Source organism: Lysinibacillus sphaericus (assembly GCF_001629735.1).
In the GTDB taxonomy this organism is placed as follows: Bacteria; Bacillota; Bacilli; order Bacillales_A; family Planococcaceae; genus Lysinibacillus; species Lysinibacillus pinottii.
The window spans coordinates 2418926-2476596 of sequence record NZ_CP015224.1 but is presented as its reverse complement, the minus strand read 5'-3'; the positions used below and the strand labels follow the sequence as shown (position 1 = coordinate 2476596).

Genomic DNA, 57671 nt, shown 5'->3' with positions numbered 1-57671 from the left:
ACATTCACGCTAAATGGGTTATGGAGTGCTGATGCATTCACCGAAAAAGGTTTGAAACAATTCGACATTCAAACAATTGAGCAGACAAATACACGCTGGCAATATGTCTTGAGTGCAAATAGGGAGTGAACTAAATGTTTGTCGATCACGTAAAGATTTATGTTAAAGGTGGAGACGGCGGAGATGGCATGGTTGCCTTTCGCCGAGAAAAATATGTACCGAATGGTGGTCCAGCTGGTGGAGATGGTGGACATGGCGGGAATGTCGTATTTGAAGTAGAGGAAGGCTTACGTACGTTAATGGATTTCCGCTATAAACGCCATTTTAAAGCACCGCGTGGCGAGCATGGTATGAGTAAAGGCATGCACGGTAAAAATGCGGAAGATTTAATTGTTAAAGTTCCACCAGGTACAGTGGTTATGAATGAAGAAACAAATGCTGTTATTGCTGACTTAGTCGAGCATGGGCAAAGAGCCGTTATTGCGAAAGCAGGGCGAGGTGGACGTGGAAATTCTCGCTTTGCAACACCTGCCAACCCAGCGCCAGAACTTTCTGAAAAAGGTGAGCCAGGACAAGAATTAAATGTTATATTAGAGTTAAAAGTTTTAGCAGATGTAGGATTAGTTGGTTTCCCAAGTGTTGGTAAATCAACACTTTTATCTGTTGTTTCTGCTGCTAAGCCAAAAATTGGTGCGTATCATTTCACGACAATTGTACCGAACTTAGGCATGATTGAAACAGATGATCACCGAAGCTTTGCGATGGCAGATTTACCAGGGCTAATTGAGGGAGCTCATGAAGGGGTAGGATTAGGCCACCAATTTTTACGACATATTGAACGTACACGCGTTATTGTCCATGTGATTGATATGTCAGGAATGGAAGGTCGCGATCCATATGAGGATTATTTAACAATCAATGAAGAACTAAAACAATATAATCTTCGGTTAACAGAGCGTCCACAAATTATTGTAGCCAATAAAATGGATATGCCAGATGCAGAGGAAAACTTAACAGCATTCCGCCAAAAGGTAGGGGAAGACGTTCAGATTTTCCCAATTTCTGCTGTTTCTCGTCAAGGATTAAAAGAGCTATTGTTTGCTATTGCGGATCTATTAGAAGTAACGCCTGAATTCCCACTGTATGATGAAGTAGAGGAACAATCAGACGCAACGGTTATGTACAAGCATGAGGCAAAAGGTGAAGATTTTGAAATCACTCGTGACGATGATGGTACATTTATTATTAGTGGCTATGCCATTGAACGTTTATTTAAAATGACGGACTTTAGCCGTGAAGATGGAATACGTCGTTTTGCTCGTCAATTGCGTGCAATGGGTGTGGACGAGGCTCTACGTGAACGTGGAGCACAGGATGGCGATACAGTTCGCCTACAAGAGTTTGAATTTGAATTTGTCGATTAAGACATGAGTTTTAGGGGGAAGCGTATGAAGAATGTTGCGAATCAGCGATATTATTTAGTTCGTGAGGATGTTTTAACGGATGCAATGCAAAAAACTTTGGAGGCGAAACACTTATTATCAAGTGGTTCAGTATCTTCCATTTGGGATGCGGTAAAGCAGGTGGATTTATCGCGAAGTGCGTTTTACAAATATCGTGATGCGGTTTTTCCTTTTCATTCAATCGTGCAGGAACGCATTTTAACAGTCTTTTTACAGCTTCAAGATAGAAAAGGAACACTTGCTAAGCTTCTAGAAACTGTGACAATTACACATTGTAACGTATTGACGATTCATCAAACAATCCCTATTCAGGGACGTGCCAATGTTACATTATCACTAGATGTAACAAGTATGACATGTGATCTTGATGACCTAATCCAGCAATTAAAACGGTTAGATTTTGTTGAGTCAGCGGAAGTCATTAGTTCTGGTGCTTTATAATCATAGTAAGGTGTTCGATCCTTTAATTTTTGACAAAAATGACAATTATCGTGTTTAATAATCCATATGCTCTTGAAGCACTGGAGTAATAATACGATACCAAAGCTCAAATAAGGAGCTGTCCCTCAGTGATACATCATCGCTAGGGACTGCTCCTTATTCCATAAAGGAGGTTTTTGCAATGACAAAGCAACAATGGAGAAATCGAATCGCATATTTAGGACCGGAAGCATCATTTACATACTTAGCAACAAAGGCTACTTTTCCAAATGAGTGGCTTGTACCCTGTGCAACGATTCCTGAATGTATTGAGGCAGTAGCAGAGGGAAAGGTAGATCTAGCCGTTGTACCATTAGAAAATGCCTTAGAAGGTTCAGTTACGCTTACACTTGATTATTTATTCCATGAAGCATCACTATATGTAACAGGTGAATTATTACTGAAAATACAGCAGCATTTAATGGTCAATAAAGCACAAAAAGATAATTGGCAGTCCATTGAAGGGGTCTATTCCCATCCACATGCTCTAGCACAATGCCATAAATATTTATTTTATCGTTTCAGTCATGTACCACTACAACAAACAACTTCAACAGCAGCTGCCGCAAAATACGTATCTGAAAACCCAGAACAATGTATAGCAGCGGTTGGAAATGCAGCTGCCGCAGAAAAATATGACCTTGAAATAGTAGAGTCCAATATCCATGATTTCCATTTTAACCATACTCGTTTCTTTGTTCTGTCTAAGCAAAACCAACGATTGCCACAAGAACTTTCAAATGGGCAAGCGAAAACAACTTTAATGATTACATTGCCGACTGACCGTTCAGGGGCATTGCATCAAGTGCTATCTGTCTTTGCATGGCGTCAACTGAATTTAAGTAAAATTGAATCGCGTCCATTGAAAACAGGACTAGGGGATTATTTCTTCATGATAGATGTGTTAGCGGATGAAAAAGTACCGATGATGCGCGGTGCAATGGAAGAACTAGCTGCACTAGGTTGCAAAGTAAAGTCACTCGGTACATACTTTACGTATCTTACGTCTGACGAAGCATAATAGCTATAAGGGGGAAATAGAATGCGTGGGATTATTTTATTTGATGGTATTTGTAACTTTTGTGATAGCAGCGTTCAATTTATTATCAAACATGATCAAGCAGGCTATTTTCAATTTGCTTCGTTACAAAGTGATGTCGGGCAAACATTGCTCCGACAGTTCAAAATATCTGAGAATATAGATAGTGTAATCCTCATTGAAAATGGGAAAGCATATGTTGAATCGACAGCAGCCTTAAAAATATGCAGAAATTTGGAGAAGATTTGGCTTTGTTATTATCTTTTCATCCTAGTGCCTCCAATTATTCGCAATGCGTTGTATAGAAGGTTTGCTAAGCACCGCTATCGTTTATTTGGTACAAAAAAGGAATGTCTATTACCTACACCTTCACAAAGACAACGATTTCTTTCCTAATAGGTTGGGGTAAAGGGAGAGGAATACTCGAAACACACATTGAAGCACAGTATGAGCAAATACTGTGCTTTTTTATTTTATTGGTCTGTTACCAAATAGCCCTTTTTTTGTAAGGCTTGTTCAATTAACGTTAATACTTCAACAGAGGGGGCTGTAATGACATGAAGATGAATGCCACCCGTTAGTGCAGATAAGTAATTAGCCTGAGTGGCATTAACCCGTTCGATAAATTGTGTTACCTCATGACGGTTTGACACCATGATTGAGGCAGTTAACTCACCATAAATAGGATGTTCAACCATAACATTTTTGACTGTGCCACCACAATCTACAATCGTCATTAGCTCGTCCTCTGTTTGTTCAGATGTGTGTATGCATGGAAATGTGCGTTCAACAGTTTGCTGTAATTGTTCCTGATGCATATAAAGATAACCCTGACTCGTAGCGATAATGGGTTCGTTTCTTGCCTTTAATAAAGTCATATCATTGACGATAACTTGCCTAGAAACATTGGCGAATTTAGCTAAGTCTGTCCCTGTTATAGGTGTTTTACTTTTTTTTAATTGCGCTAATAGTTGCAGTCGGCGTTCCTCGCCTAACATTTTTTTCATAAGAGATCACCTCTGCCCGTAATAATGGAAACAGTATTCCCTATAGGTTAGTGTACCATGAAGCATTTCTAACTTGTTGAAATTTTTGTATCCAAATGAAACATTGAACATATGATACGTAGAGAGGAAGGGAGGAAAAAATTGCGTATTCATATTGTTCAAAAGGGAGACACATTGTGGAAGATTGCGAAAGAGTACGGCATTTCGTTTGAAGATTTGAAGCGGCTCAATGTCCATCTTGCCAACCCAGATTATATTGTCCCGGGCATGGAAATTATTTTGCCTGAAAAAATAAACAAAGAGCCACATAAAGAAATGCCAAAAAAGGAATCACAAATGCATAAGGAGACACCTAAGGAAGTTCCGAAAAAAGAGGTACAGAGACCAATGCCACCGCCACCACCAATTGTACCACCTGCTCCAATGCCAATGCCTGAGCCACAAATGATTCCAATACCTATACCAATGCCAATGCCAATGCAGATGCCACAACAACCGATGTGGGTTCCACAGCCTGTAGAAATGAATTGGCACCAACAGGTAGTCATGCCACAAGTAGAGCAAACAGTCACAACACCACCACCAGTACAAATACAGCCAGCGCCGCCACCGCCACCACCACCACCAGTAGCGAAGCCAATGCCACATCCAGTACCACAACCAGCACCACCAATGCATATCATGCCACATCCAGTACCACATTGCTCAAGCTGCCATCAACCAATTTATCATCAAATGTGGTGGCCAATGCCAATGCAGCCACAGGCCGAGCAGTATATGATGCCGCAGCAGCCGATGTCCTTTGAGATGCCAGAAAATAAAATGGGCGAGATGGAAGACTTCTTAGAGTCTACATCACCATTTTTCCACACGCCTAATCAACAAATGCAGCCACAATTTAATATGATGCCTGACATGAACATGGGCAAATCATGTGGCTGTGAAGCACAATCATGTGGCTGTCAATCACAACCAATGCAGATGCCAATGCCTGCATGGCAAATGGATCCGTGTCATTGTCCACCACCACCATGCCCAACGCATTGTCCACCGCCATGCCCGTCATCAGTAGGACCTTGGATGTCACCGCATTATTTCCCAGGCGGGATGACGCCTTATCGATGGTGAAAAAGCGTATATTGTCGAAGAGGTAAAATCAAATATTTGGAAATATAGGTATCGATCGAATACTTACTTTGTCAAACGAGCAAAACAACTAGAAATTGCAGAGAAGGTAAGAACAATTCATCGCCAGCTAGGTCGAATTGAACCTAATCTTATCCTACCATTAGTCCAAAGTGACGATGAGCAGCTAATTGTGCAAGAATGGCAAGAAGGTAGCCATGGTGCCAATTTTGCTCATAAAAAGGATCGCAGGGAATCTCTTCAACTACTAATAGCTTTACATGACACATATAAAAAAGTTGCTTGGCAACGCTTGCCTGGCTTGCATACCTATTCACAACTTTTAAAATGGCAAATGCGTCATATGCGTTTTAAAAGCAGAAGAAATGAGTTTCGGGCTTTCTTAACAAAAGAAGAGATCGATCAAATATTGCATTATAGTGATAAATCGCTGCAGTTAATTGCGCTGGAAGATGTAGCCGAAAAAGAAATTACACTATTGCACGGGGATGTCGTGCATCATAATTTTTTATGGTGCACGGATGGACAATTGCGTTTAATTGATTTTGATTTGGCACATCTTGGAGAAGCGGATGACGAGTATATTTTATGGTTGCATCGGGTGCTACCTGCAGTTGATTATGATTTAGCCAAAGTCTTTGCGGAGTTACCAGAACTGAAACGGCTTGATAAAAGAAAGCTTCATCGTTTAAAATATCCGAATGAACTATTAAGGGAATGGCTTTTCGCTGTGGATTTACCCCTTGATCAGCAACTAGTATTTTTAGATTATTTAGTACCATTTACTAAACGAGCCCTCACCTATTGGCCAAAACTGTGGTACGATATTGATAGATTTGTGAAGAAATGACCGTCATTTGGCGGTCATTTTTGTCTTGAACAGCGTTTTGAACAGGACTTTCTGTCGAGCATTCGTTCGCTATATGCTATAATCGAAGACGATGATTGTGAGGGAATATAGATGTATGATTATTTAAAAGGACTAATTACTCGTATTACACCAGAATATATTGTGCTAGAACAAAAGGGTATTGGCTGGCAATTGAATACGCCCAATCCGTTTGCATTTCGAACATCAGCCATGGAGCAACAAATTTATGTTCATTTGCATGTACGAGAGGATGCACAAGTGCTTTATGGTTTCCCAAATCTAGATCAACGCGAGCTTTTTCGAAAGTTAATTTTAGTATCTGGAATAGGTCCTAAGGGAGCGCTGGCTATCTTAGCGACTGGCAACCCACAGCAGGTTATAAGTGCGATTGAACGGGAAGATGAAACGTTTTTAGTGAAGTTCCCAGGAGTAGGTAAAAAAACTGCTCGTCAGATGATATTAGATTTAAAAGGCAAGCTAGGCTCTTTATTAGAGACAATCGAACTGCCGAGTACAGAAGATGAGCTGCCATTGTTTGGCGTTCATCCTTATAAACACGAATTAGAAGAAGCAATACTTGCTTTAGCGGCACTTGGTTACTCTGAAAAGGAGCTCGAAAAAATTCGCCCACTGCTTGAGGATAACGACAAGCTGGAAACGACAGATGCCTATATGAAACAAGCGTTACAACTATTATTAAAATTAAAATAAGGAAGGAGGGAAGAGGCATGTCTGAACGTATGATGGCTAGTGAGGCAAGTGGCTATGATGAACAATTTGAATTATCTTTACGCCCGCAAAGGTTAGCCCAATACATAGGGCAACATAAAGTAAAGGAAAATTTACAAATTTTCATTGAGGCAGCAAAACTTCGGCAGGAAAGTTTAGATCATGTGCTGTTATATGGGCCACCAGGGCTTGGCAAAACAACATTAGCTGTTGTTATTGCAAATGAGATGAGTGTCAATGTACGCATGACAAGTGGTCCTGCAATTGAACGTCCAGGAGATTTAGCAGCGATTTTAAGTTCACTAGAGCCTGGTGATGTTTTATTTATTGATGAGATTCATCGATTACCTCGTGCCATTGAAGAAGTGTTATATCCAGCAATGGAGGACTTCTGTTTAGATATTGTTGTGGGAAAAGGTCCTGAAGCACGTTCTGTACGCCTTGATTTACCTCCCTTTACCCTTGTAGGTGCTACAACCAGAGCTGGTGCCTTATCAGCACCTCTAAGAGATCGCTTTGGTGTTTTATTACGCTTAGAGTACTATGATGATATTTCCCTTGCTGAAATAGTTGCTCGCAGTGCTCATTTATTTGAGGTAGAAATTGAGCAAATAGCAGCAATGGAAATGGCGAAACGCTCTCGTGGCACACCTCGAATTGCCAATCGCTTATTGAAACGAGTACGAGATTATGCACAAGTGCTTGGAGATGGTATGATAACGGAGGGCATTGCAAAGCAAGCGCTAGAGCTGTTACAAGTCGATCCAAGAGGGCTTGATCACATTGATCATAAACTTGTCACTAACATGATTGAGCGCTTTCGAGGAGGTCCTGTGGGCTTAGATACGCTTGCAGCATCGATTGGTGAGGAACGGGTGACTATAGAAGATGTATATGAACCCTATCTCATGCAAATTGGGCTTATTCAACGTACACCACGAGGAAGAGTAGCGACACATTTAGCCTACGAACATTTTGGATATGAGTATCCCCAACAAACATAAAGAAGGAAGTTTTTTTCATGCGTGTAGAAGATTTTGATTTTGAATTACCAGAGGAGCTTATTGCTCAAACACCTTTAGTAGATCGGACAGCTAGTCGATTAATGGTCGTAACACCTGGCTCAAATGAAGTAGAGCATCAACATTTTGCTCATGTCTTAGAGGAGTTACGTACTGGAGACTGCCTTGTGTTAAACGATACAAGAGTCTTACCTGCTCGCTTAATGGGTGTAAAAGAGGAGACAGGTGCCCATATAGAGGTACTATTATTAAAGCAATTGCCAGGTACAGATGAGTGGGAAACACTTGTAAAACCAGCAAAACGTGTAAAAGTAGGGACAGTTATTACATTTGGAGATGGATTGTTAACAGCTACTTGTACAGGTGAGCTTGACCATGGTGGACGAACATTTGAATTTCATTATGATGGAATCTTTTTTGAAATACTAGAGCAGCTTGGTGAAATGCCATTACCGCCTTATATACGAGAAAAATTAGAAGACAAAGATCGCTATCAAACGGTCTATGCGAAAGAGCGTGGGTCAGCTGCTGCTCCAACGGCCGGGCTCCATTTTACAGAAGAATTATTAGAACAAGTAAAGGCAAAAGGGGTAGAGGTTGTCTTTATTACACTTCATGTAGGACTTGGAACATTCCGTCCAGTTAGTGTAGATTCTATTGAAAACCATGAAATGCACGCAGAATTTTATAGTGTGACGGAAGAAGCAGCAGACACGATTAATCGTGTAAAGCGTAATGGCGGGAAGATAATAGCTGTTGGGACTACCTCTACACGTACATTGGAGACAATTGGCTCTAAATATGATGGTGAGGTACGAGCAGAACAAGGTTGGACGTCTATTTTCATCTATCCAGGCTATACTTTTACCGTGGTAGATGGTTTAATTACAAACTTCCATTTACCAAAGTCAACCCTTGTTATGCTAGTGAGTACGCTAGCCACTCGTGAAACTATTTTAAGTGCTTATCAGCAAGCTGTAGAAGAAAAATATCGCTTCTTTAGTTTTGGTGATGCTATGTTTATTCGACCAAAAGAATAAAAAAGAAAAAATCGGAGTACTGTTTTTACTTCAGATCAGAGAGGATTTTTATTTTTATGACACAACCAGCTATTCGCTATGAATTACTTCATACATGTAAACAAACAGGAGCACGTCTTGGCATTGTGCATACACCACACGGCTCTTTTGAAACACCAGCATTTATGCCTGTTGGAACACAAGCAACAGTTAAAACAATGTCACCAGAGGAATTAAAAGAAATGAATGCTGGTATTATCTTATCCAACACGTATCATTTATGGCTTCGTCCAGGCAATGATATCGTTAAGGAAGCAGGCGGACTGCATAAATTTATGAATTGGGATAGACCCATTTTAACAGATTCAGGTGGTTTCCAAGTATTCTCCCTAAGCCAGTTCCGCAAAATTGAAGAGGAAGGCGTACATTTCCGTAACCATCTTAATGGGGATAAATTATTCCTAAGTCCAGAAAAAGCGATGGAAATTCAAAATGACTTAGGCTCGGATATCATGATGGCTTTCGACGAATGTCCACCGTATCCTGCAACACATGAATATATGTTGCAATCGGTAGACCGTACAACACGTTGGGCAAAACGCTGCAAAGAAGCCCATAGTCGTCCAGAAGAACAAGGGTTATTCGGAATTATTCAAGGTGGTGAGTATGAGGATCTACGCCGTCGTTCTGCAGAAGCATTAGTGGAGTTAGATTTCCCAGGCTACGCGATAGGAGGACTATCTGTTGGTGAACCAAAAGATATCATGAACCGTGTTCTTGAGTTCACAACACCGTTAATGCCAGCAAATAAACCTCGATATTTGATGGGAGTGGGTTCACCAGATTCATTAATCGATGGAGCTATTCGTGGTGTTGATATGTTCGACTGTGTTCTACCAACACGTATTGCTCGTAATGGTACACTGATGACATCAGAAGGTCGTTTAGTCGTAAAGAATGCAAAATATGCTCGTGACTTTGGGCCGATTGATCCGAACTGTGATTGCTATACATGTAAAAACTATTCACGTGCTTATATTCGTCACCTGATTCGCACAGAAGAAACGTTCGGTATTCGTTTAACGTCTTATCATAACTTACACTTCCTGTTAAAGCTAATGGAACAAGTGCGTGAGGCAATTCGTCAAGATCGCTTAGGTGATTTCCGAGAAGAATTTTTCGAGAAATATGGCTTTAATGGACCAAATGCGAAAAACTTTTAATTAATTACTTTTCTAAGGATAATAAAGTGAACGAGTTTTTTCATAAAAAGGGACATTAGAAAACCTCTAATGTCCTATATTACTTGCCATAGTATGGCAAAATCATTCAAAACTTTGTAAAAAGTGAATATTTCTAGCAAAATATTGTCAATCATAGAAAAAATATTAGTAAATGAGAAAATTTTTGGGCTTGTCCATCGCTTTTTAATGGTGGAATAGTCTATACTAAAAAAGTGAGATTTGGAAAGGGGGCAAGAAGTAATATGGATCAATTATTAGGCTTAGCACCGATATTATTAATGTTCGTTGCTATGTGGTTTATCTTAATCCGTCCAGCTAAAAAAAGACAGCAGGAAACACAAAATATGCAAGGTAGTTTGCAACGTGGAGATAAAGTCATTACAATCGGTGGCCTGCATGGTGTCATTGATGCAATTGAGGACACAGCAGTAACATTAAAAATCGCTGATAATGTACGTGTAAAATTTGACCGTCAAGCAATCGGACGAGTTGAGAAAGACATTTAAACATTATAAAGAAAAAGGCTTACAATAGCTATATTGTAAGCCTTTTCTTGTGCGCTGAAGCGCAAGGGAGGGGTATATTCCTCCTGTCACTATTTCATTGTATTTATTTTATGAATTAAGTCGGGACCTGAATCATTGCCATTTACAATAATTCTACTTAATGTGAATAATCCATCGCCCTTTTTAACACTTTTATTCTGAATAACAAAGCCCATCTTAAAACCAGCCTCCTGTGCAATTTTAATGGTGGCAGCAGATTGAATACCGTATGGATAGCTAATGGCGATGGGCTCGTAGCCTAATTTTTCTTTAATTATTTTTCGGGAGTGAATAAAATCATTTCTGACTCTAGCCTCGTACTGCTGCTGGCTCTCTAATTGTCCATTCAAATAGCTTGGACCGTAAATAGCCCCATTCAGTCTGCCGAATTTTGAAGGTAATTTATAATGGGAGTCCCAAGTATGGCTTTGAATCGTTATATAATCTTGCATTTCTTTTAATTGATCCCAGTTCATCTTGGCAATTTCATGTGGATAGGCAAAATCTTTACTTGTATCGACTATTCGGCTTGCAATAACAAAAATTTCCGCATGTATGTCATATTTTTTCAAAATCGGATACGCCATTTCGTAATTGCTGAGATAGCCATCATCGAAAGTAATTAATATAGGCTTTGCGGGTAATTTGCTTTGGTTAGTCAAGTAATCGTGTAATTCTTTGACAGAAATCGCATGATAACCTTCTTCCTTAAGGGACCTCATTTGTTTCTCAAAATTATTGGGTGAAATAACTGTATTATTGTTTATATTTTCCGCTAAATGGTGGTACATAAGAACGGGTATATTCTGTTCTTGGTATCCATAAGTAAGAAATGGATGAGTAAACAGAACAATATAAACAACAACGAAAGCAATTATTTTCCTTATCATTTTCTCACCTTTTTGCTGTTTATAGTCTTAACTGTTTCGTTCTTTATATTTTGTACGAACAACTACGGACTATTCCTTGTATTTTTAGCAATATCCAGTCATTCTTCTGTATAAAAAACAAAAATAAGGTCACCTTGATATTATGGGGGTGTTATTGATGGAAGAATATTTCCACATCATTTTTAGAACCTGTTTTTTATATGTGTTTATCATCATTGTCTTTCGTTTAATGGGTAAACGAGAATTGGGTGAGCTATCTGTCATTGATTTAGTGGTTTTTGTATTAATTGCAGAAGTGGCTGCTTTTGCGTTAGATGATTATAAGAATCCTCTTTTTAATGCCATTTTACCCATTATTATTTTGCTCTTTATACAAATATTAAGTGCTTATTTATCGTTGAAGTTCAAAGGTATACGCGACTTAGTTGATGGTGATCCAGCGTTACTAGTGAAAGACGGTGTGATTTTAGAGAGTGTAATGCGTAAACACCGTTATAATTTAGATGATTTATGTCAGCAATTACGAGAAAATGGTATCGCCTCTGTCACCGATGTTGCATTTGCCTATTTAGAACCTTCGGGAAACCTTTCCGTTTACAAAAAAGATGAAAAAGCATTCGTTTATCCTTTGATTATTGATGGAGAGATTCAAGAGAGACATTTATTAACCATGCATAAAGACGTGGAATGGTTAAAGAGTGAATTAGCTAAAAATAATATTACAGATAGTGAAAAAGTATTTTTTTGTATTTGGGAAGACGAGCGACTGTATATTCAATTAAAGGAAAACTAAACTTTCTTTGCTAATTTACGGATATAGCGGAAATCTGTTATACGTAATTGATTTGTAAATAATAAACTCGTAAATAGTAAAAATAATGTGACAAAGCTATTTAAAATAAATGGTAGTGATAGTAAGGGCATTAGGAAGTACTGGGCGATACAAACGACAATAAAGCAACTATAAGGTACGACAAACATTCTAAAGCCTGCTCGTAAATTTTTCCGTTGTCTAACAGTTGCTATATGCAAGAAAGAGGTCATCAATACGCCAAAACCAATAGCTACCACAGCTCCTTTTTCTTGAATACCGGGCTGAGAGGCAAGTACAAACATAACAAATAATTTCCCTAGGCCCCCATAGATGGAGTTCATCATCGCTGCCCGAGCTTCGCCAATCGCCTGAAGGATGGAGTGCAGAGGGCTTTGAATATAATAAAAATAAAAAATGGGTGCTAAAATTTTTACGTAACCACGATTTTCTTCTAAATGGAAAAGCTTCATAGCCAATTCATCACCATGTACAAAGAAATATGTAGCGGCAAAACAGCCCACTAAAGAAGATAATCTTAGGGAAACCGAAATTCGTTCCTGTAACAAAGGGATATGCTGTCTAGCAACGGCATCACTAACAGCCGGAATAAGGACAATCGATAAAGCGGTTGACACAAAAGCAGGAAATAGTAGTAGTGGCACCAAAACACCTGAGATGACACCGTATAGAATGGTAGCTGCTGATGCTGTTAAGCCTGCTACTGTTAAAGCTTTTAAAAAGATAATTGGTTCTAAAAACCAAGTGAAAGAACCAAAAAGCTTGCTGCCTGCGGAAGGCAGAGCTATACGTAGCATGGGCGATGAAGGATAACCTTCGATTTTTGTTTTGCGCGCAATTAATTTCTTTTTTGAAACTATATAATGCAGCCATAAATAAAGGAATGCTACTACCTCTGCAGCAAGCGTAATACCCATGGCGGCAGCAGCTGTCACAGCGGCATTATTATAATTAGCCACGTATGGAAGCATTAGTGTAATAAAGCTAATCCGAACAACTTGTTCAATCATTTGTGACCATGCGGTAGGTGTAATTTTAGCGATACCTTGTAAATAAGCACGTAATAAACCAGATCCTACTGATACTGGTACGGCAAAGAGAGCAATCCATAAAGTGAAAGTTGTATGTTCATTATGTAAGAGCGTTGTAGAAATATATGGTATAGTGAGTGCAACAAGGGGCATAAAAACGATCATACCAATAAACGACCAAAGAATCGCAGTACGCATGACGCCAAATATGCTTTCGCGTTTATTTTTAGCTAGTAATTCTGCCACAATTTTAGCTACAGCAATAGGTAGTCCAAGTTGAATGAGTGAGATGAAGAAAATAAATGCTGGATAGACGGTCATATAAATACCGACTGCCTCCTCACCAGCAATTCGCATAAATTGCATTCTATAAAAGAAGCCAAAAAGTTTAGATAAGAAAATGACAAACATTAAAAATAATGTACCTCGTACAAAAGAACTCATGCCATCCGTCCCTTCTCAAGCCGCAAAAATTCATTTACACTATTTGTATGCAAGCATGTCTTACGTTACGACTTTGATTGGAGATGATTCAAAATGAGTATGCAATATGAGCAACTGTTTGAAAAAATTCGTCCTGCCATTGATAGTAAGATAGCAGAGTTCAAGTATTTTCGATATGATGCTATAACGGCTGAAGAGCTTTGGCGGTACTGTGTTGAAAAAAAATGGCGTAAAAAGAAAGTAGAACAACTTCGCTTATATGAGGTGATTGCTACCATATTCTCGGTATCACCATCTGATATTGTCTCATTCAATCAAGTAGAGTTTTTACAAAGTGACAATTGGTTTGAAGAATTGAATACAGAAGAATTACAATTACTGCTTGGTCCAGTCAAAACGTAAATAACGATGTGTCAAATCTTGTAATAATTCAAAGAAACCTACATGTGTTGAATTGACACCAAGCGCAACCTGTTTCATAATAAGTGTGTTGCGCTTTTTTTATTTTGAATAACTGTTTACTTACATAAATCTTCTATGCGATTTTACTTGCATTAGGAAGGTTAGTACCTAATAATACAAAGATAAACTTGCGCGTTATGAACGAATGAACTAAGTGAGGCAACCTTTTTGAAACACAGGTAACATGATTCTAAGGAAAAGGAGGATTAATCGTTTCAAAAGGTATTGCTAGTTACTTGTTTGGCGTGTAAGGACAACCCTTACACCATTTCGAGGAGGATTTTCGATGAAACTAAAAAGTCGTATAGTTGCATTCCTATTAATTCTAGTGCTTCTGGCAGCTGGAATTGGTACGACTGTAAACGGCGTCTTAAAGGACATTAAGCTTGGTCTTGACTTACAGGGCGGGTTTGAGGTGCTTTATGAGGTAAATGAATTAAAGGCAGGACAAAAAATCACACCGGAAGTTGTTGCAGCTACGGCAACAGCCCTTGGTAACCGTGTCAATGCCATTGGTGTTAGTGAGCCAAGCATTCAGGTAGAGGGAGAAAACCGTATTCGTGTGCAATTAGCTGGTGTTGAAGATCAGGAATCGGCACGTAAGCTACTATCTACTTCTGCAAATTTAACATTCCGTGATGTGGATGATAATTTATTATTAGATGGGAATGATTTAAAAGAAAATGGGGCTAGTGCTTCCTTTGACCAACAAAATCGCCCAATCGTATCATTAAAATTAAAAGATGCGGGAAAATTTGCTGATGTAACAAGTAAAATTGCTGCGAAACCTGCAGGACAAAATTTATTAGTTGTATGGTTAGACTTTGAAGAGGGTGTAGACTCTTATAAAGCGGAGTCACAAAAAGCGAAGCCACGCTATGCATCAGCAGCAACAGTTAGCCAAACATTAAATACTACAGACGTTATGATAAGTGGTAGTTTCTCTGTTGATGAAACAAAAAATTTATCAGGAATTTTAAATGCAGGGGCACTACCTGTTAAGCTTGATGAAATTTACTCAACTTCTGTTGGTGCTCAGTTTGGTGATGAGGCACTGAAAAGTACCATTTTTGCAGGTATTGTCGGCGTAGTAATTATTTTCTTATTTATGTTATTTTACTATCGTCTACCAGGGGTTATTTCCATCATTACACTTGTTGTATTCACATTCTTAGTATTGGTTGTATTTGATTGGATTAATGCGGTATTAACGCTTCCAGGTATTGCCGCCATTGTACTTGGTATAGGGATGGCTGTAGACGCTAACATTTTAGCGGCAGAACGTATACGTGAAGAGCTTCGAGTAGGGTATTCTGCTAAGCAGGCATTCCAAATTGGTTCTAAACAATCTTTATCGGCTATTGTGGATGCACAGTTGACAACGCTATTAGCAGCGGGCATTCTATTTTACTTCGGGACAAGCTCTGTAAAAGGTTTCGCAACTACATTAATTATAAGTATTCTATTGAGCTTCTTAACAGCAGTTTGGGGTTCCCGTGTTCTATTAGGGTTCCTTGTTAACAGTGGCTATTTCAATAATCCAGCATGGTATGGTATTGCTAAATCAAAACAACATAGTTTGGAAGAAAACATTGGTACATTAGATTTAACAACGAAATTTGATCGTTTCGATTTTGTTCACAATCGTAAGAAATTTTATACATTCTCTTTAGCCATTTTAGTGGCTGGTTTAGTGGTTATAGGTATTTTCCGACTAAACCTTGGTATCGATTTCTCTAGTGGTACACGTATTCAAATTGAAGCAGAACAAACGTTAACACAAGAAGAAATGGCAAAATTCGTTGATAGTATCGGTTTCCCTTCGGAGGATATTGTCCTTTCAGGAGAAAAGAGCACATCTGCAGTTATTCGTTATAAATCTGATTTATCACAAGCAGATATTTTAAAATTCCAAAAGGAAACAACCGATAAATATGGTCATAAGCCTACTGTAAGTACGGTATCGCCAACAGTTGGTAAGGAGCTTGTGAAAAATGCCATTAAAGCATTGTCACTTGCAGCACTTGGGATTATCATTTATGTAGCAATTCGCTTTGAATGGCGTATGGGTATTGGAGCAATTGTGTCATTATTACACGATGTATTCTTAATCGTTGCTGTCTTTAGCTTTATGCGCTTAGAGGTGGATATTACTTTTATTGCGGCAGTTTTAACCATTGTTGGTTACTCCATCAATGATACGATTGTTACCTTTGACCGTATGCGTGAAAACTTAGATCGATATGATACCATTAATGACCGTGAATTATTGGCGGATATTGTGAATAAGTCGCTCCGTCAAACAATGGGACGTTCTGTTAATACCGTCTTAACAGTTATTATTGTTGTTATAGCCTTATTAATTTTTGGCGCACCATCTATTCAAAACTTCTCAATTGCGTTATTGATTGGTCTAATTACAGGTATGTATTCTTCCATCTGTATCGCAGCTCAAATCTGGTATTCATTAAAAATTCGTGAAATGAAAAAATCAGATGGGCAGCTACACAAAAAAGAGAAAAAACAATGGGGTACAGACGAACCTGTTGTATAATTATGGGCAGGGTATAGAAAACGAATTGTTTTCTATACCCTGCTTTTATGATGCAAAAAAATCTGCTGGCTTTCTAAAAAGCAGCAGATTTTTATAGGTTATAATTTAAATTGCTGAAGCAATGTCTGTAGCTGCTGAGCATGTTGACTTAATTCTTCAGCGACCGCATTCACTTGCTGCATAGTCGCAACTTGTTCATCAACAGACTCTGCAATTATTTGTGAATTGCTGGCTGATTGATTTGAAACGCTTGCTATTTCCGTGACAGAGGCAGCAACCTGCTCAGCACTGGCGGAAATTTCTTCAGATGTGGCAGAGATTTCCTCAATTTGCTCCGTAAATGCTGTCACTGCTGATGTGATGGAGTAGAAAGCATCTCCTGCCTCATGAATTTTGTTTACGCCGTCTTTTACAGAAGCTAGACCATTATCGACAGCGGCTGCAACATTGCGTGTATCTGTCAGAATTTCTTTTGTAATGGCAACGATTTGATTGGCAGACTGATTAGATTCCTCAGCAAGTTTACGTACTTCATCCGCTACTACCGCAAAGCCCTTACCGTGCTCCCCAGCTCTTGCCGCTTCAATTGCCGCATTTAAGGCCAGCAAATTTGTTTGCTCTGAAATGGCCGTGATGACGGCTGTAATTTGTCCGATTTCTTCTGATTGTTTACTTAGTTTATCTGTCAATGTAGCAATTTCAGAGGTAGCCACAGAAATGATAGACATCTGCTCTTTCGCTGTGGAAATGGTTGTTCCTCCTGTTCGCGCAAGCTGGGTCATACTTTCTGCATTGGCATGAAGGCTTTGTGTCGCCTCTGCAATGCGTTGAACACCGGATGCTGTTTCATCCATTGCCACAGCACTTTGCTGTGAAGCACTTGCAGATGAAACGATATGTGTTGAATTTTCTTGAATTCGTTGGGCAATATCATCAGAAGTTGCCGTCACTTCCTCTGTGCTAGCAGACAGCTCTTCAGAGACAGCTGATAGGTGGGAGGCGCTATCTTGAATGTTTGACATTAATCCAGTTAGATTTTGCTTTAAAGTATTGACTGCCACGGCTAGTGTACCAATTTCATCATTTGATTGGTGAGTAAGCTCATCAATCGATAAATCTCCTTGTGCTAAAGTATCAGCCGCTCCAATTGCAAGATGCAATGGCTGAACAATCGATTTTTTAACAAAATACATAAAGTAAACGCCAATAACGGCACTAGCCAATAGAAGCGTGATGGAAATAATAATTGCTCTTGCAACCGTTTGATTAACTTCAGCATCAACCTTTTGTAGCTGCTCATTATGATAATCTAACATTTCCTTCGTTAATTGGAAGAGTTCTTTATTATCTTTTGTCACATCATTATTTATGTATGAGAGGGCTAAATCCACATTTCCATTATTGAAGGCTTGGACTGCCTTTTCGGAATGAGTAAGTAAATCTTTTTGTAATGCTGTGATTTGCTGCATAATATTTTTTGTGTAGTCTGAACGAACAAGGGTAGAAAGCTCATTCACCGATTCTGGTAAAAGCTTTTCATAGCGCGCTAAGTTTGCTTTAGCGGTTTCATCCTTTGGATTTAAAATATAGGAACGTAAAAATAAACCTTGTGATGCGAGTTCTTGCTGAATTTTCACTGTTAATTGCATTTGTACAATACGGTGCTGCAGTACTTCTTCTAGATCATTTTGCGTAGCTTTGAATTGCAGAAAGCTCACAATACTAGAAATGAAGAGTAAACATGTTAATGAAATGAAGCCCAGATTTAGTTTTTTACGAACGGACATAGACGTTCCTACCTTCTTTTGTTATATGGAAAAAATAAATGTTCTGAAATTACTATAGCTTGATATTTTTACAAGGTCAATACTCAGAAAATTTTCAACAGGAGAAGTATTATTTACTTTTTATGGAATTTAAAAAGGTTTATATACCTATATAAAAGGCTTCTGAAATCCATGTTATCCACTTGATTCTTCAAAATTGATTGACAATTATATTTATTTAGCATAAAATTAAGGCTAACTTTTTGTTCGGTCAAGGTAGAAGGCTACGGGAGCGTGGTCAACCTAAGAACAGATGAGCTGAGTGTAGATGAGAATAGCTGAGAAATTGTTGAATAAGAGTAGTAGCATAGGTGTGCAATATAGAGAGTCAGTGGCTGGTGAGAACTGATTTGTAGCTTATGTGAATGGACTTATGAGAGTCGCTTTTAAAAAGCGAACGTGAATCCCCACGTTATAGGGAATGCTTGAACGTATAGAGGCCTTGCAATCAATATGATTAGCAATGGACCGTACAGGAGCAGGCATTAAAGTGAGAGCAATATGCTCTAATATGAGGTGGCAACGCGGTCATGATCGTCCTCTGCAATTAGGAATAATCCTTTTTGCAGGGGATTTTTTTATTTTCATTCAACAGTACATTTTTCTTCATTCGTCTAGACATTAGCAAAAGGAATCTTTGGAAAAGGAGATTAAAAGCTATGCAAACAACGAGTTCAAGAACAAAAATGAAAACCATCAACGGCGATTCTTTAACACCGATTTTAATTTTTAGACGTTTACAGGGTAAGCATAAATTTTTGCTTGAAAGTTCAGCCCAACATGAGGGAGCGGGAAGGTTTTCTTTTATTGGTGCTAATCCAAGAAAAACGTATAAGGGGATGGGGCAAGAAATTCAGGAGTATTCCTATCAAACTGGAAAAACCTCTGTCCATAAAGGAGAGCTCTTTGCCCTATTGAAAAGACTCATGCCCCGTATTTCCAATACAACTGATTTTCCGTTCTCTGGAGGGGCCATTGGTTATATAGGTCATGGAGCAACATCGATGCTACGAACAGATGGAAAGGATCTCCCAGAAGCTCATTTTCATGTCTATGAAACAATTATTATTTTTGATCATGTAACTGATGAGGTGACATTGATTCATACAAATATAGATGTGGAAAAACAAGAGCCTGATTTGGAGAAATTAGCACAACAGATATTAGAAGGGCATGTAAGTGAAGAAGCAACTTACATGTATCAATCACTTGATACTTCTACACAGGATCAATTTTCAATAGCTCTACAAAATATTCAACGTAATTTGAATGGGGAAATAACAAGAGTTATATTACCGAAGCGCCATGTTGCAAACTTTCAGGGAGATGCTTTTTCGTTATATAGACAGCTTCGTAAAAAAAAGTCAGCTGCCTATATGTATTATGTAGAGTTTGAAGATTATATGGTTTTAGGAACTTCTCCTGAAAGTCTAATACGAGTGAAAGGAGACCGAGTGATTGCAACTCCAACAGAGGGCACATACCCACGGGGGAAAACGAAAAGCGATGACCTAATTAATGAGCGTAAACTATACAACCATCTAAAAATTAGAAAATCACATGCCGTCCTTGTGAGTGCAGTGCAGCAAGAGTTACAGTCTGTTTGTTTTCGGGATTCTGTTCAAGTAATCGATGCTATGCACATTGAGAGATCGAAGCAAGCTATACACATGACTTCAAGGATAGAGGGGCGACTTTTGCCGATGCTACATGCCCTTGATGTATTAGCAGCAATGCTACCACCATATTCAACTACAGGGATACCTAAAGAACAGGCAACCTATTATTTGGAAAAATGGCATCATACTGCGGGTATATTTGGTGGAGCTCTCGGTTTCATCGGTTTTAATGGGCATTTGGATTTTGCTTTAACAGGGCAATCCATTGTGGTGAAACAAACAATGATGCATATGCAATCCACTATTGCGGTGACAAAATATACGGACGTATTAAAAGTTTTACAACAGTTGGAAGAGGAAGAACGTGCATATTTACAGTTATTGGCGAATAATGGAGGGCAAAATAAATGAAACATTTACAGCGGAAAGTGTTACAAGGACAGCATTTGATGTATGAAGAAATGCTAGAGGTGGCGCAATGGCTATTTCAGGATGACACACCTAAAGATGAAATCGCAGGCTTTTTAACAGCCCTATCTATAAAGGGGGAGACTGCTCATGAGGTAGCGGCCTTAGCAACAATTATGCGGTCATTTGCCAGTAATGTCCCAGTAAAAGAAGGACGTTATATGGATAATTGTGGAACTGGTGGAGATGGCCTTCATACATTTAATATCAGCACTGCCTCTGCATTCGTACTAGCTGGAGCTGGTGTTAAAATTGCCAAGCATGGAAATCGTAAAATTTCGTCCTCCTCTGGCAGTTCGGACGTTTTAGAGGCATTAGGCATTCATACAGAGATGACAATTCCACAAACTGTAGAGCTATTGGAAAAGGAAGGAGTTTCTTTTTTGTATGCACCGAATGTTCATCCCAAACTAAGGAGGATTGGGGAAGTGCGACGTTCACTTGGTAGACCAACCATCTTCAATCTAGTTGGTCCTTTAACAAATCCTGTAGCCCTTTCAACACAATTCACAGGCATTAATCGGCCCCAATTTGTCATGGAATATGCTTCTGTTCTACAAATGCTAGGACGTGAACGTGCCATTGTAGTATCAGGTCCTCAAGGGCTCGACGAGGCTTCCTTAGCAGGGCAAAATACATTGGTTTTATTAGATAAAGGGGATTTGATTCCATTCTCATTAACCGCAGAGGATGTCGGTCTTCGCTCGGCACCATTAGAGGCCATTCGAGGTGGCAATGCTGATGAAAATGCGGTGATTATGAAAAATTTACTGGCTGGGGAGCAAAGTGCCTACTTAGATACGGTATTGATAAATGCCGGCATCGGATTATTCGCTCATGGTCAGGCAGAAACGATTAAAGAAGGAGTGGCTATGGCGAAAGACAGTATTGGTAGTGGGCGAGCACTGCAAAAATTGGAAACGGTTGTAGCTTATAGTGAGCAATTAAAAGGAGTGGAGGTCGGACAATGAATATTCTTCAAAAAATACTTCAGCAAAAGAGGATAGAGGTAGGAGCATTATTAGAGCAGCCCGATCCTTTAGCAAATTTTTCAGAAAAGCAACGCCCTTCGTTATTTCAATCATTACGGCAAGCAAACACATTGCAGGTGATTGCTGAAATGAAACGTGCTTCGCCTTCCAAAGGGTTAATTGCTGGCGGGGCAGACCCAGTTGCACAAGCACAAGTTTATGCCCAGGCAGGAGCAGCAGCTATTTCTGTATTAACGGACAAGGAATTTTTTAAAGGCTCCTTTGAAGATTTAGCCGCAGTTGCTCGTGCTGTGGATACGCCACTTCTTTGTAAAGATTTTATGGTGGATCGAGTGCAAATTCGATTTGCTAAGGCAGCAGGTGCATCTATTATTTTATTGATCGTGGCAGCATTAACGGATGAAGCTTTAGATGATTTATATAGCTATGCAACGAGCTTAGGCTTAGAGGTTTTAGTGGAAGTGCATGATAGAGAGGAGCTAGAACGTGCACTTGCAGTAGATGCGAAATTGATCGGCGTTAATAATCGAGATTTACGTACTTTTAAGGTCAATTTGCAGCGCACAAAGGAGATTGCAAAAGCTTTTCCGTTTGATGAGGGACACATTTTAATTAGCGAAAGTGGCATTTGGTCCCAGGACGATGCGAAACAAGTGGCGGCTATGGGCGCTAGTGGCGTTCTTGTTGGAGAAGCATTAATGCGGAGCGGAGATGCAGGGCTAGCACTCAGGCGTTTACAAGTTCAAACCGAGGAGACTTCAGTATGACAAAAGTTAAAATTTGTGGTTTACAAGAATTAGAACATATCCAAACAGCAATTCAAGCTGGTGCAGATGCTGTGGGCTTTGTTTTTGCACCAAGTAAACGTCGTGTATCCATTGAACAGGCACGGCTATTAGCAAAGCAAGTGCCACAAGGTGTTTTGAAAATTGGTGTCTTTGTCAATCCAACTGCTGCTGAATTACAGGAAGCGGTTGAGCGAGTGCCTTTAGATTACGTGCAATACCACGGAGAGGAAACAGCAACATTTATTTTAGAACAAGGTTATCCAGCTATTAAAGCATTGTCTATCAGGACAAAAGAGGATGTGCAAGCTGCTGCTAATTTTCAGGTGGACTATTATTTATTCGATGCTCCTGGAACTACTTTTAAGGGTGGAAGTGGTCAAACTTTTGACTGGACTCTACTCGATGAGGTGGGCATTCCACGAGAAAGATTAATACTAGCTGGTGGACTGAAGGCGGATAATGTTGAAGAAGCCATCACAGCTGTAGACCCATACATGGTGGATGTATCAAGTGGTGTAGAAACAGATGGCATTAAGGATCATAAAAAAATAAGGACATTTTTACAAGTAGTAAAGAGGGGGGATAAATAATGACCATTTCGATAGCTAATAGTGTACCAACAAAGGCAGGGCGGTTCGGTCAATTTGGAGGGCGGTTCGTACCTGAAACATTAATGACTGCCTTGCTAGAATTAGAGAATGCCTACGAGGAAGCTTTAGAAGATTCCTCGTTTACTGAAGAGCTATCCTACTATTTGCAGGACTATGTGGGACGTGAAACCCCGCTTTATTTCGCAGAAAATCTTACAAAGAAGCTTGGTGGAGCTAAAATCTATCTAAAGCGTGAAGACTTAAATCATACAGGTGCTCATAAAATTAATAACGCGATTGGCCAGGCACTTCTTGCCAAACGAATGGGAAAAAAGAAGATTGTTGCAGAGACAGGAGCTGGGCAACATGGTGTAGCAACGGCTACCGCATGTGCCTTATTAAATCTTGAATGTGTTGTTTTTATGGGTGCAGAAGATATTAAACGGCAGCAGTTAAATGTTTTCCGTATGGAACTACTTGGCACGAAGGTTCAGTCGGTAGAAAGTGGGTCAAAAACTTTAAAGGACGCTGTAAATGCTGCTTTGCGCTATTGGGTGACGAATGTGGAGGATACGCATTATATTTTAGGCTCTGCCTTAGGCCCACATCCATTTCCAAAAATTGTTCGTGATTTTCAGCGGATTATCGGGGTTGAGACAAGAACGCAAATTTTGCAAAAGGAAGGTCGCTTACCAGATGCAGTTGTCGCTTGTATTGGTGGTGGCAGTAATGCAATTGGTATGTTTCATCCATTCGTTGACGACGAATCGGTTGCCTTATATGGTGTAGAGGCAGCAGGGAGTGGTCTTGAAACTGGGCGGCATGCAGCGGCTATTGCAGGTGGACAATTAGGGGTATTACATGGCGCTTACATGTATTTACTACAAGATGCAAATGGCTTTGTTCAAGAAGCGCACTCTATTTCAGCGGGGTTAGACTATCCGGGAAAAGGGCCAGAACATTGTTATTTACACGATATTGGTCGAGCTCAATTTAACGCCATTACAGATGCTGAAGCGTTAGAAGGATTACAATTATTAAGTAGAACAGAGGGCATACTTCCCGCGCTTGAAAGCTCCCATGCAATTGCTTATACTGCAAAGCTTGCCAAAACAATGCAGAGTGACAGCATTATTGTGGTGTGCTTATCTGGCCGAGGGGATAAAGATGTACACACAGTTCGTGCAGCACTAGGAGGGGATATGAAATGACGACTTTACAACAGGCGATTGCCCAGACAAAGATTGAAGGACATAAGGCTTTTATCCCGTATATTATGGCAGGCGATGGAGGGCTAGAAACTATCAAGCCAACGATTTTAAAACTACAGCAGCTTGGCGTAACAGCTGTTGAAGTAGGTATTCCCTTTACAGACCCTGTTGCAGATGGTCCAACAATTGAGCGGGCTGGAGAACGTGCATTGGCAGCAGGTGTAACGTTGAGGAAAGTATTACAAACTCTTGCTTCATTTAGAGAGGAAATAACAGTCCCTTTAGTTATAATGACGTATTTTAATCCAGTAATAGCATATGGCTTGGAGGCCTTTGCTCAAGCTTGTATTGCTGGAGGAGTCAAAGGAATTATCGTGCCAGATGTGCCATTAGAGGAAAGCGGAATTTTACGAGAGGCCTTAAATCCCTATAGCATTGATGTGGTCCAGCTTGTATCATTAACAAGTCCTCCTGAGCGTATTGCTCGAATTGCTGCTGCAAGCCAAGGATTTGTTTATGCAGTGACTGTAAATGGAATTACAGGGGAACGCTCTAATTTTGCTACTAATTTAGAACAACATTTTGCCCACTTACGTCAGGCAAGTCCAATCCCAGTACTAGCGGGATTTGGCATTTCAACACCCGAGCAAGTGAAAAGTATGGGAATGTTGGGGGATGGGGTCATCGTTGGGAGTGCCATTGTGACGGCCTTACATGAAGGCAAGATGGCAACAGTAGAAGCATTAATAGCTGCTTCAAAAAACGTTTATGAAAAGTCTACTCTTTACTAGAGTGGGCTTTTTTTGCTGTGTGACGGATAGCGAGAGGAGAGTGGCGAATAGCAGTGAGAAAGTGAAAGATAGCGAGCAAAACCAGTCGGATAGCCTTCTTAAACCGATGGATAAAACTATCAATCTAACGGATAGTGCGTATCGTCTAGAATTTCGGTATAATAACTTTCGTAAGGAAGTGAGAAGATGATTCTATCGAAAAAAAGATGGCAAGTGGAACGCCCAGACGTAGAACTTGTACAAGCATTACAAAATGACTTACAACTTTCTGCGATTGCAGCAAAAATTTTAGCAGCGCGAGGCTGTGAAACAACTGCTGATGCAGAAAGCTTATTAAATATGACAGAAGCGAATGTTCATGACCCATTTCTTATGCACGGTATGGCAGAAGCAGTGGCACGAATTGAGCAGGCTCTAGATAATGGAGAGAAAATTTTAGTCTATGGCGACTATGATGCGGATGGTGTGACAAGTACGACTGTTATGTTAAATGTCCTACTGGATCTTGGTGCTAATGTATCGTTTAAAATACCGAACCGCTTTATTCATGGCTATGGGCCACACGAGGCTCTTTTTCGGGAAGCCTATGAAGAGGGTGTGCAGTTAATTATCACAGTGGATAATGGGATTTCAGGGATTGAACCTATTCGTGTAGCAAAGGAACTTGGTCTGGATGTTATTGTGACTGATCACCATGAACCAGGGGAGGAACTGCCACCGGCTGATATTATTTTACACCCACGTTTACCTGAAGGACATTATCCTTTTGGAGAGCTTGCCGGTGTAGGTGTAGCTTTTAAGCTTGCACATGCTCTATACGGAGAACTACCAACTCATTTAATAGAATATGTTGCAATTGGAACAGTGGCTGATTTAGTACCATTAGTGGATGAAAATCGTTATCTCGTTAAACGAGGCATAGAAGAAATGCGTCGTTCTCTTAGTCCGTGGGTACAAGCCATGTGTGATATTGCGAGCACAGAACAAGCAAAAATTAGTGAAGAAACGATAGGCTTTTATTTTGGTCCTCGCTTAAATGCAGTGGGTCGACTTGGTGAAGCATCGCCTGGAGTCGAATTATTAATGGCTGAGGATAGTGTAAAGGCAACAGCATTGGCCAAACAGCTAAATGCCTCCAATACCGAGCGTAAGGATATTGTTAAAAATATTACCGAGGAAGCCATTGCTCTAATTGAATCAGAGAAGAAAATTAGCGATTCTTTAGTCCTTGTTGTAGCAGGAGAAGGCTGGAATGCAGGGGTTGTAGGAATTGTTGCTTCACGTCTTGTTGAACAATACTATCGTCCAACGATTGTCCTTTCACTTGACCCTGATAAAGGTACAGCAAAAGGCTCTGCACGAAGCATTGATGGCTTCCATTTATATAATGAATTGGCCAAAAATCGTGATATTTTACCTCACTTTGGAGGGCATCCGATGGCAGCAGGTATGACTTTATCAATCGAGCATGTGGATGAACTACGGTCACGCTTGGATACACAGGCAAGAGCATGTTTAACAGAAGAGCATTTAACTCCTGTGGTTCACATTGATATTCCTCTAAGCCTAGATGAAATTTCTGCAGATGCTATTGAGGAAATAGCATCACTTGGCCCGTTTGGCACCGATTTTCCGAAGCCCGTTTATGTGCTTGAGGATGTTGAAATATCCTCCATGCGAAAAATTGGAGCGGCTGAGAACCATATAAAAATGGAATTAACGAATGGCTGTGACAAATTAGATAGTGTCGGTTTCCATAAGGGCCACTTACACGATGAATTAACCTATGGCATAAAAGTGTCCTTTATTGGTGATTTGCAAATAAACGAGTGGCAGGGTCGTAAAAAAGCTCAATTTATGATTGAAGATGTTCAAACCACTGAATGGCAGCTTTTTGATATTCGTGGTATTCGTCAAACGGCTCGCTGGCTCAATACAGTGCCAAAGGAAGAGGCGACATTTATTGCCTTTCGTCCAGCAACAATGACCTATTATCAATCGTTAATTGATGTTCCTATAATAGTAGCTGATCCTACTCTTTCAAACATCGGACAAAGTGAATATATTGTCCTGTTAGATTTGCCTGAAACTATTCAAAGGCTAGAAGAGGTTTTACAGAAGACGGCCCCTTCACGCATCTATGCACACTTTTATATGCCAGATTCACAATACTTTAATGTTTTACCTACCCGTGAGCAATTTGCATGGTATTATAAATTCCTGAAAAATCGACCAGCATTTCCACTTGATATGCATATAGCAGACATAGCTAAGCATACTGGCTGGCCATTAGAAACATTAAAATTTATGACACAGGTGTTTTTTGAGCTTGATTTTGTTAAAATGGAGAGTGGACTGACGACTGTCAACGAGGATGCTCCAAAACAAGCATTGACCGAGGCACCGTCGTACAAACAACGTTCAGAACAGATTGAAATGGAGCAAATGCTCGTCTATGCTCCTTATATAGAATTAAAACAATGGTTTGATGAACGAATACATGACTAGACGAATACGTTTCGTAGGAGGAGCAATAAAATGGATTTAAAGCAATACGTTACAACGGTTGAAAACTGGCCGAAAGAGGGTATTACATTCAGAGATATTACTACAATTATGGATCATGGACCAGCATACAAATATGCAACAGATCAAATTGTAGAATATGCAAAAGAATTAGGCGCAGAAATTGTAGTGGGTCCTGAAGCACGTGGTTTTATTATTGGATGCCCAGTTGCCTATGCCCTTGAAATCGGCTTTGCCCCTGTGCGTAAACCAGGTAAGTTACCACGCAAAGTTATTAGTGCAGACTATGGTCTTGAATATGGAAAAGATACATTAACGATGCATAATGATGCGATTAAGCCTGGTCAAAAAGTATTAATCTGTGATGATTTACTAGCAACTGGCGGTACAGTAGAAGCCACTGTTCGTCTAGTGGAACAATTAGGTGGTCAGGTAGTAGGTTGTGCCTTCTTAATTGAACTTTTAGAATTAAATGGTCGCGAAAAGCTTGGCGACTTAAATATTAAAACCCTTATTCAATATTAAAAATGTTAAAAAAGCGCCACAACAACGGCGCTTTTTTTATTGTTCCTCATAGGACTGAATGATCTTCTGCATTGTTCGCAAAGTATCGAAGAAATCAGCATATTTTTCTACGCCAATATCATCAATGATTTTATCTTGAATCGTTTGCCAAATGGGTGCAGCCTCATGCAGCTTTTCTAACCCTTTTTCAGTGAGCATAATATTTTTAGTGCGTGCGTCCTGTGGATCGCGCTTTAACTCGACGTAGCCATATTGCTTTAATAGATTGATATTCCGTGTCACGGTCGTTTGGTCGAGCAATAAAATTTCACCTAAACGACTAATGGAAACGGCTTGTTGAAGGTCGATGTGTGCCAGCATAGAATATTGAGTCACTTTTAAACCGGTAGGCTGCAGTAATTTATCATATAACTGTGTCACGACCCTTGTTTTTTTTCGAAGGTTTGCACAAACACATATTTGTGTGTAATCGATAGTATTCTGTTGATTTTTCATGGTCAGTACTCCTTTGAGGGAATTCTACTAATTTTAAGTATACACCTAAGAGCTAAAAAATACGTATTGACAGCTATCTAATGGAATGGTTACTATCATCATACATGTATATACATATAAATGAACGAATATACTCTAAAACATGTATATACATGCTTTTTAGAGTGACTTTAACAAGAAGAGTAGGTGGAATGATGAAGCGGATTCATTACAGTTGGTTTATTTTAGTAGTCACGTTTTTCTCGATTATCGTTGCTGGGATTACGATGTCATCATCTGGCGTGTTTATTGATTCTTTAGAAAAGGAATTTCAATGGGATCGATCGACGATTGCTCTAGCATTTGCCGTTAGTTTATTTTTATATGGTATCTCTGGCCCATTCATGGCAGCTTTACTTGACGTTATTGGTTTAAAAAAGATGATGATAAGTGCCATGTCTACATTAGTGTTAGGCATGATTTTAACATTTTTCATGAATCAATCATGGCAATTAATCATAATTTGGGGTGGCATTATTGGTCTGGGCGCAAGTCTCTTTTTAACGGTGCTTAGCCCTTATGTTGCTAATCATTGGTTTGTTAAAAGAAGAGGGTTAGCAGTAGGAATTTTGACCGCTAGTACTGCCACAGGCCAACTTATTTTATTGCCTGTACTTGCGATTATCATTGATCACTATTCCTGGAGGTGGGCAATCGGCTTCATTCTTCTTCTGAGTATAGTGATGCTAATCATGATTGCTATTTTTATAAAAAATAAACCTCAGGATTTAGGATTAACACCCTATGGACAAGAGGAGATATTTGATAAACAGCATGTGCAACTAAAGAAAAATCCAATTAGTATTGCCTTCAATGGCTTATTAGAAGCGGTTAAGGTCAAAACCTTTTGGCTGCTAGCAGGGAGTTTTTTCATTTGTGGTCTTTCAACAAGTGGATTAATTGGTACTCATTTTGTCTCTTATTGTATTAGCTTTGGTATTCCATTAGTAACCGCTGCGTCCCTCCTTTCTTTTATGGGAGTGTTTAATTTACTAGGTACCACTGCATCTGGCTGGCTATCAGATCGTTTCGATAATCGTTGGTTATTATTTTGGTATTACTTGTTAAGGGGAGCTTCTTTACTGTTACTTCCATATGCTTTGGCACAGGGCTCCTTTGTTTTATTGACTATTTTTACTATATTTTATGGCCTGGATTGGATTGCTACAGTGCCGCCAACCATTAGTATTACACGACAAATTTTTGGTGTGCAGAAGAGTAGTATTATTTATGGATGGATATTCGCCTCTCATCAAGCTGGAGCAGCAGTCGCTGCTTATGGTGGCGGTTTGATTTATAAATTTTTCAATTCTTATACATGGGCTTTTTTTCTTGCAGGGATGTTTTGTACATTAGCTGGCTTATTCGTTATCATGGTAAAAAAGCAAACGTCTCAGCAAGCACAAACGAACTAATCATGAAAGTTGAACCTCCTTACGATGGGTTCAACTTTTTTTTGACAAAAACCAAACAAAAGTTTATAATGTAAACAAATATAATAAAAGGTGATGCTATGAATGAAAGAGAACAGGCGGTGCTTGCTTTAATTCGCCAAAATCCGTTTATGTCTCAGCAAGAGATGGCGGATGCCATGAATTTATCTCGTCCCGTGCTTGCTAATTTAGTGTCTAGTTTAACGAAGGAAGGAAAAATAGTAGGTCGAGCTTATATTTTACCCGAGGCAAATGAAATTATTTGTATCGGTGGAGCTAACTTAGACCGAAAATTCCATGTGAAGGGCAATGTTCAATTTGGAACATCTAACCCTGCTAGTTCTTCCTTTAGTGTAGGTGGTGTAGGTCGAAACATTGCTGAAAACTTAGGCCGATTAAATCATCAAGTGACGTTGCTCACAACAGCTGGTAAGGATGCGGATTGGCAAGTGATCCAAGATGCTTCAGAATCCTTTATGAATCTACGTTATGTGGAGCAGATACCAGAAGCTTCAACGGGTTCCTATACGGCCATTATGGATGAGCAAGGCGAGCTAGCACTAGCTGTAGCCAATATGGAAGTATATGACTTATTATTGCCTAACTTGTTAAAAAAGCATGAAACGATGCTTGTGAACGCTGGCTGCTTTATTTTGGACTTAAATTGTCCGAAAGAAACAGTGGCTTATATCCAGCAAGTAGCTATTGCTCGCGAAATACCACTGGTCATTGTGCCAGTATCCTCGCCTAAAATGAATCGACTACCTGAAACATTACAAGGCGTAACATGGTTTATCTGTAACACGGATGAAGCAGAAACAATTGTAGGACATACAATTGAAAACGTGAGTCATTATGAAAAAGCATTACAACAGCTTCTACAATTAGGTGCTGAGCATGTAATTATCACGGCTGGCAGTAAGGGCGTATATGCTGCTTCGACAACAATTGCGCCTAGTCATTTTGCTGCCAAAGTAATTGAAAAGATTGAAGATGTGACAGGCGCGGGTGATGCCTTTGTCAGTGCAGTTATTCATGGCTGGCTGACTGGACAAGATTTTGCGACATGTCTTGATGCAGGGTTAACTAATGCAAAAAATACCTTAGCATCTCCGTATACAGTGAGACCTGAATTATCAGTAGATTTGTTAAAAAGTGAAATGGAGGAATTATAATATGAAAGAATTCATCGTATTATCAGAAGAAGTAAAAGCAGGACAAGCAAAGGGTTTACCAATCGTAGCTTTAGAATCAACAATTATTTCACACGGTATGCCATACCCACAAAACGTACAAACTGCCCGTGAAGTTGAGCAAATTATTCGTGATAATGGTGCCGTACCTGCAACAATTGCGTTAATTGATGGGAAAATTAAAATTGGTTTATCAGATGAAGAGCTTGAAATGTTTGGGAACGCACAAGGTGTTGCTAAAGCTTCACGTCGTGACCTTGGCTACCTACTTGCGACAAAAAAACTTGGAGCGACAACAGTTGCAGCTACAATGATCTGTGCAGAGCTAGCAGGCATTGAGATCTTTGTCACAGGTGGTATTGGCGGTGTTCACCGTGGGGCTGAAACGACAATGGATGTCTCTGCTGACTTAGAAGAATTAGCTCAAACAAATGTTGCTGTCATTTGTGCTGGTGCAAAATCTATTTTAGATATCGGCCTTACATTAGAATACCTCGAAACAAAAGGTGTACCTGTAGTTGGCTATGGTACAGATGAATTACCAGCATTCTACACACGTCAAAGTGGTTTTGATGTAAACTTCCAGCTTGATACACCAGAAGAAATTGCCGAAATGCTAAGTGCAAAATGGCAATTAGGTTTAAAAGGAGGAGCAGTTATTGCTAACCCAATCCCTGAAGCAGAAGCTTTAGAGCATGGATTTATTACGAATATAATTGAAAAAGCTTTAGTTGAAGCTGAAGAGAATGGTATTCAAGGTAAAAACGTGACACCATTCCTACTAGGTAAAGTAAAAGAATTAACAGAAGGTAAAAGCCTTGATGCGAATATTGCATTAGTGAAAAACAATGCAGTAGTGGGCGCAAAAATTGCTGTAGCTTTCAATCAATTACACTAATTCCTTTGTCGAAACAAAGACTCTTTGTGACATCATGTCGCAAAGGGTCTTTTTCATTAAAAAGGAGAATATATTTTCCATTTTTAATACTGTTCACGAGATTAACTAAACTAAATGACACAGTCTCTTTACAATGGGCTACAAAATTTTATACAATTAAGTTTATATCTAATCTGAAAAATTTGACGAGCAAGGTGGACATGTTATGGCGAAAGAGCAAATTTTGACTCCTGAGGACGTTTTTGAGTTAGTCAAATCCTACATGAATGATGAAAATGTCGCATTCGTGAAAAAAGCATATGAATTAGCAAGGGATGCCCATATTGAGCAATTCCGTAGCTCTGGTGAACCGTATATTATTCACCCAGTACAAGTAGCGGGTATTCTAGCTGAATTACAAATGGACCCAGAAACTGTAGCGGCAGGTTTTTTACATGATGTTGTCGAAGATACAGATTTTACGCGGGATGATTTGGTACGGGAATTTGGCGAAGAAGTAGCGGTACTTGTGGACGGAGTTACAAAATTAGGGAAAATTAAATATTTATCAAAAGAGGCGCAGCAAGCAGAAAATCATCGAAAAATGTTTGTAGCCATGGCGCAGGACATCCGTGTCATTTTAATAAAGCTAGCAGACCGTCTTCACAATATGCGTACGCTAAAGCATTTGCCTGCCGAAAAGCAAAGACGTATTTCGAAAGAAACATTAGAAATTTTTGCACCGCTTGCACATCGTCTTGGAATATCGACTGTTAAATGGGAGCTTGAAGATACAGCTCTTCGCTATTTAAACCCACAGCAATATTATCGTATTGTCAGTTTGATGAAGAAAAAGCGAGATGAGCGTGAAGCATATTTGGACAATGTCATGGCTGAGATGAAATCACAGCTGAATGAAGTTGAAATTGATGCAGATGTATATGGACGTCCAAAGCATATTTACAGTATTTATCGAAAAATGGTGCTACAAAAAAAACAATTTAATGAAATTTATGATTTATTAGCCATTCGTGTATTGGTCGATAGTATTAAAGATTGCTATGCCGTATTAGGGATTGTGCATACGCTGTGGAAGCCAATGCCAGGTCGTTTTAAAGATTATATTGCTATGCCAAAACAAAACCTATATCAATCATTACACACAACCGTTATTGGTCCATATGGGGATCCGTTAGAGGTACAGATTCGTACGAAGGAAATGCATAAGATTGCTGAGTACGGGATTGCGGCACACTGGGCGTATAAAGAGGGGAAAAAGGCTGACCATCAAAAACAAAATGTTGATCAAAAATTAACATGGTTCCGTGAAATATTAGAATTTCAAAATGAGTCTTCCAACGCTGAAGAGTTCATGGAATCCTTAAAATTTGATCTGTTTTCTGATATGGTTTATGTCTTTACACCTGAAGGTGACGTCATTGAATTACCTGCTGGTTCAGTGCCAATCGATTTCGCCTATCGTGTCCATTCTGAGGTTGGGAATCGTACAATAGGAGCAAAAATTAATGGCAAAATGGTACCGCTTGATACACCGCTGAAAACGGGAGACATCATTGAAATACTTACATCTAAACAATCCTTTGGGCCAAGCAGAGATTGGCTGAAGATAGCACAATCCTCACAGGCAAAAAATAAAATTAAGCAATTTTTTAAACGACACTTGCGTGAGGAGAACATTGTCAAAGGTAAAGAGATGATTGAAAAAGAAATCCGTTCGCAGGATTTCGATTTAAAGGAAACAATGTCTGCAGAAAATCTCAAACGAGTATGTGATAAGTTTAATTATACAAATGAAGAGGACTTATATGCTGCTGTTGGTGTAAGCGGCATAACGGCACAACAGGTTGTTAATCGTTTAGCTGAAAAACGCCGAAAAGAGCGTGAACAGGAAGAAGCCTTAGAAAAAATCGAACAAAAAATGAAAAATCCGATTCCCCAAAAACGTACGGAATCAGGTGTCATTGTTAAGGGTATTGATAATATGCTCATTCGACTTTCACGCTGCTGTACGCCTGTTCCAGGAGATGATATTGTTGGCTTTATTACAAAAGGTCGTGGCGTATCAGTGCATCGTGCCGACTGTCCTAATATTCAAATTGAGGATGAGCAGGAGCGTTTAATAGAGGTCGAGTGGGAGCATGGTGTTATCCCTGAGAAAAAGGAATACCCAGTAGATATTGAGGTTTCTGCTTTTGATCGACCTGGTATTCTAAATGAGATTATGCAAATTGTTAGTGAAACTAAAACTAATATTTTAGCGGTAAGTGGCCGGGCTGATCGTGATAAAATGGCCACGATTCATTTAACAATCTCTATTTCAAATATTTCGCATTTGCATAAGGTAGTAGAGCGAATTAAACAAACACCTGATATTTATTCGGTACAACGAGTTATCAATTAAGCAACAGTTAGAATTGGGGTTATTGAAATGAAGGTAGTATTACAGCGTAGTAAAGCAGCTTCTGTTACAGTTGACGGAACTGTCACAGGAGCCATTGATAGTGGCTACGTTCTTCTAGTTGGTATTACACATGAAGATACTCAGGAAGATGTCGCTTACTTAGCAAAAAAAGTAGCCAATTTACGCCTTTGGGAAGATGCTGATGGAAAAATGAATCATTCTATTTTAGAGCAGGGTGGCGCTATTTTATCCGTCTCGCAATTTACGTTATATGGGGATGCAAAAAAGGGAAATCGTCCAAGTTTCACAAGTGCTGCAAGACCAGAAGTAGCAGAACCGCTGTGGGAAGCTTTTAACCAAGCATTACGTGAACACGGTTTACATGTGGAGACAGGCATTTTTGGTGCAATGATGGATGTTGCTCTCATTAATGATGGTCCAGTGACAATACTTCTAGAGTCAAAATAATGGTACATTTCCTATAATTCCTTCATATACTAAAGAGTATGGTTAGTTTTATAGGAGGGAGTGTCAAGTACATGGCGCAGACAGGAAGTATATCCAATCCATATTTATACGAAACTCTTAAAATGATGATTGGTCAGGCTATTGTAGTGCAAACAGAAAAAAATATTCAAACAGGTATTTTATTATCCATATTACCTGACCATATTATTTTAGAGATTAGTCGTACACCTTTCTTCATACAGTTGGAGGAAATTGTATGGGTTACATTGGAAACAACAACAAAATGAGTATGTGTGAACCTTCGTTGATGGAAGGTTCTTTTTTATTTATTTACGTTATAATGAATGAGTTTAATTATTAGAAAATTCGATTTATTAGAGAGGTTGAAAATTATGCAAACAATAGCGATTTTAGGTTCTTTGTTTTTTTGGAATAATATAAATGAGCATTTTACAGCATTTCCTCAAGTACAATTTATTCATTTTCCATACACGCACCCTGAACAGTGTGTGGACTTGATGGACACAGCGGCATCGCAATCGGATATGGTATTATTTGCTGGCTCTATTCCCTATTACTACTGCTATGAAAAAATAAAGGCGTATTCTATACAGGCGACATATCTCCCTTTTGATGAATTGTCATTAGCCCTTTCGTTATTATCTCTACACCATCATGAACGAATAGAACTGAGCGAATTGTCGATAGATTTGCCTAAAAAGGATAGCTTTTATCAAGTGATGAAGCAGGCAGGTATTGCATCTACAGGTGTGTATGTAAAAGATTATGCATGGGTCCATGAAAAACCGGAAAAAATAGCAGATTTGAGTATGGCTGATTATGTCCATTATCATAAGGAGTTATATGAAGCTGGAAAGACTAGATTAGCTCTTACTAGCCTTCACGCTGTTTTTATAGAGCTACAGCAATTAGGAATACCTGCGAAGTATATGGTTGAAAGTAAACAAACGTTTACAGCAGCCATTACAAGAGCCCTAGACGCGTATCATCATCAATTATTGGCGTCCTCGCAAATTGCTGTTGTCTCTATTTATAGCCAAGAAAATTTATCTCACCTGCATCCTGTATTTCTAAGTACTTTAGAAACATTAAGCGATCGGTTACAGGCAAAGGTCATGCCAGCACAGCACGAGCCTTATTTAATTATTTCAACTAGAGGGGTAATTGAAAAACTTGAACCTTCGTATTTATGCTCCCTAAAGGAACAGCTTGAAGAGCAATTTGCCACTTTTTTCAGAGTGGGAGTGGGCTATGGTTATTCGCTGCATGAGGCAGAAGCGCATTCATCCCAGGCTTTGTTTTTTACAACCAAATATAGCGAGACCTCTACAGTAATGTGCTTGGTGGATGAACATAATCGATTACATGGACCATTATTTGAAAATAATAATAACGTAGCTTTAAGTACTAATAATAAAAATATTTTAGAGATTGCAGAAAAAGTGAAAATGAGTGCTAAAAATATTAATGTTATGAAGCAATTCATGTTGGTAACAAATAATCGCCCATTTTCCGCTGCTGAATTAGCAGACTATATGAATCTGTCACGTAGATCTGCTGAACGGATAATTAATCGTTTAATGGAACAGAACTATTTTACATTTGCAGGGGAGGAGCACCCTTATCATAAAGGGCGTCCAAGAAAGCTCTATAAGGCAACGACAAAATGGGAAATCTGAAATAATAGAAAATTAACACTTTACAATAAATTTGAACTAATGTATATTTATTTTCAATTAACGACATATAGCGACATTAGGTGAGGGGGGATTTTTGACAGAGTTTGCTAATGTCAAAGTCTATCAATAGGTTGGTGATATTTTGGAAAATGAACAGCGTGTAAAAAAGAAGAGTTGGCTGAAAGTACCTCATACATATACGATTATTTTTGCTATTATTTTTCTAGCAGGTATTGCAAGCTATATTATTCCAGCAGGTGAGTTTGACCGAGTAGAAGATCCAGAAGGACGTATGCTTGTTGTGGATGGGAGCTATCATCATATTGACAGTAATCCAGTCTCTATTTTTGAAATGTTTACAGCTATACCGATGGGACTTGAAAAAGGTGCCCAAATTATCTTCTATATTTTCTTAGTTAGTGGTGTATTTGGTATTATTCGTTCGACAGGTGCTATCGAGGCTGGTGTTTATAAAGGTGTAAAAGCATTAGAGGGTAGAGAGAAGCTATTAATTCCATTATCTATGATTCTATTCTCTGTTGGTGGTTTTACAATGGGGATGGCAGAAGAAACGATTATTTTCGTACCGATTGGCGTAGCAATTGCTCGTGCTATGGGCTTTGATGCGGTAACAGGAACTGCCATGATTACACTAGGAGCAGCCAGTGGATTTTTTGGTGGAATGCTTAATCCCTTTACGGTTGGTGTTGCGCAGTCATTAGCAGATGTCCCTTTATTCTCGGGGATTGGTTTCCGTGCAGTTGTCTATATTTTTGTATTAAGTTTTGCTATTTTCTATGTATCTCGCTATGCTTTTAAGGTAAAAAAGAATCCTCAAGCAAGTGTGATTTATGAGATTGAACAACAGGCAAAGTCTAATGTGTCTAAAATCGACATTCCTTCATTAACAGGGAAACATAAGCTAGTATTTATTGTCATGGCATGTGGCATTGGATTTAATATTTATGGTGTGTTTAATTGGGATTGGTTTTTAACACAATTAACGGCTTCATTTTTAATTATGGGCTTAATTGCAGGACTAATTGGCGGTTTAAAGCCTGGCACTATTTTCGACTCCTTTATTGATGGGGCAAAGGCAGTAACGTTTGGTGCTCTTATTGTAGGCTTTGCACGTGCTATTACAGTCGTTTTAGAGCAAGGGAAAATCATTGATACGATTGTTTATGCAGCATCCGAGACAATCGGGCATTTACCGCATGCTATTAGTGCAATCGGTATGTTGTTTATTCAGGCCCTTTTGAATTTATTTATATCATCTGGTAGTGGACAGGCGGCAGCCACTATGCCAATCATGATTCCGATTACTGATTTATTAGGATTAGAACGACAAGTTGCAGTCTTAGCTTTCCAGTATGGAGATTCATTAACAAACTCAATTATTCCTACTTCATCTGCGTTAATGGCCTATTTAGCTGTAGCAGGTATTCCATATGAAAAGTGGATTAAATTCATTTGGAAGATGATACTTGGCTGGGCAATAATTGCATGTTTAGCATTAATAGCTGCAGTAGCATTAGGTATTTCTTAAAATATGAAAAAAGCTGTGGAAAAGATCATTCCACAGCTTTTTGTATTATTCTTCATTCGCATTAAAATAATTTAAGATGCCTTGATATATTCCAAGAGTAGCCTGCTCACGGAATTTAGCCGTGGTGATGGAACGCTCTTCACTAGCATTACTTAAGTAACCTAATTCAATAAGCACGGCCTTTTGTCGATTTTCACGTAGCACTAAGTAGTTGCCTTGTTGGGTTCCACGATCTCTCAAATCAATTTTACTCGAAAGTCCATCGTGTATTGCCTCTGCAAGCCCTTTTTGATTACTATTCATATAATAAGACGTGAAGCCGTTAATAGAACTATCATCTGTTGCATCATAATGAAGACTAATAAAGGCGTCTGCCTCATACTGATGGGCAATTGAGACTCGCTTTCGTAATGCCACATATTCGTCCGACTCTCTTGTCATAACAACATTGGCACCTGCTGCACTTAGCTTAGAAGCAAGGAGAGTGGCTGTTTTCAAAGTAATTCCTTTTTCTTCTGTTCCTCGTTGACCTGTTGTCCCATGGTCATTGCCCCCATGTCCAGCATCTACAACAATGGTTAATCCATTTAATGTTCCTTTTTTACGAGGTTCTTGTGGATCCTTTTGTGGGATGGAAGTTTTATTGGAGCTCGTTGTGACAACCCAATTCGCAACAAACGCTGTTTCTTTGTCTAATTGAATTTCGTAAAAATCATTTTTTACGCCGACGATTGGATAGGTTTTACCAGCATCTACTCGTTCGATAACTTCAGCTGCAGTTGACGCATCAGTTCGCAAGTTTGTCCCATTATAAATAATGGTAACGGATTCTAAATCTTTTGAAGAGGACGATTTAGATGTACTCTTTACTTTATTTGAAAAAGTTCCGTAAAAACTATAGACCCATCCAGCTTTTTTATCATTGTACTGAATTTGTACCCAATTGTGCTCATGCGCAAGGACTTTATAAGCCTGTCCTTTAGTAACTGTGCCAATTTTTTTGGCATTCAAGTCAGGTTTTTTACGAACATTCAGTGCATCCACCAAAATAGTAAAGGTTGTATCTTTATTAACAGGAGTAGTTGTTGTAGAAACCTCTACAGAATCCTCTTTTGGCTTGGTTTCTTTTTTAGGACTGTCGTTAATCGTCACATAATCCTTAGAGACCCAACCGGATTGTCCATTCCAATCAATTTTTGCCCATTCATTATTTTCCTCTATAAGGTTAGCTTGGTTACCCGTAGAAAGCTGTCCAAGAACAGCTGAAGAAATATCTGGATCAGTGCGAATATTTAAACGGTCAACCTGTGAAATAACAGTTTTATCAATGGTTTTTTGAGTGCTTGTAGAGGCAGTTAGCCAGGATGCTACCCAGCCTTCATAGCTACCTGCTTTTACTTGTATCCAATCACCTTCACGATCAATTGAAGTTAAAGGATCACCTTCTTCTAAAGTTGTAATAATTGGATAAGACAATCCAGGACCCTCACGTAAATGAAGAATCGTACCTGCTACTTTTAAATCACTAGTATCAGCGGAAGCATTTTGAATAAAGTTCTTATTTGGAATCGCAATTGTTACTATTAGTACGAAGATGATAATACTATGTAAAATTTTTGTCCTCATCAGATTCCTCCTATTCCTTGTGCTATTTTACCATGCTTTTGTATAATAATTCGTGGTAAAAAGGTAATGGAATTTAATATTTTCGTTACTGTCTGATGAAAAATACAAAAATAGTTGACATTAGGTTAGCTAGTGACTAACATAAAGGGTAATCGAAAAATGATTAATCGCTTATGACCAAGCAAGTAGCGTGTACCTCTATTGGAACAGAGAGGGAAAGACTTAGGCTGCAATCTTTCCTACAAAAATGTATGACGTGAATAACACTTGAGAGGCTTTTTTCTGAAAGGCAGTGCCTAGTAGGAAAAAACGGAATCGGCCGTTATCCGATTACGAGGAGGACACATGTAAAATTTTGTGTCAACTAGGGTGGAACCGCGGAAGCTTATACAGCTCTCGTCCCTTGCATAGGCAAGGTGACGGGAGCTTTTTGTGTTGTCCAAAAACATGGAATGCTTTTTATGAACCGGTTTGTGCTCAGTATGAGAATGTCCGCTACTCGCTCTGCATGAGGTAAACCAGCTTAGTCTCGATAAAAATGTCTTAAATGTGGCGTAATCTCGTCTAAACTTGGCGAGAAAATGGCTAAATCATAGGCAATCAATATAGGAGGGAATTACATGAGTTTTAAAGTGCCAAGAGGGACACAAGATATTTTGCCAGGCCAATCTGAAAAGTGGCAGAAGGTTGAAGCAATTATTCGTGATATTTGTCGTGTTTATCGCTACAACGAAATACGTACACCGATTTTCGAGCAGACTGATTTATTTGCACGTGGTGTAGGGGAAACAACGGATGTTGTCCAAAAAGAAATGTATACATTTGAGGATCGTGGAGGTCGTTCATTAACACTACGTCCTGAAAATACAGCTGGTGTTGTACGTGCATATGTTGAACATAAAATGTTTGGTGCTCCCGATCAACCTGTTAAGCTGTCATATTTAGGACCTATGTTCCGCTATGAGCGTCAACAAGCTGGTCGCTATCGCCAATTTGTTCAATTTGGTGTAGAGGCAATTGGTTCAGCAGATCCTGCAATTGATGCAGAAGTCATTGCTCTTGCAATGGATGTCTATGAATCAGCTGGCTTAAAGGATTTAAAATTAGTGATCAATTCACTGGGTGATAAAGAAACACGTGATACGCACCGTACAGCTTTATTACAGCATTTTGAGCCACATATTCATGAGTTTTGCTCAGATTGCCAAAATCGGTTACAAAAAAACCCATTGCGAATTTTAGATTGTAAGGTGGATCGTGAGCACCCATTAATGAAAACAGCTCCTGCATTAACAGAGTTCCTTACAGAGGAATCGGCTGCTTATTTTGCTCAAGTGAAATCATATTTAGATACTCTCGGCATTACGTATGTGGTTGATCCAAATCTTGTAAGAGGACTGGATTATTACAACCATACGACATTCGAAATTATGTCAACGGCATCTGGCTTTGGAGCTATTACAACACTTTGTGGTGGTGGACGATACAATGGTCTGGTACAAGAAATAGGCGGTCCAGATGTACCTGGTATTGGTTTCGCTTTAAGTATTGAACGTTTGTTATTAGCACTTGAAGCAGAAGGTGTTGAATTAGATACGGCTTCTGGATTAGACGTTTATATTATTGCCATGGGTGAGGATGCAAAGCAAAAGGCGGTAGAGTTAACTAGTACTTTCCGTGCAAAGGGCCTTGCAACAGAGATGGATTATTTAGATCGTAAAATGAAAGCCCAAATGAAATCAGCTGACCGTCTAGGGGCAAAGTATACAATTGTCCTTGGTGAAACAGAGCTTGAAGAGCAAGCGGCTGCTGTGAAACATATGGAATCTGGTGAGCAGCACAAGGTTGCATTTTCAGAGTTAGTCAATTATTTATCACAACAATCCTAAACAAAGATGGCATTTCTCGTTGAATGCTACATAATCGAATTTATTTTGGAGGAATTTAACAATGGCTACTAGAACACATGCTAGTAACGAGCTTTCAGAAACGTTACAAGGCGAAAAAGTCGTATTAAAAGGATGGGTACAGCGTCGTCGTGACCTTGGTGGATTAATTTTCATTGATTTACGTGACCGTACAGGTATTACACAAGTTGTCTTTAGTCCAGACGTTGCAGAAGCGCATGCATTAGCGGATAAAGTGCGTAGTGAGTATGTAATTGAAATAGAAGGGACAGTTATCCTACGTACAGAGGACCAAATCAACCCGAATGTCCCAAATGGTAAAATCGAAGTGGAAGCCACGCGATTAGTCGTCATTAATACAGCAAAAACTACACCATTCCAAATTGAAGATCGTACAGACGTATCAGAAGATTTACGTTTAAAATACCGTTATCTTGACCTTCGTCGTCCAGTTATGTTTGATACTTTCAAAATGCGTTCTGATGTTACACGTACAATCCGTAACTTCTTGCAAAACGAAGGTTTCCTAGAGGTCGAAACTCCAATTTTAACAAAATCAACGCCAGAGGGTGCTCGTGACTATTTAGTGCCATCCCGTGTCCATGAAGGCGAATTTTATGCGTTACCGCAATCTCCACAGCTATTTAAACAATTATTAATGGTTGCTGGCTTTGAGAAGTATTTCCAAATTGCACGTTGCTTCCGAGATGAGGACTTACGTGCTGACCGTCAACCTGAGTTTACACAGGTGGACATTGAAACAAGCTTCTTAACACAAGAGGAAGTTTTAGAAATGAACGAGCGATTAATCCAAGCAGTGATGAAAGAAGTGAAAGGGATTGATATCCCTGCACCATTCCAACGCATGAAGTACCAAGAAGCCATGGATCGCTATGGTTCTGATAAACCAGATGTACGTTTTGGATTAGAATTAGTGGCTTTAAATGATGTTTTTGAAGGCTGTGGTTTCAAGGTGTTTGCTGATACAGTGGCACAAGGAAAACAAGTAAAAAGTATCAATATTAAAGGTGCAGCTGACAAATATTCCCGTAAAGATATGGATGAACTAACTAAGTTCGTAGGTATTTACGGCGCAAAAGGTCTTGCTTGGTTAAAGGTAACAGAGGAAGGCTTAAATGGTCCAATCGCAAAATTCTTCGATGAGGCGTTAGCGGCAGCATTAATCGAACGAATGGGTGCGGAAGTTGGCGATATTCTAGTATTCGTTGCGGATAAAGCATCTGTTGTAGCAGCTTCTTTAGGGGCACTTCGTACGAAATTAGGTCAAGACTTAGATTTAATCGATGAATCACAATTTGCATTCCTATGGATTACAGACTGGCCATTATTTGAATACTCTGAGGAGGACGGTCGTTATTATGCGGCTCACCATCCATTTACACGTCCGTTTGACGAGGATATTCCGTTAATGGATACAGATCCATCAGCTGTTCGTGCACAGGCATATGATATCGTATTAAACGGCTATGAGCTTGGTGGTGGTTCACTACGTATTTACGAACGTGACCTACAAGAAAAAATGTTTGAATTACTTGGTTTCTCAGAAGAAGAAGCTCAAGCTCAATTTGGTTTCTTATTAGAAGCATTTGAATATGGCGTGCCACCACATGCTGGACTTGCATTTGGTCTTGATCGCTTTGTGATGCTTTTAGCAGGCCGTCACAATTTACGTGATACAATTGCATTCCCAAAAACAGCAAGTGCAAGCTGCTTAATGACAGAGGCACCAAGCGAAGTATCTCCTGAGCAACTAAGCGAGTTGAGTTTGGCGATTAAACCATTTAGAAAATAATTAATAATACGAAATACCTGGATTTCCTAGCAAAAAATGTTGGGAATCTAGGTATTTTTTGCGTTTTTCAAGAAATCATAGATTATTAGATATAATCGTTTGAATTATCAGAAAAGTAATGCTATGATAACTGTAATACGAATCCTGATGTGTTTGTCTAACTGCTAATTCTACTTCAAAGTTTTGACCGAACACTAACGAATCGGGAGCCTTCATTTTGTAGTCGCAAACATGCCCCTAGCGGAGCGGGACGTTTAAAGCTGCAAAGCGGGCACCCCCCTGCAAATTGCGGGTTCAAAACGAATGTTTCTTGGCATTACGGCACAATTGGGATTCGTCCTATACATAGGATTGAAAAGGGGCTGATAAAAAAGCTCCTTTTTTATGTGAAAATGAATATATACCTACCATGCAGGCGTATTAGTTTTTTCAGAATGATTTCAAAGAATTAAATATAATGAATGAAAAATTTAGAAAATAGAAAAAACAGCTTTATATTTTTGGTAAATCGGCATATAATTGGTATAGACAACTATACCTTGAAGAGGATGTTGAAAATTCCTCAGAGCTTTTAATATTTAGCTGGAGGTGAAATTTTGAAGGATGCGCTATTAATCTCCCATGTCACAATGATTAATCCTGAGGGAAGACCATTTGAGGGTGATATCTATATTCAGGATGGTGAAATTGCCCAAATTGGCCGCAACTTTAAAATGGAAGCCGCTCAATATATAGATGGTACAGCTAAGGATTGGCTTCTGCTCCCAGGTTTTATTGATATGCATATTCATGGTTCAGCTGGTCATGATACGATGGATGCTACTCAACAGTCCTTACATGCCATAGCTCGTTCTTTAGTGCAAGAAGGTGTTACAAGTTTTCTTGCCACAACGATGACACAATCCATTGGTAAAATTGAAAGCGCTTTAATGAATGTAGCAAAATTCCATCGTAATGTAGGGGAAGCCAATTTATTGGGCATACATGTGGAGGGTCCATTTGTTTCGAAAATACGTGCTGGTGCTCAGCCAGTAGCTTACATGATTAGTCCTACGATTGAGCAATTTGCTCATTGGCAAAACATTAGTAACTATCAAATAAGACAAATCACGATGGCACCAGAAATAGAGGGCGGCTTTACATTTCTTGAAGCACTAATGAACTTTCATGTCATTCCATCAATTGGTCACTCTGATGCTTCAATAGAGGAAGTACAAAAGGCAGTAGCTTTGGGTGTAAATCAGGTCACTCATTTATATAATCAAATGCGACCCTTTCACCATCGTGACCCTGGTGTTGTGGGAGGAGCATTACTAGACGACAAAATTAAGGTTGAACTTATTGTCGATTTTGTGCATAGTCATCCTCAATCAGTGATGTTAGCATATCGTATGAAGGGTGCAAAGGGCATTATACTTATTACAGATGCAATGCGTGCGAAAGGGTTAATATATGGCGAATATGATTTAGGCGGGCAAACCGTGTTCGTGAGCGAAAAAGGTGCTCATTTAGCAAACGGAGCATTAGCTGGGAGTATTTTAACGATGGAGCAGGCAGTAAAAAATATGAAGGCTGTTACAAATTGTTCACTTCAAGAAATAGTTGCCATGTCCTCTACGAATGCTGCTGAGCAGTTAGGGTTGACCAAAAAAGGACGAATTAAAGAAGGTTTTGATGCAGATTTTGTATTGCTTGATCGAAAATTAAATGTGCAAAAAACTATTTGTCGAGGTAAAGTTGTATTTGAGAAATCATAAATGAGGCGATAAGGATGGTGCAAGAATTGTTAGAGAAAAATTCTCATATACCTATCTATATACAAATAGAAGAGATTATTAAACAACGAATTTATTTAGAAGAGTACAAAATTGGTGAGACAATACCTTCAGAACGAGAGCTTTCTGCACAATTTGATGTTAGTAGAATGACTGTTCGTCAGTCCATTACTAATCTAGTGAATAGCGGTTTGTTATATCGTGAAAAAGGAAGAGGTACCTATGTTGCCAATCCAAAATTGGAGCAGCCGTTAAAAGGCTTAACAAGTTTTACTGAGGATATGCGAGCAAGAGGGATGGAACCAAGTAGTAAAGTGTTACGATTTGAAAAAATCATACCACCTGTGGATATCGCAAGGGATTTAATGATGGAGCCAGGAGAAGAAGTATTTTATGTCGTACGAATAAGAAATGCCGATTCACAACCAATGGCGATTGAAAAAACATATATACCTGTGAAAGTATATCCGGAGTTAGATGAGAAGCAAATAATGGGCTCTCTCTATGCATTAATTGAGGCGAAGTTCCATCAAAAAATTGGTAATGCCGTTCAACAAATGGAAGCAGCTATTGTGTCTAAAGAGGATGGTAAGTTTTTGCAGATTAATCAAACAGCACCTGTTTTAATTATTAAACGTACGAGTTATTTATCTGACGGTCGACCGTTTGAGCTTGTACGTAGTACGTATCGTGCTGATCGCTACAAATTTATAAGTGAAATTAAAAGGTGATTATATGGATGCATATTTTACTGAAATTGAAAAGCTGATCCACGTTGTGAAGGAGAAGGAGTCTGCTTGTATAAAAGAAGCAGCACAAATTATTGTGCAACGCCTTCAAAAAGGTGGGATTATCCAATTATTTGGTTGTGGTCATTCACAGCTATTAGCACAGGAGGCCTTTTACCGTGCGGGAGGTTTAGTACCTGTTCGTCCGATTTTTATTGAGCCTCTAGCATTACATGCAGGTGCCATAGCCTCTTCAATTAATGAAAAGGACCCAGCAATTATTGAACAACATAAAAAGCAATTTGACTTTCGTGAAAATGATATTTGCATTGTGATTTCAACTTCTGGAAGAAATTCAGCACCGATTGATGCTGCTCTATTAGCCAAAAATGCTAACGTATTAGTCCTCTCTCTCCAATCACTTGAATATAGAGAGCAGGCTACACGTCATCACAGTGGGCTACGACTGGAAGAAGTGGTAGATCACGTTATTAATACTCATATACCTATTGGCGATGGTGTTCTACATGCACAAAACATGCAATATGCACCTGCATCGACAGTTATCGGTTCGCTGCTATTGAATGCTTTATTCAGCGAAGTTATTGAAGAAATTGCAAAGACTTCAACCGAGCTGCCCATTTTTGTTAGCAATAATGTAGACTCCGATTGGTCACATAATGAGATAATGATTGCCAATTATCAAGATCGGATAGATTTCACATGAAAATGGAGGCGTTGTGAATGAAGAAAATGTATAAAATTACGACACCAGAAGGAATACATGCAAGGCCCGCTGCATTACTTGTCACTGCGGTTACACCATTCGAAAGTGACATTACCTTAACTTTTCAAGAGAAGGCAGTAAATTTAAAGTCTATTATGGGCGTCATGTCACTTGGGGTTAAACCAGGAAGTGTAGTGGAAATTTCAGCAGATGGTTCAGACGTTGAAAAATTATTTCAAACAATAACAGACATTATGGTGTCGAAGGAAATAGGAGAAGAGCTTTAAGGATTCAAGCAAGCAGTGGTTTCTTTTCAAGCCACTGCAGATGAATCTCATTTAACAGATTATAGCTATTGAATTATAAGAATATTCAGTTTTTTAAAGGGGTGGTTTTTTGGACATTCGTATCATTTCACCGAATGATTATGAGCAGATTCATCAATTACGGGATTATTGTTTTCCAAATAAATATATAGGGCCACGTAGAGAGGATTTTCATTATTGGATCGAGCATAGTACAACACTAGGTGCCTATGATGCCAAAAAGGTGGTGGGGCAGCTATTAATCCTACCACTTAATATGACCGTGCACGGTATCAGCTACAAAATGGGGGGCATAGGGTTTGTCGCTACATATCCGGAGTATCGTCAGCAGGGAATTATAAAAAGACTGATGATAGAAGCCCTACGAAATATGCGTGAGAATGGGCAGACCATTTCTGTATTAGCCCCTTTCTCTGTATCCTTCTACCGTCATTTCGGATGGGAGCTGTTCTTCGAGAAGTTATATTACACAATACCACAATCAATGTTTCCTTCATTGGGAAGGCAATTAGATGTCATTAAACGGATGAGCTTTGAATGGCCAGACTCCGAGCTTTTCGAGAGGATCAAGGATTTTCAACAGGCAATGGCTATCTCTCAAAATGGTGGTATGATCCGAGATGATGCATGGTGGAAAAGAATTGAAAGAAGGAGCCCAGATAGTCATTTTGCTGCCTATTTAAACGAGGATTATGTAGAGGGATATATCCGATATACGATTCAGCATAATACGTTTGAAATTCAGGATTTTATTGTAGCAAATTATTCAGCAGAGCAAGCAATGTGGCGTTACATAACATCTCATGCAGCGAGTGTTAGTAGTATTAAAGGGGTTACTTCCAACCATATGCCATTTGGCTTTTATTTCGAAGAGCCACAATTTAAAAAGGAAGTTAAACAGGATGTAATGGTCAGAGTAGTCGATGTTTATGCATTTATGCAGCAATATCCTTGGAAGGATATTCATGAAACGTTGTATGTCCGTATTGAAGATAAGTTTTGTCAGTGGAATGAACAAATCTATGAAATAAATAAAAGTGGTCATGTCTCAATAATTAAGACAAATTCGATCATTGACATGCATATGTTAACATTACCAATTAATCTTTTTTCAGCAATGATGGTGGGCTATCTGTCAGTAAAAGAAGCTGTTATGTATGCAAATCAACCTATAGATAAGAAGATTATTCAGCATTGGCAGTGGGCATTATCTACCGAAAAACCAGCATTTTATGAATATTTTTAAGGAATGAATAGTCAGGAATATTAAAATTTTTTTGAATTCTTTTGTGGACTATACCAGATAAGTAGAATCGTTTATTTTTCTATACAAGAACAATAGCCCAATTTTGTAAATAGTTCTAAAAGTAGAAAATTACTGTAAAAAACATATTGTGGTATATACCAATAGGTGCTATTCTCAAATTAAGTAAGCGATTACACGATTGGAAAATGAAAAAAGGAGTGTTACGAATGAAAAATATTATGTTAGTGTGTGTAGCCGGTATGAGTACTAGTTTATTAGTATCAAAGATGCAAAAAGCTGCACAAGAGCAAAATATTGAGGCAGATATTTATGCAATTGCAGAAGGGGAAGTTGAAAAAGTACTGGCGACTAAAAAAGCTGATGTGCTGTTATTAGGTCCTCAAGTACGCTATTTAAAGGGCTCGTATGAAACAAAATTCAAGGGCATGGATTTCCCAATCGATGTCATTAATATGGCAGATTACGGCATGATGAATGGAGAAAAAGTCTTGCAGCAAGCATTACAATTAATAGGTTAAAGGAGACTCGAAGGGGATGGAAGAAACAGCATTAATGGAATCCATTATGGGGCTTATTGTTCATAGTGGTCATACAAAAAGTGAATGCATGGAAGCTCTTCAACTGGCAAAAAAGGGACAGATAGACGAAGCAAAGGAAAAGATTAAATTAGCGAATGAGGCATTGATTGAGGCGCACCATTCTCAAACAGGTTTATTATCACAAGAGGCAAGGGGAGAAAAAGTCGAAGTATCGATGTTATTAATTCATGCGCAGGATCATTTAATGAACGCTATTACATTTCGGGATTTAGCACAGGAAATGATTGAATTATATGAACGAATCAAAGGGGAGTAACATCAAATTTTGATGTCACAATAAAAAGCAAAGGGAGTGTATGAGAATGTTCCGTTTTTTAGAAGAAAAATTTGTACCGGTTGCTGCTAAGGTTGGGAATCAGCGTCATTTAGTTGCCATTCGTGATGGATTTATTACGATCATGCCTTTGACGATTGTAGGATCACTGGCTGTACTTATTAACAATTTGCCTATCAAATTTTATCAAAATGCACTCGATGCCATTTGGAAACATGAGACATGGACACAGTTTGGAGGTAATGTCTGGGGCGCAACATTTGGAATCATCTCACTATTATTAGCCTTCTCTGTTGCCTACCATTTGACAAAAAGCTATGACAAGGATGCACTATCCGGAGGGGTTATCGGTCTTGCCAGTTATATGACGTTTGGAACGTTTGGGGAAGGTGGTTTAACAGGATTAACGACAGGTACGGGAGGAATATTTGTTGCCCTTATAACGGCTCTAATTTCCGCAGAGCTGTTCTCACGATTATCGGGTAACCCTAAACTACTGATTAAAATGCCTGCAGGTGTACCATCGGCTGTATCCAAATCTTTTGCTGCATTACTGCCTGCAATTATTACGATCGGATTATTTGCATTAGTTCGGACAATTATTTCGGCTGGCTTTGATGTACCAGATATTATTGGATCGTTTTATTCGTCAATTCAAGAGCCTTTTATGGGCTTAACAAATACATGGGTAGCTGGTCTTATTTTAGCTTTCATTCCTACGTTTTTATGGTCATTTGGTATACATGGCGCGAATATTATCGAGCCATTTATGCAATCCATTAACCTACAAGCAATTGATGCCAACGTTGCAGCTATTTCTGCTGGTAAGGTAGCACCGTATATTATTAATAAACCGTTCTTCGATGCATTTATTAATATGGGTGGATCAGGCACAACGATTGCCTTAATTATTGCCATCTTCATTATTGCTCGTAAAAACAAACAATATAATACAGTAGGAAAGCTATCAGCTGCTCCTGGATTATTTAATATTAATGAACCATTATTATTTGGTTTACCAATTGTATTAAATCCAATCTTATTTGTACCATTTATTTTGACACCAATGGTCAATGTGACGATTGCATTCTTCGCAACAAAATGGGGGTTTGTGCCTGCGGCAACCATTGCGGTTCCATGGACGACACCACCGATTATTAATGGTTTCCTAGTAACACAATCTTGGCGTGGAGCCGTATTAAGTATCGTTTTAATTGTAGTAGCTATATGCATTTACTTGCCATTCCTTTCTATGGCAAATCGCATGGCAAAGCAAAACGAACAAAAAGCTGCTTCAGCGGCACAGGGTGAACAATCACCTGTAGCCCAAACGGAAGGCCAAAAGGTAGAAGTATAAGCGTTTACTAACGGAGGGTTTGAAGTGAAGAGATTAGGTATTTCGCTATATCCACAGCATAGTACACTAGACGAAATGAAGCGTTATGTTCAGCTTGCTCATGACAATGGTTTCGATCGTATTTTTACATGTTTGATGTCATTAAGGCAGGAAGAAGAACGACAGAAATTACAACAAATAAATCAATTTGCACAGCAATTGGGCTTTGACATTTCTGCAGATATAGCGCCAGCCGTTTTTCAAGAGCTAAATTTAAGCTATAAAGATATAGGGTATTTGAAAGAGCATTATCATTTAGCTGCTTTGCGTTTAGACATGGGTTTCTCAGGTCAGGAAGAAGCATTCATGTCACTTGATGCCAGTAATCTAAAAATTGAATTAAATATAAGTAATGGTACGAAATATGTAGACAATATTTTATCGTACCGCCCGAATAAAGAAAATATTATCGGCTGTCATAATTTTTATCCGAGACAATTTACAGGTTTATCTCGTCAGCATTTTTTACAAACCTCTCAACAGTTTAAAGCAAATAATATTCGGACAGCTGCCATGATTTCCTCTCAGCATGGTAAGTTTGGACCATGGGAAGTAACAGAACAAGGTTTACCAACATTAGAGGAGCACCGTCACCTTCCCATTACGGTGCAGGCAAAAGATTTATGGCATACAGGGTTAATTGATGATTGCATCATTGGCAATATGTATGCATCGGAGGAAGAAATACGAACTTTAGGACAATTAAACCGCCAGAAGCTTGAATTAAAGCTTGTTCAGTCAGCAGATACGAGTATATTAGAGGAAACAATTCTTTATAAGGAACAGCATTTTAATCGAGGCGATGTATCTGAGTATGTGATTCGCAGCACACAATCTCGCGTGAAATACAAAAATGGTGACTTTCCTGTGCATAATACACGACCATTAAAGATGGGTGATGTCACAATCGATAATAATTTGGATGTTCGATATAAAGGTGAGCTACAAATCGTACTAAAGGAAATTCCAAATGCTGGGTCAAGTAATGTTGTCGCAAGTGTTGTCGAAGAAGAACAATTTTTACTAGCGCACATTCAACCATGGTCGTCATTTGGTTTTACGAAATGAAAATAAGAGAGGAAGGGATTGAGCTATCAATCTCTTTTTCTTTATGCGAAAGGAAATGGTGATATGTATGTTTTAGCCATTGATGGTGGAGGCACCAAAACGACAGCGATTATTTGTGATGAAAAAGGTCAATGCTTTGCCCAAATAGACACAACTCGCAGTAACCCCACAGCTATGGACCAACCATATTTCGAGGCAACCATTCATTCAATCATGCAAAGTTTACAGCAACAAAATCCTCAAATAGTAGCAGAGGTGACGAGCTGCTTTGCGGGTATGGCGGGTGTCATGGAGCTTCAAGCTGAGAGCATGGTGGAATCTATATTACGGCAATATGTGTGTGACTCCGCGACCATTAAGGTAGACAATGATGCGTTAATCGCTCTTTATGCGGGTACACTGGGAAAGGCAGGAATTGTTCAAATCGCGGGGACAGGCGCTATCACAATGGGATATGATAAGCAGCAGCATTATCACCGAGTAGGCGGTTGGGGATATCTGTTTGATGATGAAGGAAGTGGCTATGATTTAGGTGTCCAATTACTAAAGGCTGTTCTACAAAGCTATGATGGCAGGGCTCCTCGTACTATATTGACAGAAGCTGTAATGAAGCATTTCTCAGTAGATGATGTACCACAATTAATTGCCTGTGTTTATGGAGAGGAGCATCCGCGCACAGTCATCGCGCCATTGAGTGCCTATATTGTTGCAGCGGCTGATGATGGTGATCTAGTAGCCAAGAGAATCATTGAGGAAGCCTGTCAAAACTATTTTAAGGCAATTAAAGCATGCTATTTACGGATGGCGTGGGGGCAAGAAGAAGTGCCTGTCGTCCTATGTGGAGGCGTATTTACGAATGAAAATTACTTTGTTCCAAGGCTTCAAGCAATGGCAATGGAGCAGACATTACCGTTCCGCTTTAAGACCCCTGCATTACCCCCAATAGGAGGAGCTGTCATTGCCGCCCTTCAACAAATAAATGTCCAGTATAGTAATTCTTTTATAGAGACCTTTCAAAAAAATATGTATAATGAAGTACAGAGCAATTGAATCGATTCAATTGCTCTATTTTTTTCTTTCTAATTTTCACTTGATGTATAACATGATAAAATGTAATATAGGTTTTGATTTTATCTTAGTATATAACTAGGTTTACTAATAAAATTTCATAGATGGAGAGTGTCAGGATGTTACATCAATTTTCACGTAACGAGCTCGCTATAGGAACAGAGGGTCTCGAAAAATTAAAAAATACAACGGTTGCTATTCTTGGTGTAGGTGGCGTTGGATCATTTGCTGCTGAAGCATGTGCACGAAGTGGTATCGGCCGAATTATATTAGTCGATAAGGATAATGTAGATATTACCAATGTGAATAGACAATTAGTAGCGTATCTATCTACAGTTGGACAATCTAAATCAGCTATTATGAAAGAGCGCATTGCAGATATTAATCCCGAATGTGAAGTCATTGATATGCATATGTTTTATACGGAAGAAACGTATGAAAAATTTTTCGCACAAGGCATTGATTATGTAATCGATGCAAGTGATACAGTCATGTATAAAATTCATATTATGAAAGAATGCTTAAAGCGTAATATTCCTATTATTTCTAGTATGGGTGCTGCGAATAAGATGGACCCTACTCGCTTCCAAATTGCAGATATTTCAAAAACACATACAGACCCACTAGCAAAAATTATACGCACAAAGTTACGTAAAGAAGGAATCCATAAGGGTGTGACAGTTGTATTTTCGGATGAAAGTCCGATTGTCGTACGTCCAGATGTGGTTGAACATGTAGGGAAGCCGGATGCTGCAATTCGTAAAGCGAAGATGCCACCTTCTTCCAATGCCTTCGTGCCATCAGTTGCAGGTTTAATTGCAGCAAGTTGGGTTGTTAATACGATCTTAAAAGATGTGAAAATCACACGCGTACAAGGTTAATACCCTATAAGATTTCAAAAAACAGCATAATGAATCATTTTCGTAGAAGTAGCCGCCTTTATTATTTTTAAAGGGGCTACTTTTTCTATGTTACAATAAGATCGTTATAAAAAGGAGGCATATACAGATGGAAAAAATTTATCAAATGGAGTATAGAGGTTTAAATCTATTCGATGAAATAAGCACTGTCGAGTTGGCTATAGATGAAGAGAAGCAAACGATACATATTTATGATATCGGACAGGTTGTAAGCCCCATTTTTAATTTTGATGTATCTGCCTATGAATTGTCAGATGGATTTTATAAAATGGCCGATATTTTACGGCATAAGAAAATATTAACGAATGAACAAGCAGGTAGTGACCTAACATTGAGTGAATGGTTAATTAAAAACAATGCTTATTTTTATATCCCGAATAAACGTATTAAAAAATATGTCCAGGGAAGTATTGTGGAAATTGTTGATCGAACAATGGAACAAGCGCTATTTGATGAATATGTACAAAGGGTATAATTTTACCAAAATAGTTCTTCTTATGTGCATAAAATGCTATTAATTCACGAAATTGTCTTATTTTTTTCATGTCCCCACTACTCTAATTGGTTTATTGCTATAATTTGAATAATTCCAATAGATAATCGATCAGTTTGTTTGGGATGCTTTGAGCTAATCAAAAATAGCCATGAAGTGCGAAATCAACAAATGACAAATGGGAGAGTGGGAAAATGGAAATTCAAATTATTCGAGATCATTTAGATATTGTCAAGCTTCAAGAGAAAATGAATGCCATTGTATTTGATTACTTAGACACATCTGATAATTATCCGAAAGCGATGCGAGAATTGAATCCTTTATATACACAAGTGACAACTTTTTATAAGGAATATATCGATAATCGGTCAGGGGAAATCCCTAGTGCAAATACGTATTGGCATTTGTTTATCGACTGTAGTGCCAAGCTATGCTATTTTTTAGCTGCTTCAACGTTCTATTCATCTAATGCTTTACAAAAGACGCCTAATAAAGTGGAGAAGTTATTACATATTGCGGCCTCTTCTTTGCCTAGCATCGATCAAGAGGAAAATGAGCAATTATTGACAGATATTTTTACCCTCATGGCTGAAGTAGTAGAGGATAAAGAAAAAGTGACTACTTTGCGTAATGAAGTGCTCGTACAAAAGGGTGATGTAAAGAAATGTCTACAACAGTTTAAATTATTTGTTGATCATGAATTGAATATCTAGACAATTAAAGAAAGTCTATTTTCTGAAAATAGACTATAGATAAGAATCTACGTGAACTTTTGTAATTATTTCTAGTTTTCAACAACGGTACGTGTTGAAAAATGGATGTATTTGCCCATTCAAGTTTCGTGGGTTCTTTTTTTTGTATTTAAAAAAGCAAAGTCGCTTCTAAAGATAGAAGGAAGGACTTTGCTCTGGAAAACTATTTTTTATTTTGATGAAAAGATTTAAGCTTTTCGTAGATACTAGCCATGCGTTTTTCCTCACCTGCAACAACAGGTTTATAAAACTCGGTGCCAACAAGCTCATCGGGTAAGTATTGTTGGTCTACCCAGCCACCGAATGTTCCGATGGGTGTGTTATGAGGATACTGATACCCAACATGACCTAAATCTTTTGCCCCTGCATAATGAGCATCACGCAAATGATGAGGGATACCCCCCGTTTTGCCATCATGAATCGCCTTTATCGCTTCATCGATTGCCAGAATAGCTGAATTAGATTTTGATGCTAAACACATCTCAATAACGGCACTTGCAAGTGGGATACGTGCCTCTGGTAATCCAAGACGTTCTGCTGCCTGAACTGCGGCTAGCATATGAGGACCTACCTCAGGATTAGCAAGGCCAATATCTTCATACGCCATGACAAGCAATCGTCTGCTGACAGCCACTAAATCACCAGTTTCTAATAAATGTGCTAAATAATATAGTGCAGCATTGGTATCACTGCCACGGACAGACTTCTGCAAGGCAGAAAGTAGATTATAAAAATGGGAGCCCTTTTTATCACCATAAACACCAATTCGGCTAATCAGGTGATCAATAATATGATCGGCTGCAATCGTTTGCCCTTCCACTTCATCACTTGCATAATAAATAGATTCTAGCAAAGTCAATGCCTTTCGTGCATCTCCATTAGCTGCTTCTGCAATACGCTCAATTTGTGAATCTGTTAAGATAAAATGATATTTACCTAAGCCCCGCTTTTCATCTGCAAGTGCTTTTTCTACAAGCTCCATTAGATTTTCCTTGGTTAATCGTTTTAGTTGATATATCTCACCACAGCGAGAACGAATAGCTGGATTGACATCGTGGTAAGGATTTTCTGTTGTTGCACCGATTAACACAATCGAGCCGTTTTCAACATGCGGTAGCAAAGTGTCTTGTTGTAATTTATTGAAGCGATGAATTTCATCTAAAAAAAGTAGAACTTTCCCTGAGATTCTAGCTTCCTGGACAATATCTTCCACATCTTTTTTACCAGCTCGTGTCGCGTTAAGTGCGAAGAAAGGGAGCTGAGAGCTTCCAGCAATTGCATTTGCAATCGAGGTTTTGCCTATGCCAGGTTCTCCGTAAAGCAACATGGAAGGGACATGTTCATTTTGAATCATTTTATATAGAGCTGTGTTTGGACCAATAAAGTCCTGATGACCTACAATTTCATCAAGTGTTAAAGGGCGCATTCGAAAAGCAAGTGGTTCATTGTGCAATATAAATCCCCCTTTCAGTCGGTGTCATTTTACATTCATCCATTTATTTGCACTAAAATACAGTGCGGATAGTGGATCACTGAATAATGTTGAATCGCATTATTTAGTATATCATATCCTTCTAGGTGTATTTCCGAGTTCATCAAGAGGAGATTATGATATACTGTTGGTAGTAATTTTGACTAGACTAATTGAGGGTGATAAAATGAAAATTTCAACAAAGGGCCGTTATGGGCTTACGATTATGATTGAATTAGCAAAGCATTACGGAGAGGGTCCTATTCCTTTACGTAAAATTGCTGCCGAAAAGGAGCTTTCAGAGGCGTATTTAGAGCAATTAGTGTCACCGCTTCGTAATTCAGGCTTAGTAAAAAGTGTACGTGGCGCTTATGGTGGTTATATGCTAGCAAATCCACCGAGCGAAATTTCTGCAGCCCATGTTATTAGTGTACTAGAGGGGCCAATTCAACCAGTAGAGGGCATTGAAAACGAGGAAGCACCACAACGAGAGTTATGGTTGCGCATTCGTGACGCAGTAAAAAATGTGTTAGATACAACAACAATTGAAGATTTAGCACAATACACAGAAGAAAATGTAGCGGAAGGCTATATGTTCTATATTTAAAATGTTTAAGCTAAAGCGCTGCTTCCCATACGTATCATAGTTGAGTTGAAACATAAATGGTGAAACTGTTTGTGCACACGGAATGTTTTTCATAAACTTATGATAAATGAGGGTTCCAGCGTTTTTTATTAAAAAGGAGTTTTCAACATGAATTCATATATCTATCTCGATCATGCGGCCACATCACCGATGAATGGCCAAGTTATAGAAGCGATGACGACTGCCATGCAACAGGTATTTGGCAACGCATCCAGTATCCATCGGGCAGGTCGAGAAGCGCGCAAATTTCTTGATGATGCTCGCGACATATTAGCCAAATCTATCGGTGCTCAGGCGGGAGAAATAATCTTTACAAGTGGTGGTACTGAAGCGGATAATACGGCAATTCTGGGCACTGTCTATGCACGAGCTAAAGAGGGAAAGCACATCATTACAACACAAGTAGAGCATCATGCAGTGTTACATACATGTGAAAAACTTGAACGAGACGGCTTTGATGTGACTTATTTACCTGTGGATAAGACAGGACGTGTAGCTGTTGAGGACGTCCAAAAAGCACTTCGT

55 protein-coding genes, 1 other RNA gene and 2 other annotated features (2 of these 58 running past the window's edge) are annotated in these 57671 nt (G+C 39.0%); of the genes, 49 read left to right on the top strand and 7 right to left on the bottom strand.

What is annotated here, in order from left to right; translation table 11 throughout:
* The 5 genes from A2J09_RS12135 to A2J09_RS12115 form a co-directional block, all read left to right on the top strand.
* On the top strand, nt 1–129 hold the end of the coding sequence (locus tag A2J09_RS12135) for a Spo0B domain-containing protein (protein WP_031419294.1). The gene continues 399 nt to the left of window position 1, outside the view; the window shows 129 of its 528 coding nt (coding positions 400–528); its start codon lies off the left edge, out of view; its stop codon occupies nt 127–129.
* A 5-nt stretch (nt 130–134) separates the two neighbouring features.
* Nucleotides 135–1424, top strand: a complete 1290-nt coding sequence (gene obgE / locus A2J09_RS12130; protein ID WP_036162247.1) for a GTPase ObgE — start codon at nt 135–137, stop codon at nt 1422–1424.
* A 24-nt stretch (nt 1425–1448) separates the two neighbouring features.
* A complete protein-coding gene (locus A2J09_RS12125; protein WP_004226679.1) occupies nt 1449–1904 on the top strand; it encodes an ACT domain-containing protein in 456 nt (151 codons plus the stop codon).
* A gap of 181 nt (nt 1905–2085) precedes the next feature.
* Nucleotides 2086–2964 carry a prephenate dehydratase gene (gene pheA, locus A2J09_RS12120; RefSeq protein ID WP_012295456.1) on the top strand — a complete coding sequence of 293 codons (879 nt, stop codon included), beginning with the start codon at nt 2086–2088 and terminating at the stop codon, nt 2962–2964.
* Between the two features lie 21 nt (nt 2965–2985).
* Complete coding sequence (locus A2J09_RS12115) at nt 2986–3378, top strand: thiol-disulfide oxidoreductase DCC family protein (protein ID WP_012295455.1); 393 nt, start codon at nt 2986–2988, stop codon at nt 3376–3378.
* Between the two features lie 77 nt (nt 3379–3455).
* Here A2J09_RS12115 and A2J09_RS12110 read toward each other — a convergent pair whose 3' ends face one another.
* A complete protein-coding gene (locus A2J09_RS12110) occupies nt 3456–3989 on the bottom strand; it encodes a transcription repressor NadR (protein ID WP_012295454.1) in 534 nt (177 codons plus the stop codon).
* 141 nt (nt 3990–4130) lie between these two features.
* Between A2J09_RS12110 and A2J09_RS24545 the strand changes: the two genes are divergently transcribed.
* From A2J09_RS24545 to yajC, 7 genes are all read left to right on the top strand, one after another.
* Nucleotides 4131–5117, top strand: a complete 987-nt coding sequence (locus A2J09_RS24545) for a LysM peptidoglycan-binding domain-containing protein (RefSeq protein ID WP_036162243.1) — start codon at nt 4131–4133, stop codon at nt 5115–5117.
* Entirely contained in the window at nt 5107–5985 is an 879-nt protein-coding gene (locus A2J09_RS12100; RefSeq protein WP_308741248.1) for a phosphotransferase, read from the top strand. The genes A2J09_RS24545 and A2J09_RS12100 overlap by 11 nt, the downstream gene beginning before the upstream one ends.
* Nucleotides 5986–6096: 111 nt before the next feature.
* Nucleotides 6097–6717: a Holliday junction branch migration protein RuvA gene (ruvA, locus tag A2J09_RS12095; protein ID WP_012295451.1), complete on the top strand. Its 621-nt coding sequence runs from the start codon at nt 6097–6099 to the stop codon at nt 6715–6717.
* Nucleotides 6718–6734: 17 nt separating this feature from the next.
* The gene (gene ruvB / locus A2J09_RS12090; RefSeq protein ID WP_036162238.1) at nt 6735–7739 is read left to right on the top strand and encodes a Holliday junction branch migration DNA helicase RuvB; all 1005 of its coding nucleotides are present in this window, start codon (nt 6735–6737) and stop codon (nt 7737–7739) included.
* Between the two features lie 17 nt (nt 7740–7756).
* Complete coding sequence (gene queA, locus A2J09_RS12085) at nt 7757–8797, top strand: tRNA preQ1(34) S-adenosylmethionine ribosyltransferase-isomerase QueA (protein WP_012295449.1); 1041 nt, start codon at nt 7757–7759, stop codon at nt 8795–8797.
* 56 nt (nt 8798–8853) lie between these two features.
* Nucleotides 8854–9999 (top strand): tRNA guanosine(34) transglycosylase Tgt, encoded by a 1146-nt coding sequence (gene tgt / locus A2J09_RS12080; RefSeq protein WP_012295448.1) that lies wholly within the window; start codon nt 8854–8856, stop codon nt 9997–9999.
* Between the two features lie 263 nt (nt 10000–10262).
* Entirely contained in the window at nt 10263–10526 is a 264-nt protein-coding gene (yajC, locus tag A2J09_RS12075) for a preprotein translocase subunit YajC (protein ID WP_012295447.1), read from the top strand.
* Nucleotides 10527–10615: 89 nt separating this feature from the next.
* Here the strand turns inward: yajC and A2J09_RS12070 are convergent, their stop codons facing one another.
* Complete coding sequence (locus tag A2J09_RS12070) at nt 10616–11455, bottom strand: polysaccharide deacetylase family protein (RefSeq protein WP_031419289.1); 840 nt, start codon at nt 11453–11455, stop codon at nt 10616–10618.
* A 157-nt stretch (nt 11456–11612) separates the two neighbouring features.
* On the opposite strand from A2J09_RS12070, the gene A2J09_RS12065 reads away from it, so the two are divergent.
* On the top strand, nt 11613–12248 hold the full coding sequence (locus A2J09_RS12065) for a DUF421 domain-containing protein (protein WP_031419288.1): 636 nt from the start codon (nt 11613–11615) through the stop codon (nt 12246–12248).
* On the opposite strand, the gene A2J09_RS12060 is transcribed toward A2J09_RS12065, so the two are convergent.
* The gene (locus A2J09_RS12060; RefSeq protein WP_031419287.1) at nt 12245–13762 is read right to left on the bottom strand and encodes a putative polysaccharide biosynthesis protein; all 1518 of its coding nucleotides are present in this window, start codon (nt 13760–13762) and stop codon (nt 12245–12247) included. The two genes, A2J09_RS12065 and A2J09_RS12060, sit on opposite strands and share 4 nt — an antisense overlap.
* Before the next feature lie 93 nt (nt 13763–13855).
* On the opposite strand from A2J09_RS12060, the gene A2J09_RS12055 reads away from it, so the two are divergent.
* Nucleotides 13856–14164, top strand: a complete 309-nt coding sequence (locus A2J09_RS12055) for a post-transcriptional regulator (protein ID WP_031419286.1) — start codon at nt 13856–13858, stop codon at nt 14162–14164.
* Between the two features lie 346 nt (nt 14165–14510).
* Nucleotides 14511–16778: a protein translocase subunit SecDF gene (gene secDF / locus A2J09_RS12050; protein ID WP_036162236.1), complete on the top strand. Its 2268-nt coding sequence runs from the start codon at nt 14511–14513 to the stop codon at nt 16776–16778.
* A 98-nt stretch (nt 16779–16876) separates the two neighbouring features.
* Here the strand turns inward: secDF and A2J09_RS12045 are convergent, their stop codons facing one another.
* A complete protein-coding gene (locus A2J09_RS12045) occupies nt 16877–18565 on the bottom strand; it encodes a methyl-accepting chemotaxis protein (RefSeq protein WP_012295439.1) in 1689 nt (562 codons plus the stop codon).
* Between the two features lie 319 nt (nt 18566–18884).
* Nucleotides 18885–19149: a binding site (T-box leader), on the top strand.
* A gap of 114 nt (nt 19150–19263) precedes the next feature.
* On the opposite strand from A2J09_RS12045, the gene A2J09_RS12040 reads away from it, so the two are divergent.
* From A2J09_RS12040 to A2J09_RS12005, 8 genes are all read left to right on the top strand, one after another.
* Entirely contained in the window at nt 19264–20634 is a 1371-nt protein-coding gene (locus tag A2J09_RS12040) for a chorismate-binding protein (protein ID WP_031419283.1), read from the top strand.
* Nucleotides 20631–21662 carry an anthranilate phosphoribosyltransferase gene (gene trpD, locus A2J09_RS12035; protein ID WP_036162234.1) on the top strand — a complete coding sequence of 344 codons (1032 nt, stop codon included), beginning with the start codon at nt 20631–20633 and terminating at the stop codon, nt 21660–21662. The genes A2J09_RS12040 and trpD overlap by 4 nt, the downstream gene beginning before the upstream one ends.
* Nucleotides 21659–22450 carry an indole-3-glycerol phosphate synthase TrpC gene (trpC, locus tag A2J09_RS12030; protein WP_012295436.1) on the top strand — a complete coding sequence of 264 codons (792 nt, stop codon included), beginning with the start codon at nt 21659–21661 and terminating at the stop codon, nt 22448–22450. The genes trpD and trpC overlap by 4 nt, the downstream gene beginning before the upstream one ends.
* Nucleotides 22447–23061 (top strand): phosphoribosylanthranilate isomerase, encoded by a 615-nt coding sequence (locus A2J09_RS12025; protein WP_031419281.1) that lies wholly within the window; start codon nt 22447–22449, stop codon nt 23059–23061. Before trpC ends, A2J09_RS12025 begins: the two co-directional genes overlap by 4 nt.
* Nucleotides 23061–24272 (top strand): tryptophan synthase subunit beta, encoded by a 1212-nt coding sequence (trpB, locus tag A2J09_RS12020; protein ID WP_031419280.1) that lies wholly within the window; start codon nt 23061–23063, stop codon nt 24270–24272. Before A2J09_RS12025 ends, trpB begins: the two co-directional genes overlap by 1 nt.
* Nucleotides 24269–25063 carry a tryptophan synthase subunit alpha gene (trpA, locus tag A2J09_RS12015; protein WP_036162232.1) on the top strand — a complete coding sequence of 265 codons (795 nt, stop codon included), beginning with the start codon at nt 24269–24271 and terminating at the stop codon, nt 25061–25063. The genes trpB and trpA overlap by 4 nt, the downstream gene beginning before the upstream one ends.
* A 186-nt stretch (nt 25064–25249) precedes the next feature.
* Nucleotides 25250–27571 carry a single-stranded-DNA-specific exonuclease RecJ gene (gene recJ / locus A2J09_RS12010; protein WP_012295431.1) on the top strand — a complete coding sequence of 774 codons (2322 nt, stop codon included), beginning with the start codon at nt 25250–25252 and terminating at the stop codon, nt 27569–27571.
* A 30-nt stretch (nt 27572–27601) separates the two neighbouring features.
* Complete coding sequence (locus A2J09_RS12005; RefSeq protein WP_012295430.1) at nt 27602–28114, top strand: adenine phosphoribosyltransferase; 513 nt, start codon at nt 27602–27604, stop codon at nt 28112–28114.
* A gap of 36 nt (nt 28115–28150) precedes the next feature.
* On the opposite strand, the gene A2J09_RS12000 is transcribed toward A2J09_RS12005, so the two are convergent.
* Nucleotides 28151–28609, bottom strand: coding sequence for a MarR family winged helix-turn-helix transcriptional regulator (locus A2J09_RS12000; RefSeq protein ID WP_031419277.1), 459 nt, complete (start codon nt 28607–28609; stop codon nt 28151–28153).
* Between the two features lie 194 nt (nt 28610–28803).
* Between A2J09_RS12000 and A2J09_RS11995 the strand changes: the two genes are divergently transcribed.
* From A2J09_RS11995 to A2J09_RS11960, 8 genes are all read left to right on the top strand, one after another.
* Entirely contained in the window at nt 28804–30063 is a 1260-nt protein-coding gene (locus tag A2J09_RS11995) for an MFS transporter (RefSeq protein WP_031419276.1), read from the top strand.
* 98 nt (nt 30064–30161) lie between these two features.
* Nucleotides 30162–31256 (top strand): carbohydrate kinase, encoded by a 1095-nt coding sequence (locus tag A2J09_RS11990; RefSeq protein WP_012295427.1) that lies wholly within the window; start codon nt 30162–30164, stop codon nt 31254–31256.
* Between the two features lies 1 nt (nt 31257).
* Nucleotides 31258–32172, top strand: coding sequence for a pseudouridine-5'-phosphate glycosidase (locus tag A2J09_RS11985; RefSeq protein ID WP_012295426.1), 915 nt, complete (start codon nt 31258–31260; stop codon nt 32170–32172).
* A gap of 205 nt (nt 32173–32377) precedes the next feature.
* On the top strand, nt 32378–34573 hold the full coding sequence (locus A2J09_RS11980; RefSeq protein ID WP_012295425.1) for a RelA/SpoT family protein: 2196 nt from the start codon (nt 32378–32380) through the stop codon (nt 34571–34573).
* A gap of 27 nt (nt 34574–34600) precedes the next feature.
* The gene (dtd, locus tag A2J09_RS11975; protein WP_012295424.1) at nt 34601–35041 is read left to right on the top strand and encodes a D-aminoacyl-tRNA deacylase; all 441 of its coding nucleotides are present in this window, start codon (nt 34601–34603) and stop codon (nt 35039–35041) included.
* A gap of 71 nt (nt 35042–35112) precedes the next feature.
* Entirely contained in the window at nt 35113–35328 is a 216-nt protein-coding gene (locus tag A2J09_RS11970) for a DUF2642 domain-containing protein (RefSeq protein ID WP_036162229.1), read from the top strand.
* Between the two features lie 105 nt (nt 35329–35433).
* Complete coding sequence (locus A2J09_RS11965) at nt 35434–36741, top strand: MarR family transcriptional regulator (RefSeq protein ID WP_231112963.1); 1308 nt, start codon at nt 35434–35436, stop codon at nt 36739–36741.
* Between the two features lie 142 nt (nt 36742–36883).
* Nucleotides 36884–38290, top strand: coding sequence for a YfcC family protein (locus A2J09_RS11960; RefSeq protein WP_012295421.1), 1407 nt, complete (start codon nt 36884–36886; stop codon nt 38288–38290).
* A gap of 45 nt (nt 38291–38335) precedes the next feature.
* Here A2J09_RS11960 and A2J09_RS11955 read toward each other — a convergent pair whose 3' ends face one another.
* Nucleotides 38336–39916 (bottom strand): N-acetylmuramoyl-L-alanine amidase family protein, encoded by a 1581-nt coding sequence (locus tag A2J09_RS11955; RefSeq protein ID WP_012295420.1) that lies wholly within the window; start codon nt 39914–39916, stop codon nt 38336–38338.
* A gap of 164 nt (nt 39917–40080) precedes the next feature.
* Nucleotides 40081–40323, top strand: a binding site (T-box leader).
* A 213-nt stretch (nt 40324–40536) separates the two neighbouring features.
* On the opposite strand from A2J09_RS11955, the gene hisS reads away from it, so the two are divergent.
* From hisS to A2J09_RS11875, 16 genes are all read left to right on the top strand, one after another.
* Nucleotides 40537–41805, top strand: a complete 1269-nt coding sequence (gene hisS, locus A2J09_RS11950) for a histidine--tRNA ligase (RefSeq protein WP_012295419.1) — start codon at nt 40537–40539, stop codon at nt 41803–41805.
* 61 nt (nt 41806–41866) lie between these two features.
* The gene (aspS, locus tag A2J09_RS11945; protein WP_012295418.1) at nt 41867–43636 is read left to right on the top strand and encodes an aspartate--tRNA ligase; all 1770 of its coding nucleotides are present in this window, start codon (nt 41867–41869) and stop codon (nt 43634–43636) included.
* 138 nt (nt 43637–43774) lie between these two features.
* Nucleotides 43775–43974, top strand: a non-coding RNA gene (ssrS, locus tag A2J09_RS11940) — 6S RNA.
* 258 nt (nt 43975–44232) lie between these two features.
* Nucleotides 44233–45393, top strand: coding sequence for an N-acetylglucosamine-6-phosphate deacetylase (gene nagA / locus A2J09_RS11935; RefSeq protein ID WP_227256819.1), 1161 nt, complete (start codon nt 44233–44235; stop codon nt 45391–45393).
* A 26-nt stretch (nt 45394–45419) separates the two neighbouring features.
* Complete coding sequence (locus tag A2J09_RS11930; RefSeq protein ID WP_031419268.1) at nt 45420–46142, top strand: GntR family transcriptional regulator; 723 nt, start codon at nt 45420–45422, stop codon at nt 46140–46142.
* 4 nt (nt 46143–46146) lie between these two features.
* Nucleotides 46147–46866: a sugar isomerase domain-containing protein gene (locus A2J09_RS11925; protein ID WP_031419266.1), complete on the top strand. Its 720-nt coding sequence runs from the start codon at nt 46147–46149 to the stop codon at nt 46864–46866.
* A 17-nt stretch (nt 46867–46883) separates the two neighbouring features.
* Nucleotides 46884–47153 carry an HPr family phosphocarrier protein gene (locus A2J09_RS11920; RefSeq protein WP_012295415.1) on the top strand — a complete coding sequence of 90 codons (270 nt, stop codon included), beginning with the start codon at nt 46884–46886 and terminating at the stop codon, nt 47151–47153.
* A 109-nt stretch (nt 47154–47262) separates the two neighbouring features.
* Nucleotides 47263–48438 (top strand): GNAT family N-acetyltransferase, encoded by a 1176-nt coding sequence (locus tag A2J09_RS11915; protein WP_012295414.1) that lies wholly within the window; start codon nt 47263–47265, stop codon nt 48436–48438.
* A gap of 227 nt (nt 48439–48665) precedes the next feature.
* Nucleotides 48666–48977: a PTS sugar transporter subunit IIB gene (locus tag A2J09_RS11910; RefSeq protein WP_031419261.1), complete on the top strand. Its 312-nt coding sequence runs from the start codon at nt 48666–48668 to the stop codon at nt 48975–48977.
* Nucleotides 48978–48993: 16 nt separating this feature from the next.
* Nucleotides 48994–49314, top strand: coding sequence for a PTS lactose/cellobiose transporter subunit IIA (locus A2J09_RS11905; protein WP_012295412.1), 321 nt, complete (start codon nt 48994–48996; stop codon nt 49312–49314).
* 46 nt (nt 49315–49360) lie between these two features.
* Nucleotides 49361–50689: a PTS sugar transporter subunit IIC gene (locus A2J09_RS11900; protein ID WP_012295411.1), complete on the top strand. Its 1329-nt coding sequence runs from the start codon at nt 49361–49363 to the stop codon at nt 50687–50689.
* Between the two features lie 24 nt (nt 50690–50713).
* On the top strand, nt 50714–51796 hold the full coding sequence (locus A2J09_RS11895; protein ID WP_012295410.1) for a DUF871 domain-containing protein: 1083 nt from the start codon (nt 50714–50716) through the stop codon (nt 51794–51796).
* Nucleotides 51797–51814: 18 nt separating this feature from the next.
* On the top strand, nt 51815–52846 hold the full coding sequence (locus tag A2J09_RS11890; protein ID WP_227256820.1) for an N-acetylglucosamine kinase: 1032 nt from the start codon (nt 51815–51817) through the stop codon (nt 52844–52846).
* 137 nt (nt 52847–52983) lie between these two features.
* Nucleotides 52984–53745 (top strand): tRNA threonylcarbamoyladenosine dehydratase, encoded by a 762-nt coding sequence (locus A2J09_RS11885; protein ID WP_031419256.1) that lies wholly within the window; start codon nt 52984–52986, stop codon nt 53743–53745.
* A gap of 127 nt (nt 53746–53872) precedes the next feature.
* Entirely contained in the window at nt 53873–54259 is a 387-nt protein-coding gene (locus tag A2J09_RS11880; RefSeq protein WP_031419255.1) for a hypothetical protein, read from the top strand.
* Between the two features lie 212 nt (nt 54260–54471).
* Nucleotides 54472–54990, top strand: a complete 519-nt coding sequence (locus tag A2J09_RS11875) for a hypothetical protein (protein WP_012295406.1) — start codon at nt 54472–54474, stop codon at nt 54988–54990.
* 202 nt (nt 54991–55192) lie between these two features.
* Here A2J09_RS11875 and A2J09_RS11870 read toward each other — a convergent pair whose 3' ends face one another.
* A complete protein-coding gene (locus tag A2J09_RS11870; RefSeq protein ID WP_031419254.1) occupies nt 55193–56482 on the bottom strand; it encodes a replication-associated recombination protein A in 1290 nt (429 codons plus the stop codon).
* 205 nt (nt 56483–56687) lie between these two features.
* Between A2J09_RS11870 and cymR the strand changes: the two genes are divergently transcribed.
* Both cymR and A2J09_RS11860 read left to right on the top strand, forming a co-directional pair.
* On the top strand, nt 56688–57107 hold the full coding sequence (gene cymR / locus A2J09_RS11865) for a cysteine metabolism transcriptional regulator CymR (protein ID WP_008181126.1): 420 nt from the start codon (nt 56688–56690) through the stop codon (nt 57105–57107).
* A 147-nt stretch (nt 57108–57254) separates the two neighbouring features.
* A protein-coding gene (locus A2J09_RS11860) for a cysteine desulfurase family protein (protein ID WP_036162225.1) crosses the window boundary here: on the top strand, nt 57255–57671 show its beginning. It continues 732 nt past the right edge of the window; only the first 417 of its 1149 coding nucleotides appear in the window; its start codon is at nt 57255–57257; its stop codon lies off the right edge, out of view.

Coding starts and splice junctions, on each gene's coding strand:
- secDF (WP_036162236.1), top strand. CDS start 14,511: ATGAAACTAAAAAGTCGTATAGTTGCATTCCTATTAATTCTAGTGCTT.
- A2J09_RS12060 (WP_031419287.1), bottom strand. CDS start 13,762: ATGAGTTCTTTTGTACGAGGTACATTATTTTTAATGTTTGTCATTTTC.
- pheA (WP_012295456.1), top strand. CDS start 2,086: ATGACAAAGCAACAATGGAGAAATCGAATCGCATATTTAGGACCGGAA.
- A2J09_RS11970 (WP_036162229.1), top strand. CDS start 35,113: ATGGCGCAGACAGGAAGTATATCCAATCCATATTTATACGAAACTCTT.
- A2J09_RS11900 (WP_012295411.1), top strand. CDS start 49,361: ATGTTCCGTTTTTTAGAAGAAAAATTTGTACCGGTTGCTGCTAAGGTT.
- A2J09_RS11955 (WP_012295420.1), bottom strand. CDS start 39,916: ATGAGGACAAAAATTTTACATAGTATTATCATCTTCGTACTAATAGTA.
- A2J09_RS11880 (WP_031419255.1), top strand. CDS start 53,873: ATGGAAAAAATTTATCAAATGGAGTATAGAGGTTTAAATCTATTCGAT.
- yajC (WP_012295447.1), top strand. CDS start 10,263: ATGGATCAATTATTAGGCTTAGCACCGATATTATTAATGTTCGTTGCT.
- A2J09_RS11910 (WP_031419261.1), top strand. CDS start 48,666: ATGAAAAATATTATGTTAGTGTGTGTAGCCGGTATGAGTACTAGTTTA.
- A2J09_RS11985 (WP_012295426.1), top strand. CDS start 31,258: ATGAAAGAATTCATCGTATTATCAGAAGAAGTAAAAGCAGGACAAGCA.
- A2J09_RS12110 (WP_012295454.1), bottom strand. CDS start 3,989: ATGAAAAAAATGTTAGGCGAGGAACGCCGACTGCAACTATTAGCGCAA.
- A2J09_RS12055 (WP_031419286.1), top strand. CDS start 13,856: ATGAGTATGCAATATGAGCAACTGTTTGAAAAAATTCGTCCTGCCATT.
- ruvA (WP_012295451.1), top strand. CDS start 6,097: ATGTATGATTATTTAAAAGGACTAATTACTCGTATTACACCAGAATAT.
- dtd (WP_012295424.1), top strand. CDS start 34,601: ATGAAGGTAGTATTACAGCGTAGTAAAGCAGCTTCTGTTACAGTTGAC.
- A2J09_RS11905 (WP_012295412.1), top strand. CDS start 48,994: ATGGAAGAAACAGCATTAATGGAATCCATTATGGGGCTTATTGTTCAT.
- A2J09_RS12000 (WP_031419277.1), bottom strand. CDS start 28,609: ATGAAAAATCAACAGAATACTATCGATTACACACAAATATGTGTTTGT.
- A2J09_RS12070 (WP_031419289.1), bottom strand. CDS start 11,455: ATGATAAGGAAAATAATTGCTTTCGTTGTTGTTTATATTGTTCTGTTT.
- A2J09_RS12065 (WP_031419288.1), top strand. CDS start 11,613: ATGGAAGAATATTTCCACATCATTTTTAGAACCTGTTTTTTATATGTG.
- A2J09_RS12045 (WP_012295439.1), bottom strand. CDS start 18,565: ATGTCCGTTCGTAAAAAACTAAATCTGGGCTTCATTTCATTAACATGT.
- A2J09_RS12125 (WP_004226679.1), top strand. CDS start 1,449: ATGAAGAATGTTGCGAATCAGCGATATTATTTAGTTCGTGAGGATGTT.
- A2J09_RS11925 (WP_031419266.1), top strand. CDS start 46,147: ATGGATGCATATTTTACTGAAATTGAAAAGCTGATCCACGTTGTGAAG.
- queA (WP_012295449.1), top strand. CDS start 7,757: ATGCGTGTAGAAGATTTTGATTTTGAATTACCAGAGGAGCTTATTGCT.
- ruvB (WP_036162238.1), top strand. CDS start 6,735: ATGTCTGAACGTATGATGGCTAGTGAGGCAAGTGGCTATGATGAACAA.
- trpA (WP_036162232.1), top strand. CDS start 24,269: ATGACGACTTTACAACAGGCGATTGCCCAGACAAAGATTGAAGGACAT.
- A2J09_RS11965 (WP_231112963.1), top strand. CDS start 35,434: ATGCAAACAATAGCGATTTTAGGTTCTTTGTTTTTTTGGAATAATATA.
- A2J09_RS12040 (WP_031419283.1), top strand. CDS start 19,264: ATGCAAACAACGAGTTCAAGAACAAAAATGAAAACCATCAACGGCGAT.
- A2J09_RS12025 (WP_031419281.1), top strand. CDS start 22,447: ATGACAAAAGTTAAAATTTGTGGTTTACAAGAATTAGAACATATCCAA.
- A2J09_RS11875 (WP_012295406.1), top strand. CDS start 54,472: ATGGAAATTCAAATTATTCGAGATCATTTAGATATTGTCAAGCTTCAA.
- hisS (WP_012295419.1), top strand. CDS start 40,537: ATGAGTTTTAAAGTGCCAAGAGGGACACAAGATATTTTGCCAGGCCAA.
- cymR (WP_008181126.1), top strand. CDS start 56,688: ATGAAAATTTCAACAAAGGGCCGTTATGGGCTTACGATTATGATTGAA.
- recJ (WP_012295431.1), top strand. CDS start 25,250: ATGATTCTATCGAAAAAAAGATGGCAAGTGGAACGCCCAGACGTAGAA.
- A2J09_RS12005 (WP_012295430.1), top strand. CDS start 27,602: ATGGATTTAAAGCAATACGTTACAACGGTTGAAAACTGGCCGAAAGAG.
- A2J09_RS11990 (WP_012295427.1), top strand. CDS start 30,162: ATGAATGAAAGAGAACAGGCGGTGCTTGCTTTAATTCGCCAAAATCCG.
- tgt (WP_012295448.1), top strand. CDS start 8,854: ATGACACAACCAGCTATTCGCTATGAATTACTTCATACATGTAAACAA.
- aspS (WP_012295418.1), top strand. CDS start 41,867: ATGGCTACTAGAACACATGCTAGTAACGAGCTTTCAGAAACGTTACAA.
- trpD (WP_036162234.1), top strand. CDS start 20,631: ATGAAACATTTACAGCGGAAAGTGTTACAAGGACAGCATTTGATGTAT.
- A2J09_RS11885 (WP_031419256.1), top strand. CDS start 52,984: ATGTTACATCAATTTTCACGTAACGAGCTCGCTATAGGAACAGAGGGT.
- A2J09_RS11980 (WP_012295425.1), top strand. CDS start 32,378: ATGGCGAAAGAGCAAATTTTGACTCCTGAGGACGTTTTTGAGTTAGTC.
- A2J09_RS11920 (WP_012295415.1), top strand. CDS start 46,884: ATGAAGAAAATGTATAAAATTACGACACCAGAAGGAATACATGCAAGG.
- trpC (WP_012295436.1), top strand. CDS start 21,659: ATGAATATTCTTCAAAAAATACTTCAGCAAAAGAGGATAGAGGTAGGA.
- A2J09_RS12115 (WP_012295455.1), top strand. CDS start 2,986: ATGCGTGGGATTATTTTATTTGATGGTATTTGTAACTTTTGTGATAGC.
- trpB (WP_031419280.1), top strand. CDS start 23,061: ATGACCATTTCGATAGCTAATAGTGTACCAACAAAGGCAGGGCGGTTC.
- A2J09_RS11995 (WP_031419276.1), top strand. CDS start 28,804: ATGAAGCGGATTCATTACAGTTGGTTTATTTTAGTAGTCACGTTTTTC.
- obgE (WP_036162247.1), top strand. CDS start 135: ATGTTTGTCGATCACGTAAAGATTTATGTTAAAGGTGGAGACGGCGGA.